56 protein-coding genes and 1 tRNA gene (1 of these 57 only partly in view) are annotated in these 56,447 nt (G+C 58.5%); 26 read left to right on the top strand and 31 right to left on the bottom strand.

Annotation, left to right across the window (positions count from 1 at the left end; all coding sequences use genetic code 11):
- The first annotated feature begins 59 nt into the window (after positions 1-59).
- Positions 60-1,607 carry a long-chain-fatty-acid--CoA ligase gene (locus WFP06_RS04705; RefSeq protein WP_336986082.1) on the top strand — a complete coding sequence of 516 codons (1,548 nt, stop codon included), beginning with the start codon at positions 60-62 and terminating at the stop codon, positions 1,605-1,607.
- A gap of 271 nt (positions 1,608-1,878) precedes the next feature.
- Here the strand turns inward: WFP06_RS04705 and WFP06_RS04715 are convergent, their stop codons facing one another.
- Entirely contained in the window at positions 1,879-2,787 is a 909-nt protein-coding gene (locus WFP06_RS04715; RefSeq protein ID WP_336986084.1) for a DMT family transporter, read from the bottom strand.
- Between the two features lie 86 nt (positions 2,788-2,873).
- On the opposite strand from WFP06_RS04715, the gene WFP06_RS04720 reads away from it, so the two are divergent.
- The gene (locus tag WFP06_RS04720) at positions 2,874-3,101 is read left to right on the top strand and encodes a hypothetical protein (RefSeq protein WP_336986085.1); all 228 of its coding nucleotides are present in this window, start codon (positions 2,874-2,876) and stop codon (positions 3,099-3,101) included.
- A gap of 3 nt (positions 3,102-3,104) precedes the next feature.
- Here WFP06_RS04720 and WFP06_RS04725 read toward each other — a convergent pair whose 3' ends face one another.
- From WFP06_RS04725 to WFP06_RS04740, 4 genes are all read right to left on the bottom strand, one after another.
- Positions 3,105-6,530: a chromosome segregation SMC family protein gene (locus WFP06_RS04725; RefSeq protein ID WP_336986086.1), complete on the bottom strand. Its 3,426-nt coding sequence runs from the start codon at positions 6,528-6,530 to the stop codon at positions 3,105-3,107.
- A 33-nt stretch (positions 6,531-6,563) separates the two neighbouring features.
- On the bottom strand, positions 6,564-7,316 hold the full coding sequence (locus WFP06_RS04730; RefSeq protein WP_336986087.1) for a DsbA family protein: 753 nt from the start codon (positions 7,314-7,316) through the stop codon (positions 6,564-6,566).
- Positions 7,317-7,416: 100 nt separating this feature from the next.
- Entirely contained in the window at positions 7,417-8,106 is a 690-nt protein-coding gene (locus WFP06_RS04735; protein ID WP_336986088.1) for a DsbA family protein, read from the bottom strand.
- A gap of 2 nt (positions 8,107-8,108) precedes the next feature.
- Positions 8,109-8,666 (bottom strand): DUF721 domain-containing protein, encoded by a 558-nt coding sequence (locus WFP06_RS04740; protein ID WP_336986089.1) that lies wholly within the window; start codon positions 8,664-8,666, stop codon positions 8,109-8,111.
- Positions 8,667-8,695: 29 nt separating this feature from the next.
- On the opposite strand from WFP06_RS04740, the gene WFP06_RS04745 reads away from it, so the two are divergent.
- A complete protein-coding gene (locus WFP06_RS04745; RefSeq protein ID WP_336986090.1) occupies positions 8,696-9,736 on the top strand; it encodes an A/G-specific adenine glycosylase in 1,041 nt (346 codons plus the stop codon).
- On the opposite strand, the gene WFP06_RS04750 is transcribed toward WFP06_RS04745, so the two are convergent.
- Positions 9,733-9,954: a hypothetical protein gene (locus WFP06_RS04750; protein WP_336986091.1), complete on the bottom strand. Its 222-nt coding sequence runs from the start codon at positions 9,952-9,954 to the stop codon at positions 9,733-9,735. The two genes, WFP06_RS04745 and WFP06_RS04750, sit on opposite strands and share 4 nt — an antisense overlap.
- A 127-nt stretch (positions 9,955-10,081) precedes the next feature.
- Here WFP06_RS04750 and WFP06_RS04755 point away from each other — a divergent pair, with 127 nt between their 5' ends.
- Genes WFP06_RS04755 through WFP06_RS04765 form a run of 3 tightly spaced genes read left to right on the top strand, consistent with a single transcriptional unit; the run spans position 10,082 to position 12,977 of the window.
- The gene (locus WFP06_RS04755) at positions 10,082-11,404 is read left to right on the top strand and encodes a serine hydrolase domain-containing protein (RefSeq protein WP_336986092.1); all 1,323 of its coding nucleotides are present in this window, start codon (positions 10,082-10,084) and stop codon (positions 11,402-11,404) included.
- A gap of 5 nt (positions 11,405-11,409) precedes the next feature.
- Positions 11,410-12,291 carry an NAD(+) diphosphatase gene (gene nudC / locus WFP06_RS04760; RefSeq protein ID WP_336986093.1) on the top strand — a complete coding sequence of 294 codons (882 nt, stop codon included), beginning with the start codon at positions 11,410-11,412 and terminating at the stop codon, positions 12,289-12,291.
- Positions 12,288-12,977 (top strand): DsbA family oxidoreductase, encoded by a 690-nt coding sequence (locus WFP06_RS04765; RefSeq protein WP_336986094.1) that lies wholly within the window; start codon positions 12,288-12,290, stop codon positions 12,975-12,977. The genes nudC and WFP06_RS04765 overlap by 4 nt, the downstream gene beginning before the upstream one ends.
- A 120-nt stretch (positions 12,978-13,097) precedes the next feature.
- Here the strand turns inward: WFP06_RS04765 and WFP06_RS04770 are convergent, their stop codons facing one another.
- The 3 genes from WFP06_RS04770 to mgtE form a co-directional block, all read right to left on the bottom strand.
- Positions 13,098-13,538, bottom strand: a complete 441-nt coding sequence (locus tag WFP06_RS04770) for a ferritin-like domain-containing protein (protein ID WP_336986095.1) — start codon at positions 13,536-13,538, stop codon at positions 13,098-13,100.
- A gap of 161 nt (positions 13,539-13,699) precedes the next feature.
- The gene (locus WFP06_RS04775; RefSeq protein WP_336986096.1) at positions 13,700-14,104 is read right to left on the bottom strand and encodes a DUF1489 family protein; all 405 of its coding nucleotides are present in this window, start codon (positions 14,102-14,104) and stop codon (positions 13,700-13,702) included.
- 3 nt (positions 14,105-14,107) lie between these two features.
- Complete coding sequence (mgtE, locus tag WFP06_RS04780; protein WP_336986097.1) at positions 14,108-15,553, bottom strand: magnesium transporter; 1,446 nt, start codon at positions 15,551-15,553, stop codon at positions 14,108-14,110.
- A 130-nt stretch (positions 15,554-15,683) separates the two neighbouring features.
- On the opposite strand from mgtE, the gene WFP06_RS04785 reads away from it, so the two are divergent.
- Positions 15,684-16,133, top strand: coding sequence for a peptidylprolyl isomerase (locus WFP06_RS04785; protein WP_336986098.1), 450 nt, complete (start codon positions 15,684-15,686; stop codon positions 16,131-16,133).
- A gap of 137 nt (positions 16,134-16,270) precedes the next feature.
- Entirely contained in the window at positions 16,271-18,112 is a 1,842-nt protein-coding gene (locus WFP06_RS04790; RefSeq protein ID WP_336987629.1) for a cation:proton antiporter domain-containing protein, read from the top strand.
- Between the two features lie 39 nt (positions 18,113-18,151).
- Here WFP06_RS04790 and WFP06_RS04795 read toward each other — a convergent pair whose 3' ends face one another.
- The 13 genes from WFP06_RS04795 to WFP06_RS04855 all read right to left on the bottom strand — a co-directional run bounded on the left by WFP06_RS04795 (position 18,152) and on the right by WFP06_RS04855 (position 27,917).
- The gene (locus WFP06_RS04795) at positions 18,152-18,574 is read right to left on the bottom strand and encodes a hypothetical protein (protein WP_336986099.1); all 423 of its coding nucleotides are present in this window, start codon (positions 18,572-18,574) and stop codon (positions 18,152-18,154) included.
- A 68-nt stretch (positions 18,575-18,642) separates the two neighbouring features.
- A complete protein-coding gene (locus WFP06_RS04800; RefSeq protein WP_336986100.1) occupies positions 18,643-19,530 on the bottom strand; it encodes a LysR substrate-binding domain-containing protein in 888 nt (295 codons plus the stop codon).
- Between the two features lie 99 nt (positions 19,531-19,629).
- Complete coding sequence (locus WFP06_RS04805; protein WP_336986101.1) at positions 19,630-20,556, bottom strand: hemolysin family protein; 927 nt, start codon at positions 20,554-20,556, stop codon at positions 19,630-19,632.
- Between the two features lie 5 nt (positions 20,557-20,561).
- Positions 20,562-21,062, bottom strand: coding sequence for an rRNA maturation RNase YbeY (gene ybeY / locus WFP06_RS04810; RefSeq protein ID WP_336986102.1), 501 nt, complete (start codon positions 21,060-21,062; stop codon positions 20,562-20,564).
- Between the two features lie 4 nt (positions 21,063-21,066).
- Positions 21,067-22,095 (bottom strand): PhoH family protein, encoded by a 1,029-nt coding sequence (locus WFP06_RS04815; protein WP_336986103.1) that lies wholly within the window; start codon positions 22,093-22,095, stop codon positions 21,067-21,069.
- 128 nt (positions 22,096-22,223) lie between these two features.
- The gene (gene miaB, locus WFP06_RS04820; protein ID WP_336986104.1) at positions 22,224-23,564 is read right to left on the bottom strand and encodes a tRNA (N6-isopentenyl adenosine(37)-C2)-methylthiotransferase MiaB; all 1,341 of its coding nucleotides are present in this window, start codon (positions 23,562-23,564) and stop codon (positions 22,224-22,226) included.
- Between the two features lie 9 nt (positions 23,565-23,573).
- The gene (locus tag WFP06_RS04825) at positions 23,574-24,497 is read right to left on the bottom strand and encodes a lysophospholipid acyltransferase family protein (RefSeq protein WP_336986105.1); all 924 of its coding nucleotides are present in this window, start codon (positions 24,495-24,497) and stop codon (positions 23,574-23,576) included.
- Positions 24,469-24,891, bottom strand: coding sequence for a Fur family transcriptional regulator (locus tag WFP06_RS04830; RefSeq protein ID WP_336986106.1), 423 nt, complete (start codon positions 24,889-24,891; stop codon positions 24,469-24,471). The genes WFP06_RS04825 and WFP06_RS04830 overlap by 29 nt, the downstream gene beginning before the upstream one ends.
- Before the next feature lie 81 nt (positions 24,892-24,972).
- On the bottom strand, positions 24,973-25,410 hold the full coding sequence (locus tag WFP06_RS04835) for a Ros/MucR family transcriptional regulator (protein ID WP_336986107.1): 438 nt from the start codon (positions 25,408-25,410) through the stop codon (positions 24,973-24,975).
- Positions 25,411-25,582: 172 nt separating this feature from the next.
- Positions 25,583-26,068, bottom strand: a complete 486-nt coding sequence (locus WFP06_RS04840) for a GNAT family N-acetyltransferase (RefSeq protein ID WP_336986108.1) — start codon at positions 26,066-26,068, stop codon at positions 25,583-25,585.
- 2 nt (positions 26,069-26,070) lie between these two features.
- Positions 26,071-26,688 (bottom strand): tRNA (adenosine(37)-N6)-threonylcarbamoyltransferase complex dimerization subunit type 1 TsaB, encoded by a 618-nt coding sequence (tsaB, locus tag WFP06_RS04845; RefSeq protein WP_336986109.1) that lies wholly within the window; start codon positions 26,686-26,688, stop codon positions 26,071-26,073.
- Positions 26,689-26,713: 25 nt separating this feature from the next.
- Positions 26,714-27,322, bottom strand: coding sequence for a malonic semialdehyde reductase (locus tag WFP06_RS04850; RefSeq protein WP_336986110.1), 609 nt, complete (start codon positions 27,320-27,322; stop codon positions 26,714-26,716).
- Between the two features lie 16 nt (positions 27,323-27,338).
- On the bottom strand, positions 27,339-27,917 hold the full coding sequence (locus WFP06_RS04855; protein WP_336986111.1) for a NifU family protein: 579 nt from the start codon (positions 27,915-27,917) through the stop codon (positions 27,339-27,341).
- 136 nt (positions 27,918-28,053) lie between these two features.
- On the opposite strand from WFP06_RS04855, the gene WFP06_RS04860 reads away from it, so the two are divergent.
- The 5 genes from WFP06_RS04860 (at position 28,054) to WFP06_RS04880 (ending at position 35,637) form a co-directional block, all read left to right on the top strand.
- Positions 28,054-31,020, top strand: coding sequence for a M16 family metallopeptidase (locus tag WFP06_RS04860; RefSeq protein WP_336986112.1), 2,967 nt, complete (start codon positions 28,054-28,056; stop codon positions 31,018-31,020).
- 188 nt (positions 31,021-31,208) lie between these two features.
- Complete coding sequence (locus tag WFP06_RS04865) at positions 31,209-32,585, top strand: class II 3-deoxy-7-phosphoheptulonate synthase (protein WP_336986113.1); 1,377 nt, start codon at positions 31,209-31,211, stop codon at positions 32,583-32,585.
- 149 nt (positions 32,586-32,734) lie between these two features.
- Positions 32,735-33,925, top strand: coding sequence for an ergothioneine biosynthesis protein EgtB (gene egtB, locus WFP06_RS04870; RefSeq protein WP_336986114.1), 1,191 nt, complete (start codon positions 32,735-32,737; stop codon positions 33,923-33,925).
- Positions 33,925-34,911 carry an L-histidine N(alpha)-methyltransferase gene (gene egtD, locus WFP06_RS04875; protein WP_336987630.1) on the top strand — a complete coding sequence of 329 codons (987 nt, stop codon included), beginning with the start codon at positions 33,925-33,927 and terminating at the stop codon, positions 34,909-34,911. The genes egtB and egtD overlap by 1 nt, the downstream gene beginning before the upstream one ends.
- A 45-nt stretch (positions 34,912-34,956) precedes the next feature.
- Entirely contained in the window at positions 34,957-35,637 is a 681-nt protein-coding gene (locus WFP06_RS04880) for a retropepsin-like aspartic protease family protein (protein ID WP_336986115.1), read from the top strand.
- A 26-nt stretch (positions 35,638-35,663) separates the two neighbouring features.
- Here WFP06_RS04880 and WFP06_RS04885 read toward each other — a convergent pair.
- Together WFP06_RS04885 and yghU are read right to left on the bottom strand one after the other, a co-directional pair.
- Positions 35,664-35,738, bottom strand: a tRNA-Gln gene (locus WFP06_RS04885).
- 84 nt (positions 35,739-35,822) lie between these two features.
- Positions 35,823-36,677, bottom strand: coding sequence for a glutathione-dependent disulfide-bond oxidoreductase (gene yghU / locus WFP06_RS04890; protein ID WP_336986116.1), 855 nt, complete (start codon positions 36,675-36,677; stop codon positions 35,823-35,825).
- Positions 36,678-36,714: 37 nt separating this feature from the next.
- Here yghU and WFP06_RS04895 point away from each other — a divergent pair, with 37 nt between their 5' ends.
- Complete coding sequence (locus WFP06_RS04895) at positions 36,715-37,767, top strand: DNA topoisomerase IB (protein WP_336986117.1); 1,053 nt, start codon at positions 36,715-36,717, stop codon at positions 37,765-37,767.
- Here WFP06_RS04895 and WFP06_RS04900 read toward each other — a convergent pair whose 3' ends face one another.
- From WFP06_RS04900 to WFP06_RS04910, 3 genes are all read right to left on the bottom strand, one after another.
- Positions 37,768-40,179, bottom strand: a complete 2,412-nt coding sequence (locus WFP06_RS04900) for a DUF305 domain-containing protein (protein ID WP_336986118.1) — start codon at positions 40,177-40,179, stop codon at positions 37,768-37,770. It abuts the gene before it with no gap.
- A 59-nt stretch (positions 40,180-40,238) separates the two neighbouring features.
- Positions 40,239-41,327, bottom strand: a complete 1,089-nt coding sequence (locus WFP06_RS04905; RefSeq protein WP_336986119.1) for a branched-chain amino acid aminotransferase — start codon at positions 41,325-41,327, stop codon at positions 40,239-40,241.
- Between the two features lie 420 nt (positions 41,328-41,747).
- The gene (locus WFP06_RS04910; protein ID WP_336986120.1) at positions 41,748-42,305 is read right to left on the bottom strand and encodes a hypothetical protein; all 558 of its coding nucleotides are present in this window, start codon (positions 42,303-42,305) and stop codon (positions 41,748-41,750) included.
- Between the two features lie 67 nt (positions 42,306-42,372).
- Between WFP06_RS04910 and WFP06_RS04915 the strand changes: the two genes are divergently transcribed.
- From WFP06_RS04915 to WFP06_RS04945, 7 genes are all read left to right on the top strand, one after another.
- Entirely contained in the window at positions 42,373-43,110 is a 738-nt protein-coding gene (locus WFP06_RS04915) for a TlyA family RNA methyltransferase (protein WP_336986121.1), read from the top strand.
- Positions 43,111-43,202: 92 nt separating this feature from the next.
- Positions 43,203-43,757, top strand: a complete 555-nt coding sequence (locus WFP06_RS04920) for a TspO/MBR family protein (protein WP_336986122.1) — start codon at positions 43,203-43,205, stop codon at positions 43,755-43,757.
- 56 nt (positions 43,758-43,813) lie between these two features.
- Complete coding sequence (locus tag WFP06_RS04925) at positions 43,814-44,062, top strand: accessory factor UbiK family protein (RefSeq protein ID WP_336986123.1); 249 nt, start codon at positions 43,814-43,816, stop codon at positions 44,060-44,062.
- A 93-nt stretch (positions 44,063-44,155) separates the two neighbouring features.
- A complete protein-coding gene (locus tag WFP06_RS04930; RefSeq protein WP_336986124.1) occupies positions 44,156-44,575 on the top strand; it encodes a hypothetical protein in 420 nt (139 codons plus the stop codon).
- 588 nt (positions 44,576-45,163) lie between these two features.
- A complete protein-coding gene (gene recO, locus WFP06_RS04935; RefSeq protein WP_336986125.1) occupies positions 45,164-45,766 on the top strand; it encodes a DNA repair protein RecO in 603 nt (200 codons plus the stop codon).
- The gene (gene leuB, locus WFP06_RS04940; RefSeq protein WP_336986126.1) at positions 45,763-46,821 is read left to right on the top strand and encodes a 3-isopropylmalate dehydrogenase; all 1,059 of its coding nucleotides are present in this window, start codon (positions 45,763-45,765) and stop codon (positions 46,819-46,821) included. The genes recO and leuB overlap by 4 nt, the downstream gene beginning before the upstream one ends.
- An 18-nt stretch (positions 46,822-46,839) precedes the next feature.
- The gene (locus WFP06_RS04945; protein WP_336987631.1) at positions 46,840-47,913 is read left to right on the top strand and encodes a glycosyltransferase family 2 protein; all 1,074 of its coding nucleotides are present in this window, start codon (positions 46,840-46,842) and stop codon (positions 47,911-47,913) included.
- Here the strand turns inward: WFP06_RS04945 and WFP06_RS04950 are convergent.
- A complete protein-coding gene (locus tag WFP06_RS04950; protein WP_336986127.1) occupies positions 47,910-49,283 on the bottom strand; it encodes a phospholipid carrier-dependent glycosyltransferase in 1,374 nt (457 codons plus the stop codon). The two genes, WFP06_RS04945 and WFP06_RS04950, sit on opposite strands and share 4 nt — an antisense overlap.
- 96 nt (positions 49,284-49,379) lie before the next feature.
- Between WFP06_RS04950 and WFP06_RS04955 the strand changes: the two genes are divergently transcribed.
- Both WFP06_RS04955 and WFP06_RS04960 read left to right on the top strand, forming a co-directional pair.
- Positions 49,380-49,610, top strand: a complete 231-nt coding sequence (locus WFP06_RS04955) for a hypothetical protein (RefSeq protein ID WP_336986128.1) — start codon at positions 49,380-49,382, stop codon at positions 49,608-49,610.
- A gap of 90 nt (positions 49,611-49,700) precedes the next feature.
- The gene (locus tag WFP06_RS04960; RefSeq protein ID WP_336986129.1) at positions 49,701-50,921 is read left to right on the top strand and encodes a trans-sulfuration enzyme family protein; all 1,221 of its coding nucleotides are present in this window, start codon (positions 49,701-49,703) and stop codon (positions 50,919-50,921) included.
- A 9-nt stretch (positions 50,922-50,930) separates the two neighbouring features.
- On the opposite strand, the gene WFP06_RS04965 is transcribed toward WFP06_RS04960, so the two are convergent.
- Both WFP06_RS04965 and WFP06_RS04970 read right to left on the bottom strand, forming a co-directional pair.
- Entirely contained in the window at positions 50,931-51,317 is a 387-nt protein-coding gene (locus tag WFP06_RS04965) for a hypothetical protein (protein WP_336986130.1), read from the bottom strand.
- A 97-nt stretch (positions 51,318-51,414) separates the two neighbouring features.
- Positions 51,415-51,546 carry a hypothetical protein gene (locus WFP06_RS04970; protein WP_336986131.1) on the bottom strand — a complete coding sequence of 44 codons (132 nt, stop codon included), beginning with the start codon at positions 51,544-51,546 and terminating at the stop codon, positions 51,415-51,417.
- Positions 51,547-51,763: 217 nt separating this feature from the next.
- On the opposite strand from WFP06_RS04970, the gene WFP06_RS04975 reads away from it, so the two are divergent.
- A complete protein-coding gene (locus WFP06_RS04975) occupies positions 51,764-53,266 on the top strand; it encodes a SulP family inorganic anion transporter (RefSeq protein ID WP_336986132.1) in 1,503 nt (500 codons plus the stop codon).
- A 3-nt stretch (positions 53,267-53,269) separates the two neighbouring features.
- On the opposite strand, the gene WFP06_RS04980 is transcribed toward WFP06_RS04975, so the two are convergent.
- Positions 53,270-55,057 (bottom strand): tetratricopeptide repeat protein, encoded by a 1,788-nt coding sequence (locus tag WFP06_RS04980; RefSeq protein ID WP_336986133.1) that lies wholly within the window; start codon positions 55,055-55,057, stop codon positions 53,270-53,272.
- Positions 55,058-55,218: 161 nt separating this feature from the next.
- On the opposite strand from WFP06_RS04980, the gene apaG reads away from it, so the two are divergent.
- The gene (gene apaG, locus WFP06_RS04985; RefSeq protein ID WP_336986134.1) at positions 55,219-55,617 is read left to right on the top strand and encodes a Co2+/Mg2+ efflux protein ApaG; all 399 of its coding nucleotides are present in this window, start codon (positions 55,219-55,221) and stop codon (positions 55,615-55,617) included.
- 42 nt (positions 55,618-55,659) lie between these two features.
- A protein-coding gene (locus WFP06_RS04990) for a DUF2868 domain-containing protein (RefSeq protein WP_336986135.1) crosses the window boundary here: on the top strand, positions 55,660-56,447 show its 5' portion. It continues 706 nt past the right edge of the window; 788 of the gene's 1,494 nt are visible here — the first part of the coding sequence; it begins with the start codon at positions 55,660-55,662; the stop codon falls past the right edge of the window.

Raw genomic sequence — 56,447 nt, forward strand, 5'->3', positions numbered from 1 at the left:
GCTGTCATGATTGCCGCACAAGGTGCGGATAAACGCGCCAGGTTTGGGAGTAGCGGTCTGTGACGGACGAGATGCTGACGTTTGACGAGTTCATCACCTATTGGGCGAAAGAGCGGCCTGATACCCTGGCAACCCAGATGGGGGAACGCCGCACCACCTACGGCGAATTGGACACGGCCACCGCGCGCATGATTGGCGTGTTTCAGGACATGGGGATCAAGCCGGGCGACCGTATCGCATATCTCGGGCGGAATTCAGACCTGTATTTCCAGCTGTTTTTCGCCTGCGGACGCTGCGGGGTGGTTATCGCGCCAATCGGCTGGCGGCTTGCCCCCGCCGAGGTTGGCTATATCCTTGAAGACACTGGCGCGATGCTTCTGGTGATCGGTGCGGGATTTGAGGAGGCGGCGGCAAAGGCCTGTGCAGGTCTGGAAAACCCTCCCGCGGTCGTGAGCGAAGATGCGATGTGGGCGCGAATTGCGGCCCGCGATCCTGCCGAATTCGTGCCAGCCGATAGCGACGCCGCGGTCTTGCAACTGTATACGTCGGGCACCACGGGTAAGCCCAAGGGCGCCGTGCTGAGCAACGCCAACCTGTTCAGTCTGCGCAAGCCGCAGGAAGATGCCGGCAAACCGTGGTCCGTATTCGAAGCGCATGAGGCTATTTTGTGTTGTATGCCGTGTTCGCACATCGGCGGCACAGGGCTGAGCATCAATTCCGTATCGTCAGGTGTGCGTGCGATTATCATGCCCGAATTTACACCGGACGGTGTCCTGGATGCGGTGGACGATGGCGCGACGCGGCTATTTATCGTGCCAGCCGCACTTCAAATGCTGATTCAACATCCACGCGCGAAATCCACTGATTTCAGCCGCGTCAAATACGTCTTTTATGGCGCAGCGCCCATGCCGCTTGACCTTCTGCGCGAGGCGCTGACGACGATGCCGGGAGCCGGTTTCGCACAGGTTTACGGCATGACCGAAACTACGGGGACGGTATCATTATTGCCGCCCGAAGATCACGATCCGGCAGGCAACAAGCGGATGCGATCTGCGGGCAAAGCTGTGCCGGGCGTCCAAATCAGTATCATGGACAGCGAGATGAACGAGGTCCCGCGCGGAGATATTGGCGAAATTGCCATTCGCGCGCCGTCAAACATGATGGGATATTGGAACCTGCCCGAAGCCACCGCAGCAACCGTCACGCCTGATGGCTGGCTGTGCACGGGTGATGCCGCCTATATGGACGAGGACGGCTACGTCTTTATCCAGGACCGGATAAAAGACATGATCATTTCGGGCGGCGAGAATGTCTATCCCGCCGAGGTCGAGAGTGCGGTTTACGGCCATCCCGACATAGCAGAAGTAGCAGTGATCGGCGTTCCCGACGAAATGTGGGGTGAGGCTGTAAAGGCGGTGTGTGTGGCCAAGCCTGGTCGCACCATCGACCCGGCATCGGTAATCGAGTTCACCCGCGAGCGGGTCGCCGGATTCAAGGTCCCCAAAACCGTCGATGTCATCACGGAAATGCCGCGCAACCCGACGGGAAAGATTTTGCGCCGCCAACTGCGCGAACCATATTGGCAAGGACGCGACAGGCAGGTCTAGCGAAACCTGATTCCGCATAAAAAAGCCCGCCGGATTGCTCGGGCGGGCTTTTTAATGTGCGGGATAAAACCGTTCAGAGTACGCGGTCGCCAGCTTCGCCAACCGACTCAACGTCATTTCCAAGACCTTTTACGGTGTTGCATGCAGTTGCAGTAAGCGAAAGGGCGGCGATACCAACGGCGAGAAATACTTTGCGAACCATGATAATATCCTTTTGTTGTCTTCCAGCGAGTAGATAACGGCAAAACGATTGCTTTGCCAAAGGGTTCCCCTAAGCGGCTGCCGGCGGCACGTCCCGGGCAATCGACAATTTATGTTCGCGGTAGGCAATTATCAGGCCGGCAACCACAATCAGCGGCGCGCCAAACCAGGTGGCAACCGGCGGAATGTTTCCAAACACCAGCAATCCGAACAGCGTCGCCCAGATGAGCGAGGAGTAATCCATCACGATCACGCTGGCGACTGCGCCGAAGCGGAGCGACAATGTGAGGAGAACCTGCCCGGCCAGACCCGACAATCCTAACCCTGCGATGACCAGCCACTGATACATGTCGTGCGGTGCAAACACGAAAGGCATGAAACACAGCAGCACAGGCGCACTGAAAGCGGCAAAATAGAACACGATCGTCAATTGGTGTTCGGTCCTGTTCATGTCGCGGATCTGGATCGAGATCAAAGCCACCATGAATGCGCCGCCGAGCGCGGCTGCTGCGCCCGCAAGATTGATGTTTCCGCCTCCTGGCTGCGCGATTACCAACACCCCGGTAAATCCCAGGATGACCGCCAGCCAGCGGTACCGACCGACTTTTTCACGCAGCAGAAATACCGACAGGATCACCGCCCAGATCGTGCTGGTAAAGTTGAACACCGTCGCTTCGGCAAGCGGAAGCAGCGTCAGGGCTGTAAAAATCAGGACCATGCCGGTCATACCGTAGGCTGCGCGTTTGGCGTGCATGCCCGGGCGGCGGGTGGTGAACAGCATTGCTTGTCCGGTCAGGGCGAGCCAGCCGCCAAGCAGCGGCAGCGTGATAAACTGCCGCCAGAAAAGTATTTCCGCAATATGGATACCGCTTTCGCTGGCGAGTTTGACAAACAACGCCATCGTCGAAAGCGCCACCATCGCCGCCAACCGGATAAGCAGCGCGAATAGCGGGCGTTGGCGGGGAAGTGCTGCAGTCATCGCCGCTGCTTTAGTGCGCGGCGCGGTTTCGGCAAGCGGGTGCATTGAAGGTTGCAGCGGTTCCGCCCATATGCGCGGCGGAACCGATGCTGCATCAATTCTTCACCTTTGCCAGCGACGCCGAAATCCTCGGCCTGTGGGGCATTGCCTTTTTTCTGCTGGCGATATTCAGCATGGTGATGGAGCGCCGCCGCGGCAAGCGCAGCCGGATCGACAATGTCGGATGGGTGCCCTGGCTGGGACTGACGATGGGCACAGCGATCATCGGGGCGGGGCTGATGGTGATGGCGGTAAAAGGGATAGTGGCAGGCTAGCTGCTATTCTGCGGCGAGTAATTCTTCGGCCGTATCCAGATTCACGCTTACCAGCCGGCTGACACCCTGTTCGACCATTGTAACACCAAACAGGCGATGCATCCTGCTCATGGTGACGGCATTGTGCGTCACGATAAGATAGCGCGTGTCCGTTTCCTTGACCATCTGATCAAGCAAGTCGCAAAATCGGTCGATATTGGCGTCGTCCAGCGGCGCATCCACTTCGTCGAGCACACAAATCGGTGCCGGATTGGTGAGGAACAGGGCAAAGATCAGCGCAATGGCAGTCAGAGCCTGCTCTCCGCCCGATAACAGGGTTAGGGATTGCAGGCGCTTGCCCGGTGGCTGGGCAAATATTTCGAGCCCGGCTTCCAGTGGGTCGTCGCTGTCGATAAGCGCGAGATGCGCCTGACCACCTTCGAACAAACGCGTGAACAGACGGCGGAAATGCGTGTCCACCTGGTCGAATGCGCGCTTCAGGCGTTCGCGGCCTTCGCGGTTGAGATTACCGATGGAGCCGCGCAGCCGATTGACCGCTTCAGCCAGTTCCGCTTGCTCCGCCGCGCTTGACCCGTGCTGATTTTCCATTTTGGCGAGTTCGTCGGCGGCGACCAGATTGACCGGCCCGATCCTCTCACGGCTGGCGGTCAAACGGTCCAGCTCAACCGATTCTTCGCCCGATCCGCCGATTGACTCGGCATCAAATGCAAACTTCTCGGCCAGCATTGGCGGTGAGCATTGGAACCTTTCACCCGAAATGCGGCCCATTTCGCTTCGCCGCTCCTCTTCATTTTCCGCGCGCGCACCCAATCCGGCGCGGGCTTCGCGTGCAGTAGCCAATGTTTCGGTGTGTTCGGCGAGTTTGAGGTCTGCAAGTCGGGCATTTTCGGTCGTATGGCCGACTGCGAGCTCAGCCGCTTCCAGTTCATGGCTCAACCTCTCGCGAACCGTATCTCCCTGCTCAATTTCCTTGATCAAACCTGCGGGCTTGGCGGCGACGACTGCGCGTTCCCCGGCGATTTCTTCAAACCGCCGCTCCGTTTCAGCGAGCCGTTTTGTCGCATCGCCTGACCGCGACTGCCACCCGGCCATATCCGCCCGCCGGGTGGCAGCCCGCTCGCGCGCTACGGCGAGCGATTGGTCGTGCGCTGCCAGATCGGCTGTGGCGGCCTGCAATGCGGAGCGCGCCGCGTCATGTTTTGCTTGCGCTGCTTTCAAAGCCGCACGTCCTGCATCGGCATCGGGCAGGGCAGCGCGCTTTCTCTCGGCCAACGCGAATTCTATTTCAGCCTGTTTGCGCTGATCGGCCAGCCCGCCTTGTATCTTGCCGAGTTCTGCGAGTCGGGAGGCCATCCGTTCGCGTTCGCCTTCAGCCTGATCCAGCGATCGCAGCGCGCGGCGCTCCTCGTCCGAAGCTGTGGCGAATTGCCGCTCCAGCACTACCAAGCCTTGCTGCAGTGACGATAGTTCCTGCTGCGCGAAATCTTGATCTTCGCCGGCTTTGCGGGTTTCGGCGCGCTGCCCGGGCAACAATTGCTCGAGTTCCGCAAGCCGGTTTTCCGCTTCCAGACGGGCGGCCTCACCAGCGCCTTCACCGCGTGCCACAAACCCATCCCAGCGGCGCAATTGGCCGTCCCGTGTAACCAGCCAATGGCCGGGCGCGAGAGTCCGCCCGTCATCCAGTTTCACGACATGGACAAGCGCGAGCCGTGCGGCCAGTTCGGCCGGGCAATCCGTAATATGGTTGGCGATGCTGTCGCTGACGGGCGCGGGCGGCTCCGTACCGGTCCAGTACCGGCCATCGCCCGCGCCGTCAGGTGTACCGAGACGTGCCTTGGCATCGCGGCCCAGCACAGCAGCCAATGCGCGTTCGTAACCGCGCTGGGCACGTATATGATCAAGCGCAGAGCGAAGGCCTTGCCTGTTTGCAGCCTGTTTTACGCGCGAATCCCGGTCACGTGCGAGGACCGCGTGTTCGCGCTCTAGCCCGGCCAGTTCAGCCTTTGCAGCGGCAAAGATACTGGCAGTTTCGTCTCGCTCAGCAGCTAACGTCTCCTTGAGTGTACGCTGCTGTTCCAGTTTTTCACGCAGAGCCGACAATTGGTTAGCAGCTTCATCTGCAGCAGCCTGAGCCTGCATGACGGCGCTGTCAGGATCGCCTGCTTCAGTTAATTCGCGGCGCGCAGCATCGTGACGGCTCAGCTCGCTTTCAAGCCGGCTCACCCTCGCGCGCGCCTGTTCCACCTCGGCTTCGGCGACGCGCCATTCAGCCTCGACCCCCGCCTGAGCGGCAGTCGCCTTCGCCAATGCCAGCTCGGCAGTGCGTCCGGCACGATCGGTGTCTTCCAGTTTCGCGGCGATGCCGGGGCGCAGCGCTTCGTCAGCCCCGAGCATTTGCGCGCTATCGGCCAGCTCTTTTGTCAGCCGTGCCAACGCTTCCGCAGCGTCGCGGGTCATCCGGTCAGCTTCGCTGCGATCTTCTTCGAGCCGCGCTTTCTGGCGGTCAAGATCGGCAAGCCGCTGTTCGGCCGCTTCCAGCTTGCCGGTAAGCGCCGCCATCCGGTGGCCGTGCGCGCTTGCATCGTCTCGGCGGTCCGCCAATTCGTCACGCGCCCGGCCAAGTTTCTGCGCGGCAGTTGCCTGTTCTTTTTGCGCGATATCTGTTGCCGCTTTGGCTTCTGCAACCTGTTGTTCGGCTTGCTGCGCTTCCGCGCGCGCGGTTTCCGCAGCGCGGGCAGCGTCGCGCCACCGCGCATACAGCAAGCGGGCCTCGGCGACCTGGATTTGGCCAGACAGTTTGGTGTAACGATCCGCCTGGCTGGCTTGTCGGCGCAGGCTTGCCATCTGGCTGTCCAGGCCCGCCATCAGATCATCCAGCCGCGCCAGATTGGCTTCGGTCTGACGCAATTTGCTTTCCGCGTCGCGCCGGCGAACGTGCAGCCCCGCGATACCGGCGGCTTCTTCGAGCATCTGGCGGCGCTCGGCCGGCTTTGCGGCAATTACCTGAGCAATCTTGCCTTGGCTGACGAGAGCCGGGCTGTGCGCGCCAGTGGCAGCATCTGCAAAAGTCAGCGCAACATCTTTTGCGCGCACATCGCGGCCATTCACGCGGTAGGAACTGCCGGCTCCGCGTTCGATCCGGCGGGTCACTTCCAGTTCCTCGCCGTCGCCGGTCGCACCTTGCAGGACGACTTCGGCAAAGTCGCGCTGCGGCCGCGTTTCCGTACCAGCGAAAATGACGTCGTCCATTCCGCCCGAGCGCATCGACTTGGGCGAATTTTCGCCCATCACCCAGCGGATCGCTTCGAGGAGGTTGGATTTACCACAGCCGTTCGGGCCGACTACCCCCGTCAGGCCGGGTTCTACACGCAATTCGGCAGGCTCTACAAAGCTTTTGAAACCGCTGAGTTTAAGCCGCCGTATCAGCAAGTGTAGCGCCTCCCCCCGATAGCAGGTTTCCCGTTAGCGTGCGCCCGCCGCCTGCAACATGGGTTCGATGGTGGACCAGTTCTGGTTACCTTCGATCTTGCGCCCGTTGATAAAGAATGTGGGTGTGCCGGCTATGCCCAGCTCTTCCGATTGTGTTTGCGAACGATCGGCGATTGCCTGCAATTCTTCTGGATTGGCGAGGCAGGCCTGCGCCTGATCTCGCGAAATACCGCGCGCTGCAAAAAAGTCGGTAATTCCGAATGAATTGGCAAACGCGACGAAACGCTGATCAGGCGCCATTGCCATGGCCTGTTGGGCAGCCTCCTGATTTTCATAAATCGGCGCAAGCAGCGCTTGCAGGTTTGCCCAGACCTGGTCCGACAGCGGGATCATGCTTTCCTTCGCGCCGCAGCGAACCAGCCGGGCCAGCATCAGATCATCCGGCCCGCGGATCAAATTGCGAAGTTCGTAGCTGACGACCCCCGAAGCCACGTATTTATCGCGGATTTTCTCGCTGGCATCTGCGGAAAAGGCTGCACAGGCGGGGCAGGTGAGCGACGCATATTCGAGCAGTTTCACCGGCGCTTCGGGATTGCCGAGAATATAGCCGTCTTCCTCTGAAACAGTCACTGTTTCGGACCATGCCTGACCTCCGGGCGCCTCGATTGCGGCAATCGCATCGCCTTCTGGGGCTTCGCCTTCGGCAGTTTCGGCACCACATCCGGCAATCGCGAGGGACAATGGCAGCGCAATAGCGGCAAATGAAAAGCGGCGGATCGTGTTCATATTCTTATATTCCCCAAAGGAGTTGACCCAAGTTAGCCCAACGCAGGGCGGGGTTAAAGTTATACTCGCAGGTATCCACACATTAGAATGCGCTGCAAGTTCAGTCTGCGGCAATTTCCCTTAACGCAGCGCCAAGCACTGGTTCGAGCGTGGACCATTCGTGCACCGCGTCCTGCAGTTTGCCGTTGACCTGAAAGCTGGGCGTCGCGCGGACGCCGTGGACTTCGCCGTTTAGCTGCGTGTTCAGCATCAACTGGTCCGCCATTGCCGCGTCAGCGAGGCAGGTTTCGGTTTCGATCCGAGAATAACCGCGCCCTTCCATGATCCGGTAAAATCCCAGATCGTCGGCAATGGCGCGGTTGCGTGTGCGAAGATCCTGATTCTGCCACCTTGACCGCTGTGCCGCGGATGTCTTGCGCGCTTCGCCCAGCCATTCGTCCTGACGGTACATGAAAGCAGCATGATTGGCGGGAAACCGGGATTTGTCGCCGCACCAGGTCAGCATGGCCGCCGCAAGATCGACCTGGTTCAATATCAGATGACGGATTTCGAGATTTGCCCGGCCTGGACCGACATATGCCAGTTGCAGAGGCGCTTCGCCCTCGCGCGCAAAATTGGCGCAATGCGGGCAGGTATAGCTGATGAATTCGGTAATCTTGAGTTTGGCATCGGGATTGCCGATCAGATGGCCGCCCTCTGTCAACGTGACAGAGGTATTCCAGTTTGTATTTGCCGCGGTGCACATCAGGGCTACCGCACCAAGCAGTGCTGCTTTCAAAACTGATTTCATAGTCACTCTGTCTCGTCGTCAGGGCTGCCCATTGATCGGGCGAGCGATTCCAATACAGTCCTAAGCTCTGGATCACCAATATCGCGTAGGCTTTCGCCCAGTTCCATGGGTATCGGCTTGAGCGAAGGCGGGGCCGTCGGCGGCGTTTCAGCACGCGGCGGCTTAACCTCGCCTTGCCGGAGTTTGACCCGCGAAACGGCAGCATATCCGAAAAACCGGTTTACCCGTTCGATAATCTCCGGAATCACGTGCTGGATCAGCGGGGCGTGCGCCGGCAAAACGACCAATTGCAAGATGCCTTCGCTTTTTTCGCCAGGGGGGAAACGGATTGCTTCTGGCGAACATACGCGGGCGTGCGTCGGGCCGACAATTTCAGGCCAGCGTGTCACGACAGACGATTGCACAAACCCAAACCGCCGGAAGGCCGTGCGGCCGATCTGCGGCATCAAATCAGATATTTGTTTGGCCTGACCACCGCGAGGTCGCTCGTATTTGCGAAACAGGTGCTTTTTCGCAATTTGCGGCGCCTTTGCGCGCGGTTTTCGATCATCCCGTTCCATCTGGTATCAGGCCATGCCATAGGCAGAGCGTGACTGCCAGCAAACACCGCAATTCCGCCCGGATTTCGCCGCTGCTTCTAAAGTGGTACGATCTTTGCGCGCGCAGTCTGGTCTGGCGTGCCCCGCCTGGCCATCCGCCGGCCGATCCATACCATGTATGGCTATCGGAAGTGATGCTGCAGCAAACCACGACAGCGGCGGTCACGCCCTACTTCAAAAAATTCATAAACCGCTGGCCGACGGTAGAGGCGCTGGCTGCGGCGCCGGAAGAAGACATCATGGCTGCATGGGCCGGGCTTGGCTATTATTCGCGGGCGCGAAATCTGGCCAAATGCGCGCGTCAAATTGCCAAGTTGGGCGCGTTCCCGCAAGCCGAGGACGATTTGCGCAAGCTGCCCGGTCTGGGCGCCTATACGGCGGCCGCTATTGCTTCCATCGCATTCGGCAAGCGGGCGGTGGTGGTGGATGCAAATGTCGAACGGGTCGTCTCCCGGCTATTCGCTATTGTGGCCCCGCTGCCGGCCGCACGCAAGGCGATCCGTGTTGCCGCGGACGCTATAACACCCGCAATCCGCGCGGGTGATCACGCGCAAGCCATGATGGATTTGGGCGCGACAGTTTGCACCAGCCGCGAGCCGCGCTGTCTGCTGTGCCCGCTCACGAAATATTGCGAAGCGCGGGCAACAGGCGAGCCGGGACGTTTCCCGGTCAAACCGCCAAAGAAAACGAAGCCGGAGCGAAAGGGAACCGCATTCTGGATCGAACGGGGCGGCAACGTCTGGCTGGTTAAACGTGCGAGCAAAGGGATGCTTGGCGGAATGCGCGCTTTGCCTGATGACGGATGGACTGCGCGAAATGACGGCAGCGGTGATTCGCCATTATCCGGCGATTGGATCGATGCGGGGACCGTGCGCCATGTGTTCACTCACGCGACACTCGATCTGGCGGTCCGTCGTTATACCGGCGACACATTGCCGCCCGGCGCGGGCGAATGGTGGCCGGTCGGCAGGATTGACGAAGCCGGATTGCCGACCTTGTTTGCCAAGGCGGCAAGGCTTGCGTCAGCTTAGATGATCCCGCCGCCCAGTGTCAGCCGCAATGCCGCAATCGCCAGCACGACGAGGCAGAAATTACGACCGCCTTTACTGGACGATAATTGCCCCAGAACCGCCCCGATCACAATCAGCGGAAGCGCAAACCAGTTGGCCCAGCCAAGCAGGGGAATGGTTGCAGGGATGACGATTACCAGGGATATGATTCCCAGGATAAATGAGAGGATGTTCAGCATGTGTATTATATAAATAGCGCACCTCTGATTTGCAAGCGCCTCTTGATGCTTGCCCACGCAACTGCAATCAGTCGCAAAACGATACGAACAAACGCAATATGCGAAACGTACTAAAGGACAAACCGACATGAAGCCCCAGCATTTCTCTACACCCGAAGTTTCGCGCCGGTCGCTTTTGCGTGGGGGCGCTTTTCTGGGGGCCGGGGCCGCGCTTGCCGGCCTTCCGGTGGGCCGTATGGCATTGGCGCATGACTCGCATCCAACGCGCTGGAATACGGTCAGCAAGATGGTTGATACCTATGTCGAGCAGGGCAAGGTCGCAAATATGCAGGCTGCTATGGGCTGGGGCCAGGGTTCGTTGGAGATGATCAGCAAAGGCACTTTGGCCAAGGGCGCAAGCGCCGAGGTGGACCAGCATTCGCTCTATCGGATATATTCCATGACCAAGCCGGTAACCGGCATGGCCATCATGATGTTGATCGACGACGGAAAGCTCGGTCTCGACCAGCCGCTGGCCGAAATCCTGCCCGCTTTCGCAAACATGAAAGTGCAGCGGGTGGCTGACGGGCCGATAGATGATGTGGTCGATGCAGCGCGTCCGATCACGGTCCGGCATTTGCTTACGCATACTGCGGGCCTTGGCTATGGCATCATCCAGAAAGGTCCGATCAAGGACGCTTACGAAGCCGATGGTATTTCGCCGGGTGCAGTCAGCCGGATGCCGATTCTTGGCGTGGGACGTGCCAAACCTGCGCCAAGCCTTGAAATATTTGCCAATAACCTTGCCCGGCTGCCGCTGGTCTATCAGCCTGGCACGGTCTGGAGCTATTCGGTATCGCTCGATCTGCTCGGCCGCGTTGTCGAAGTTGCCACCGGTACACCGTTCGATAGCTGGCTGGACGAGAACATCTTCAAGCCCGCTGGCATGAATTCCACCTGGTTCCAGGTCCCGACAAGCGAAACCGGACGCCTCACGACAAATTATGCGGTGTTTGGCGGCGCGCTGCTGCCGATCGATCCTGCCGGAGCGTCGATTTTCACAGACAAGCCGGCATTCCCGTTTGGCGGGGCAGGGCTGGTATCGAGCCCGCACGATTATGATCGGTTCCTGCGATTGCTGCTGGGTTACGGCGTGATTGACGGAAAACGGGTGATGGGGGAACTCGCAGTCCGCGTGGGCACGTCGAATTTACTACCTGCCGCAGTCGATACGACCGGTACATTTGCCGACGGGGCGGGCTTTGGCGCTGGCGGAAGGGTCGGACTTGGCGAACAGGCGGGCACGTTCGGATGGGGCGGGGCTGCCGGCACCGTCGCACTGGTCGATATGAAACGCGGCCTGCGTGCGGCACTGTTCACTCAATATATGCCGTCCGATGCTTACGCGGTGCACGGCGATTTTCCCAAAGCAGTTGCGGCTGACATGATGGCGATGGCCAGCGGAGCCTGAGCCGGATGAGCGGGATCATCACCGCATTTTCGGGCTCGCCCATTGACCGTGCCGATCACATTCGCGGGGATGCCGATGCTCTGGCGGGTCTGCTGGATTGGCGTGCAAAAACGCTGGTCATGGACGGACTAGAGCCGCAAATATCCGGTGATGGAACATTGGTGTGGGAAACATTGGCCGATGTACCTCCCGAGGCGGAGCTGGTTTTTCTGGGTCTGATGGGGGGTAAGGCTTGCTTTGCTGCCGTGCCTGATAAGGGATCGCCCGAACCGCCTTATGCCAACCCGCGCGCGTGGCAGGCGATGCAAACTCTCGGACCGGCGGATCTGGCAATATATGGCGGTGCACGCAGTCTGGTCGATTGGCATGCAAGGCACCGGTTTTGTGCGCGCTGCGGCCAGGGAACGACAATCGCGAAGGGGGGGTGGCAGCGCAATTGCGGCGCCTGCGCAGCGCAGCATTTCCCGCGTGTCGATCCGGTTACCATCATGTTGGTGGAACATGATGGCCGGTTGTTGCTTGGCCGCCAGCCGCGCTTCCCGCCGAAGATATTCTCCGCGCTGGCAGGCTTTGTCGAACCGGGCGAGACATTGGAGGAGGCCGTTGCGCGCGAAGTGCATGAGGAAGCGGGACTGCGGGTCCGCGATGTGACATATGTGGCCAGCCAACCCTGGCCATTTCCAAGCCAGATGATGATCGGCTGTCATTCCTTCGCAGACGATCCTGAACTGACCATCGACAAGACCGAACTGGATGATGCGCGCTGGTTCACCCGCGATGATCTGGAAAATGCGCGCGCTGCGGGCGAACACGGCACGGACGATCTGATTTTTCCGCGATCCTTTGCCATCGCGCATGATCTGGTTACCTGGTGGCTCGACAAATGACCGGCTTAAATCCGCGCAAAATGGCCATCGATATCTACTCGGATGTGATGTGCCCGTGGTGCATCATCGGATACGGACAATTGCAGCAGGCGCTCGATCAACTGGCCGGCGAAATCGAGGCTCAAATCCGCTGGCGGCCATTCGAACTCAATCCCGATATGGCGCCCGAGGGCGAAGATCGCACCGAGCATATCGCCCGGAAATATGGTCGGACGCTGGACGAAAGCAAAGACATCCAATCGCAGATGCGCCAGGTGGCCGGGCAGGCCCGCGTATCGCTGGATTACGAAGGAAACCAAGACCCTGCGCCGCCTGCAATGATGTGGAACACCTTCGGCGCGCATATTCTGCTCACATATGTACTTGATGAATACGGGCCGGACAAGCAAACTGCGGTTAAGCTCGCGCTGTTTCGCGCCCATTTCAATGAACGCCGCCGGATCGGCGCGCGCGATGTGCTTCTGGAACTGGCCGAGGCTGAGGGTATCGAACGCGCGGCAGCGGTGGCTGCGCTGGACGACAAAGCGTTGGCGGCCCGTGTCCGCGCGGCAGAGCGCCAGGCCTTCGAAGCCAACATTACCGGTGTTCCCGCCATGATAATAGACGGCAAGTTCCTGATTCCGGGGGCACAACAGCCAGATGTCTATGTGAATGCACTAAGACGCGTGGCCGCAAAAACAGGGTAAATCGCGGAAAGACGCACGCAATTTCGTTAGACGCTGGCGCTACTCTTTTCTTTACTTTGGGACTACACAAAGGCCCGACTGCGCGAACAGCCGGGCCTTTTTTACCATGTATGATCCGGATCAGTCGTCGTATTGTGCTTCGAGTTGATCCGTTAGCCTTTCGCCAGCGCGGATTTCGGCCAGTGCCGCCTCGACAACCGGGCGCGAGCCTGCATCTATGGTTCCAGCTTCCAGCGCGGCTTCGAACTTCTTCACGAGATAATCTTCGCCTTCCTCAACCCGCTCTACCGCTGCTTCGTCGCCTTTTTCGAACAGATCGGTAATGCTCATCCACAACTTGTGAAGACCGCCTGCTGCAGTACCTTTCGTTACCAGATCGCCGCCTACACGCTGCAATTCGGCATTAAGCGTATCAAGCGTTTTCTGGCGTTTGTCAGCCTGCTGACCAAGGATGGTCTTGAGCTTCGGAGTGGTAGCGGTTTCGGCAGCCTTGCGGTAACCATCTACGGAATCGTATACTGTATCGATGAGGGTTTCGAGCGCTGCATTTGTGGTAGCCATGAGTGTTTCCTTTGATATGATTGCACGGACGCGATTAAGCCACCGGAGCCAAAAACATTATTACAGTTCAAGGTCTTCGATGAATTCGGCGCTATGATATTGGAAACACACTGATGGGAACAGCGTTCCGAAACAAATGCAAATACTTTGTTATGAAGATTTTAAACCAGCCCCAGCCGATTGAGTTTGCCCATCAGTTTTCCCGGTAAGACATCACCGATGTCCTCGCCGTCCTCCAGATCGCGCGGTGGTTCGCCCTTCAGATAGCGCCACCCTTGATGGGCACGTTTGGGGCGTGGCTGCACGCCGATCAATTCGGGTGACAGATCGATAAACCAGCGTTTGTCGCCGGTTTCGGTAAACCCCAGAATCGGGCTGCGTCCGACAAGTGCGTGTGCGTGTATCCAATAGAGCGAGCCGCCGATCATTTCTTCCCAGCGGGTGGGGCGATACTTTGTGGTCAGGCGCGCGACGCCTTCGCCTTTGGGCCCCTGACTTTCCAGCCAGGTACGCAAGGTGTCCACACTCTCGCTACGGAAGGCGATTTTCGTCATGTGGAGCTGCATGGTTTAACCGGCCACTCCCGCGGCCACCGCAAGGCCGAGAAAAGCGAAGAATCCCATTGAATCGGTAATCATCGTGACAAAGACACTGCTGGCAACGGCGGGATCCTGTCCCATCCGGTCGAAAGCTACCGGCACAGCCACTCCCGCAAGACCCGATGTCACCACGTTGATAATCATTGCAGCTGCGATCACAGCGCCAAGCATAGGGGTGAAAATCGCTGCGGTCGCCAAACCGATCAGAACTGCGATGGTGGCGCCGTTGAGTAGTGCAACCCGTAATTCCTTGAGCAGAATGCGCTTCGTGTTGGACCGGGTGAGCTGGTTCATTGCAATAGCGCGGACCGAAACCGCCATAGTCTGCGTGCCGGCATTACCGCCGATGCTGGCCACAATCGGCATCAGAACTGCCAGCGCAACCAGCTTTTCGATTGCTGCTCCAAATGCTGCAATAATCAGACTGGCTACCAGCGCCGTCCCCAGATTTGCGATTAGCCAGCGGACCCGTGCGCTATACGCTTCGCGGATCGGTTCGTTGATGTCGCCTTCGCCCGCGCCGGACATCAGCAGGGCATCTTCGCCTGCTTCTTCTGAAATGATGTGGACGATGTCATCGACCGTCATCTGCCCGACCAATCGCCCGGCATCATCTACGACCGCCGCCGAAATCAGCGCGTATTTCTGGAACATCAGCGCGGCTTCTTCCTGATCCATCATCACCGGGATCAGCGTCTGGTCGCGTTTCATGACGTCGCTTAATTTGACATTGCGCGGGGTGCGCAAAATCCAGCTGAGCTGACAGGTCCCGACAGGGATGTGCCGCTCGTTGACGATAAATACCTCAAGAAAATCGGTCGGCAAATCACCATCGCTGCGCAGAAAATCAATCAGCCCGCCAACAGTCAGATGCTCTGGCACAGCGACCATATCGCGCTGCATCAGGCGGCCGGCAGTCTCTTCGGGATAGGCCAGTGCGCTTTCGATGGCAGCACGGTCTTCCGGCTCCATTTCGGCCAGAATGGCAGCCTGATCGTCTTCGTCCAGATCTTCGATCAGCTGCACCGCGTCATCGGTTTCCAGCTGTTCGGCAATGTCGGCGACTGCCCCGGCAGGCAACGCTTCCATCATATCCTCGCGGACATAATCATTCAGCTCTGCGATCACTTCGCCAGACATCAGATCGGTAATGGCGGCAGCCAGGCTGCGGCGGTCATCGCGTTCAAGCAGTTCGAACAGATCCGCGATGTCGGCAGGATGAAGCGGCTCGACGAGTTCATAGACCCTGGTATCGTCGCCCGCGTCCAACGCCTCGACAACGCTGCTTACGAATCTCGGCTTAAGCGTGTTTTCGCCGTCCAGCCTGTCATCATCCACGCGGTCATCCGGGCGCGGCTCATGCTCCGCTTTCTGCGGATCGAGCAGTACAAGATTGTCGCGGTCTTCCTCAGCCATGCCCTGCGTCTAGGGCGTAGCGGCCCAAAATCAACTTTTACATGTCTTTCCGGCGTGTGATTTGCCGGGGGCGGGTGACATTGGCGGTTGGCACATTATATCGGCGTCAACCAAAAGGAGATTACCGCTAATGGCCGACCAGAAATTGACCCTTACCACCGAAACCGGCGATATTGTTATCAAGCTGCGTCCTGATCTGGCGCCGGGCCATGTCGAGCGGATAACCCAGCTTGCCAAAGCCGGATTTTACGACGGGGTGATTTTTCACCGCGTAATCCCCGGCTTCATGGCGCAAGGCGGCGACCCGACGGGCACCGGCATGGGCGGTAGCGACCACCCCGATCTGAAGGCCGAATTCAACGCCGAGCCGCATGTTCGCGGAACGTGCAGCATGGCACGCAGCCAGATGCCCGACAGCGCCAACAGCCAGTTTTTCATTTGCTTCGACGATGCCCATTTCCTCGACGGTCAATATACCGCCTGGGGCCAGGTGGAAGAAGGCATGGAACACGTCGATGCGCTGCCCAAGGGCGAGCCACCGGCGAACCCCGGCAAGATTGTGAAAGCCACTGTCAGCTAGAACGGATCGATAATGATAAAAAGGGGCGCTTCTGGCGCCTCTTTTTTTGTCTGGCGTTCTGACGTAGCGTTGGGCCGCTGGCCGACGGATCAGCTATTGGGAGACTCCGCATCACCGACTTCCTGCTGCTGGCTTTCATCTTTCTCGTCGCCGGGGTCGCCGCAGTCCCGCTGGCCTCGCGGCTGGGGATGGGTTCCGTGCTGGGTTATCTGATCGCAGGTATCGTAATCAGTCCGGCACTGGCATTTTTGAACGTGGACGTGGTTTCGATCCAGCACTTCGCCGAATTCGGCGTAGTCATGATGCTGTTTCTGGTCGGGCTGGAACTTGAACCGAAACTGCTTTGGTCGATGCGCTCAAGGCTGCTTGGCCTTGGCGGTGGGCAGGTTGTGCTGACCACAGCGGCCGTAATGGGTGTCGCTATGGTGCTGGGGCAAGCATGGTCGGTCGCACTCGCAATCGGGCTGGTGATGGCTCTGTCATCAACAGCGATTGTTCTCCAGTCGTTGGGCGAAAAGGGGCTGCTGAAAAGCGACGGGGGACAATCGGGCTTCTCCGTCCTGCTGTTTCAGGACATCGCCGTGATCCCGATGCTGGCACTGATCCCCTTGCTTGCGCTGCCCGAATTGGCGCAAACCATGTCCGGTGCGCCGGGTGCTGAAGGAGAACACGGCGGCGGCGCCATCAGTCTGGTTGCCGGATTGCCCGGCTGGGCTGCGGGGCTCGTAACGCTGGGCGCTATCGCTGCAGTGATCGGGACGGGTTCCTACCTCACCGGCCCGATATTCAGATTTATCGCCGCCAGCCGAATGCGAGAACTGTTTGTGGCCGCTGCGCTGATGATTGTCGTCGGCATCGCGCTGCTGATGTCGCTGGTCGGCCTGTCACCTGCTTTGGGCACATTTCTTGCGGGTGTCGTGTTGGCGAACAGCGAATATCGTCACGAGTTGGAAAGCGATATCGATCCGTTCAAAGGCCTGTTGCTGGGCCTGTTTTTCATGACTGTGGGCGCGGGTATCAACTTCGCCCTGCTATTTGATAATTTTGCAGTCATCGCAGGATTGACGCTTGGTCTTATCGCCTTGAAGGCCGCGATCCTGTTTGTTCTGGCGGTGGCTTTCAAAATCGGCGGGGCCGATCGCTGGCTGTTCAGCCTCGGACTGGCGCAGGCGGGCGAGTTCGGTTTCGTATTGCTGTCCATTACGGTCGCCAGCGCGGTTATTCCGGGTGATCTGTCTGACAGGCTGCTTTTGATTGTGGCGCTATCGATGCTTCTCACTCCGGCACTATTCATTATTTATGACCGGATTATCGCGCCGCTCTATTCGGGCGGTAAGGACCGCGAGATGGATGCAATCGAGGAAAATTGCGAAGTCATCATCGCGGGACATGGCCGGGTCGGGGGAATTGTCAGGCGTATTTTGCGCGGCACCGGGCTGGAGCCTACGGTTATCGATTTCAGTTCGAGGCAGCTGGAACTGCTCAAGGCATTTGATGTCCATGCCTATTACGGCGACGCAACCCGTCCCGATATGCTGTCCGCGGCGGGTATCAACGATGCCAAATTGTTCGTCATCGCGATTGACGGCAAGGAACAGATTACCGGGCTGGTCAAATATATGATCAAGCATCACCCGCGGGTCCACATTGTGGCGCGTGCGGTCGATCGCAATCATGTTTACGACCTTTGGTATGCCGGATGCCGCGATATTATCCGCGAAACTTATGACGGTTCGCTTAGGATGGGACGATCGGCAATCGAGGCGCTTGGCTATTCGCGAGACCAGGCTGACCGGATGGTGGCGACATTCAACGAAATGGACCGCAGCACAATGCGGAATGCTGCCGATCATTACGATCCCGACGTACCTGCGCATGAAAATGAGGATTATCTGGCAAGTATTCGCGAAATCAAGGGCGGTTGGGAAGCGGAACTGACATCGCGGATGGCGACAATCATGGCAGAAACAAACGAATGACTGCAACGCCTGCGGAAGCCAATGGTCAAATCGTAACGGTTACCCTTTCCTGATTTTCGAGCCGACATCGGAACTTGTCTGGTTGTCACAAGGCATACCGCTGCCATCCAGCGAACGGCGCAATATCCGGCGTTTCATTTCATCATCGCTTTGGCCGATAGCTTCGCACTTGTCAGCCGCACCCACAATGTCGGCAATATCCTCTATTGCATCGCCGGCATGGTCCAGTTGCCGGCAAAGATCGGCGCGGCCATTCAATTCATGATCGAGGTTTTCCAGCATTCGCTTCACGCCCTCCAGATCTTCCGACAAGCGCTGCTCGATTACATCGTCGGTCCTCTCCAGATCTGGTTTGCGAAAAAATTCGCGCATCGCGCTGAGCTGCTGTGCGGGGAGCGCGCGAATATCTTCTTGCGTTACCGCTCGTCCGCCAGAAAATGCTTTGCTGAAATCATATGTCATACGGCTATCCAAAATCATGCTTTCTGGAAGCGGTAAGACAATCAAGTTAATCGAAATCTAACGCCGGCCTATAAACCTGCGCCGACCAGCCAATCATGGAACAGGCGCACGGGGCGCAGCTCCAGTTCTTTCGGGCGGCAGATGAACCAGTAACTGTACGGGCTTTCTACCGCGATATCGAAAAGTTTGGCCAGGCGGCTGTCTGCGGCCCGCGCCATGTGATCATCATGCATAATGGCAATACCCAGACCTTGGGCTGCAGCTTCCAGTATCAGCTGCCCGGAATCGAAGTGGTCGATGGCTACCGGATCGAGATCGTGCATCCCCACAGCATCTTTCCATGCTGTGAAGCTATCGGGCAGTTCCTGATGGATCATGAAAGTTTGCCGGTTCAGGACTGCAATCGCCGGGCTGGCGCTGATCTGATCGACCAGAGCGCGGCTGCAAATAGCGTGGACCATGTTGTGGTCGAGCCGCACAGAGTGCATTGCGGGGTCGGGTTGCTGCGTAAGAATAATCGCCGCATCCAACGTATCACCAACGCGCTCGTCCAGATGCGGACCGGTGTCGATATCGATATGCAGAAGCGGGTGCAGCTTTCGCAATTCGGGTAAACGCGGGAACAGTCGCTGACTGCCGAACAGGGGTAAAACGCCCAGTCGCATCCGCAAAAGTCCCAGATTGTCCGACTGGCTGCCAACAGCCTCCGCCAAGGCATCAAGATGCGGCGAGATCGCAGCGAAGAAAGCCCGGCCCTCGTCTGTCAGGCCCATCGACTGGCTGGCACGGGTAAACAATTTCCGGCCGGTAAATTCTTCCAGATTTGTTAGCCGCCGCGATAAGGCGCTGGGGCTAAGTCCCAGTTCCGCAGCTGCTGCCTTGGCCGAACCAAGGCGCACCGTGCGCATGAAGGCTTCGAGTGCCCGAAGAGGCGGGAGGATGCGGCGGCCGACCATGGCCTATAGATAGGCGCTAACTATTCGCTGTCGAGCGGCATTGTTGCAAATTTTCGAACTGAACGGTTGCCGTCAATTGTAAATTCGCTGTTTGCTGCGCTAGTCAGCTTCCGCATCTTCGCTTGGCGGGTGAAGCCGCAGACGCTTGACATGCGTTTCGTCGGTCGCAGTGACTTCGATCTGCCAACCGCTGTCATGTTCCAATATGTCGCCCACTGAAGGGACCTGGCCAGCCAGCACGAACGCCAACCCGCCAAGCGTATCAACCTGGCCTTCGACCTCTGCAAGACGCGGATCGACTTGCTGGGCAAGATCGTCCAGCTCGACCCGGGCGTCGGCATCCCACATTCCCTCACCAATCGACGCGATCAGAACTTCGGGCACCTCGTCATGCTCGTCTTCGATATCCCCGACGATTTCCTCGACCAGATCCTCGATAGTGATGAGGCCGTCTGTGCCCGAATATTCATCCAGCACGACCGCCAGATGCATCCGGTGCGCGCGCATATCGGCCAGCACGTCCAGCGCGCCGCGTGCCTGCGGCACGTACAGCGGCTGACGCATCAATATGGTCCAATCAGCGGGCGGGTCGGTTTTGCGAGCAAGGAAGGGAAATACGTCCTTGATGTGGATCATCCCGATCACTTCATCCAGTGTGTCACGGTACACGGGGAAACGCGAATGACCGTGCTCGGCAAAATGTTCGACCAGGTCTTCCCACGATGCAGAGGCAGGCACAGCAATGATTTTACCGCGCGGTATCGCAACGTCGTCAGCATCATGTTCGCTGAAATGAAGCAGGTTGCGGAGCATTTGCCGCTCAACGCCGGATAAATCGCCATTCGGGGCAACGGTATCATCGCCCGGGTTTTCATCCTCATGTTCGTCGATCGCTTCTTCGATCTGCGCGCGCAGACTTTGGTCGCTGACACCGAATTTAAGGAATTTGCGGATGGCGAGCCAAAGCCCGTTGCTACTCTCCGCTTCTCCATTAGTCCCGCCAGAGGGGGAATCAGTTTCGGGCATGGCCCTCAATTCTCTCCATTTGTTTCACGGTCCCCATATGGGTCCGCCACCCCCATCAGTGCAAGCGCCTTTGTTTCGAGCGCCTCCATTTGCACGGCATCATCGGTGGATATCTCATGATCGTAGCCCGCCAGATGCAGTAATCCGTGGATGATCAGATGCGCGGCGTGATCTTGCAGCGCGATTCCTTTTGCGGCAGCTTCGCGCGCGCAGGTTTCATGCGCCAAAGCGATATCGCCTAGCAATTCGGGTGGACCTTCGCCTGTTACCGCCAATAAGGCATCACGTTCAAGCATCGGGAAAGACAGGACATTAGTCGCTTTGTCACGATTGCGCCATTCGCGGTTGAGCGAATGCACTTCGGCGTCCGAGGTGAATAAAAGGCTGGTATAGAGCCGCGGCTCGGAAAGCTCCGGCGCGGTCTCGCCGGCAGCTTTGGCAGCCTGTCCGGCAAGCGTTTCCCAATCACCGCCGGGCCAATGCTCGATATCGATTTCCAATATCATCGGTTCAGGCGTCGGGACCTTCGTAAGCCTCGACAATGCGGCCCACGATGGGATGCCGCACCACGTCTGCGGCGCTGAAGCGAGTGACGGAAATGTCTTCAATTTCTTCCAGCCGTCCGACTGCATCGGCTAACCCGCTCATCCTGTCACCGCCGGGAATATCGACCTGTTTGGGATCGCCGCACACGACCATGCGGCTGTTCTGGCCAAACCTGGTGAGAAACATCTTCATCTGCTCGCGTGTGGTGTTCTGCGCCTCGTCGAGGATGATGAAACTGTCTGCCAATGTCCGCCCGCGCATGAACGCAATTGGCGCTATTTCAATCTCGCCGCTGGCAATCCTGCGTTCGACCTGTTCGGGCGGCATACAATCATTCAGCGCATCATATAGCGGGCGCAGATAGGGATCGACCTTGTCCTTCATGTCGCCGGGCAAAAAGCCGAGTTTTTCGCCTGCCTCCACGGCCGGACGCGAGAGTATCAGGCGCTGTACGCTGCCCGTAATAAGCTGGCTGACGGCCTGTGCCACCGCGACATAGGTTTTGCCGGTACCCGCTGGACCCAATGCGAAGATGATATCGTCGCGCGCAAGCTGCTCCATATACTGGGCCTGCTTGGCCGAGCGCGGCACGATAGTTTTGCGGCGCGTGCGGATCATGATCGGCGGATGGTCGGGTGTGCCCCTCACAATCCCTTCAAGCGTGGGTTCATTCGACATGGCGATGAGCGAATCGATCGCACCAGCATCAAGTTCCTGCCCGATCGACAGCTTTTCGCGCATGGCGTCGAGCACATCACGCGCTCGCGCTACCGCTTCGGTGGGACCTTCGATCATGACCTTGTCGCCGCGCGCAGCAATATACACGCCCAGGCGATTTTCCACCTGCACGAGATTGGTATCGAATTGTCCGAAAAGCGGGACCAACAAGGATTGGTCTTCGAATCTAAGCTCCACCGTCGCGCGCTCGGCAGCGGCGTCATTTGCGGGTCTTGCTGGCGCGGTGGAAACCGCGCGAACTGTCTTGCGAGCCATAGGCTCCTTTCATTGGCGTACATCAGTGTACGAGTCGGAAAGATAAGCCATGTTTTGCGGCAAGCAAGATTGGCCGCGTTTTTGGAAGTGGAAAGTCACACAGATGTAATCTGTTTGACCCGGTTGATTCAAACGCCGACAGTTTCCAGAATTCTGCCGCTGAGCGAATTTTGCCCGGCGCCGAGCAATTCCACCTTGACCAGATCGCCGACAGCAGCATCTGCGGTAAAATGCACCGATTGCAGCCAGGGTGATTTACCGAGCCACTGGCCGTCCAGCTTGCCCTTGCGTTCCACCAGCACTTCGCAGACCTTGCCAACGCTTGCGTCGTTGAACGCCTGCTGGCCGGCGCGAAGCGCTGCCTGGAGCCGCTGCAAACGGTTGTCCATCACGGCAAGCGGTACCTGATCGTCCATCGTCGCAGCGGGCGTGCCCGGGCGCGGCGAATATTTGAAACTGTATGCCTGCGCATAACCAACCTGATCGACGATCAGCAATGTGTCTTCGAACTCTGCCTCGGTCTCGCCGGGGAAGCCGACAATAAAGTCACCCGATAGCGCCAGATCAGGCCGCGCTGCGCGGAACCGTTCGAGCAGACGCAAATAGCTTTCCGCACTGTAGCTGCGGTTCATGGCTTTCAGGATCCGGTCGTTACCCGATTGAACCGGAAGGTGAAGATAAGGCATCAGCTTCTCGATTTCGCCGTGAGCGGAGATGAGGTCCTCGTCCATGTCGGCTGGATGGCTGGTTGTATATCGGATGCGCGCCAGGCCAGAGATATCAGCGACAGCGCGGATCAGACCGGCCATACCGATCTTTCTTCCGGCATAATCCTCACCGCTCCACGCGCTGACATTCTGGCCCAGCAGGGTAATCTCGCGGGCGCCGCCATCGACGAGCATCTTGGCCTCATCGACCAGCGCGGCGAAGGGGCGCGAAATTTCTGCACCGCGGGTATAGGGCACCACGCAATAGGTACAGAATTTGTCGCATCCTTCTTGGATTGTCAGAAATGCGGAAGGGGCAGACTTGCGCCGCTGCGGAAGGGCGGAAAATTTTGCATCGGCAGGCATGTCCGTATCGGTTACGCGCTCCCCTTTAACTGCGCTGGCAATCATTTCTGGCAGCCGGTGGTAAGCCTGCGGACCAACCACCATCGAAACGGATTCGGAGCGGGTCATGATTTCTTCGCCCTCCGCCTGCGCGACACAGCCGGCGACCGCGATCATCGGGGCCTTTTTCTGGGTTTTCCCTTTGGTCAGGCGGCCAATATCCGAATAAACCTTCTCAGCGGCTTTTTCGCGTATGTGGCAAGTGTTGAGCACCACCAGATCGGCATCTTCTCCATCGGCTGCCGGGGCAATACCGTGCTCGGCCAGCAATTCCCCCATCCGCTCGCCATCATAGACGTTCATTTGGCAGCCAAAGCTTTTGACCCGGTAAGTTTTTGGTTGCTGAGTGTTACGCATGGCGCGGGCCTATAGCCGCACCGCGCCGGTTTCTAAAGCGCTGTCTGCGTTATCACGCGGTGCGTAGCGGACGGGCGCGACTTCGAATGCGAATTCGCGCAGAAAAGTACCAAGAATTTCCTCCAGTTTGTCGGAGATTTGCCGATACGCCTCTGCGCCGATTTCCTTGCGGCCGCCATGCGCCCCTGGGTCGAACGGTTCCAGGTAATGAAGCGTGAGTAAAAAAGTCCCCTCGCGTGCCAAAACCCGCTTGAAATTATTGATCCCGCTTTCGTTGCCAATCCAGCCAATCCATTCGGCGACTGCGCCGTAATCGACCACGACCGGCTGAACGCGGACTTCCGGTGGCGCGGGGTCCAGAACTTTGAGCATCGCGGTTTTGAACGGCAACAGCGACTGGCCGTCGGTCGTCGTGCCTTCGGGAAATACGGTTACTGACCAATTGTCGGCCAAGGCCCGCCGCAAGGCCATAATTTGCCCCGCCACACCCATCCGGTGTTCGCGCTTTACATAAACGGTGCGGTTGAGGTTCGCGAGCCAGCCGACAACGGGCGTATCGCGTAGTTCCTGCTTTGCGACAAATGCTGTCCCGCTGGCACCTGCCAAGGCCAGAATGTCCACCCAGGAAACATGGTTCGACGTAAAGAACACGTCGCGCCTGAGAGGTTTGCCGCGCAATTCTACCCGAGCACCGACGATGCGCGCCGCCCAGCGAAGGAAATACATCGGTAGCGGCGAACCATATTTGAACATGCGCCAGACGTAATGGAACGGGACCATCACGATCAGCATTAGAATGATCAATTGCAGCCTGGCGATCAGCCTCAGCCAACCGCGCAGGCCGATAGACGTGGGCGCACCTGCGGCAGTTGCAGCCTTGAGCCGCGCCCGCGCATCGGCGGGATCAGTCTTCTCGGTCGAGCCGGACGCCATAAAGTTCCATCCGGTGATCTACGAGGCGATAGCCAAGTTTTTCGGCAATGACTTTTTGTAACGCTTCGAGTTCAGGATCGACAAATTCGACAACCTTGCCCGTTTCGACATCGATCAGATGGTCGTGATGCGCCTCGGGAGCGGCTTCGTATCTTGCGCGTCCATCCCCGAAATCGTGACGGTCAAGGATACCCGCCTCTTCGAACAACCTTACAGTGCGGTACACAGTGGCAATGGAAATCTTGGGATCGATCGCAGATGCACGTTTATGCAACATTTCCACATCCGGGTGATCATCACTGCCAGACAGGACATTGGCGATGATCCGGCGCTGTTCGGTAATCCGCAAGCCGCGGTCCGCACAAAGCTGTTCGATGTCAATTTTTTGCTGCACGAACATGGTCCAAAAAAGAAAACGCCCCGCAGCCTTAGAGGCGCGGGGCGCTTATCTCAAGTTACCATAGACCGGTTACGCTCAGGCAGCTTTTTTGGTGCGACCACGCTTCTGACCAGGTTTGCGGCCAAGGCCGATCTTTTTGGCAAGCATACGGCGCGTTTCGGCGTAATCGGGCGCGACCATCGGATAGTCGGAGCCCAGGCCCCAACGTTCCCGGTATTCGTCGGGAGTCATGCCATGATCTGTCATCAGGTGGCGCTTCAACATTTTCATCTTCTTGCCATCTTCAAGACAGACGATGTGGTCTTTTTTGATCGAGGCGCGAACAGAAACCGCCGGGTCGGGCAGTTCTTCTGCTGCATGGGCTTCGCCCAAGCCGGCCAATGCATGGAATGTCTTGGTAATCAATGCCGGGACCTGTTCGACGCTCACTTCATTATTGCTGACATGGGCAGCAACAATATCCGAGGTCAGCGTCAACAGCGTCTCGGACATATCGTTCTCAAGAATATTCATACGACTTCCTAATGGTGTCGCAGGATGAACGAGTTGGGCACGCGAAGCGCCGGGTATACGTCCGTCCTGCAACTGCAACGGGTTTGGGAAGGCTTGGGGGGCAAACCTTCCCGTTACTACATATGAACAGATTGTACGGACTAATCAACTACAGTTACTAACTATTCCCCAATTAACTAAAACTTTCGCTGATATTACTCAATTTATCAACATTTCGAGCGTAAGTTATCGCATCGACGAAGTTGCCATCGCGCATCTTGTAGTAACCCATTCTCTTGCCGACGGGCTCGAATCCAAAAGAAGTGTATAGCGTTTTCGCAGGATTATTAGCCCGCATTTCAAGAAAAATTCGTGAAATGCCGGATTCGCGTGCTTTTATGACAAGCTCCTGAATTAATCGCGCGCCGATACCACGTTTGCGGTAGGATGGATCAACTGCGATTAGCAGCAACTCTTCTTCGTCGGCCACGCGGCGGGTAAGAGTAAACCCAGCCGCAGGCAGATCTTTTACTTCAAAATTTTCTTCGCCATCGATCAGTTGGTAATTGGTGTATGGAAATTGCAAGGCATCGAGTACCTGCCGCCGTGTCCAGGCTTCGCCCCAATGCGGATCGAAGGCTGCGTCCATCAGTCGCATTATGTGATCGACATCGTCCACCCTCATGCGCCTGGCGGTAGCGAGGCGTCGGGAGGTCGGCCATAACGGGGAGTTACATCATCGGAAATCAAGGTGCGCGGTATCAATGGAAAATACTTCGCATCCGGATGAAGCATTGCTGAAATCCCGTCGCCCCGCAATTCCGCCAGTTTTTCTGCCTGTGTACCGGCGATAACGTGATGGACAGTCTGCGCCGCCAGATCGTCCGGGTGCAAGGTAATATCACATGCCTCCGGCAGGCCATCGGCTCCGAAGTTGTTGAAAAACCATTCGCCATGTCCGCCCGTCATTGCGACGCTGACAGGCTGTCCTTGGTAGCGGTACCGCGCTGTGGCCGCGACGAGCGCCAGCGTCGAAAATCCGACGACGGGAACGTCCCATGCCACGCCTAGCGCGCGCGCAGCGGCTATGCCCACGCGAACTCCGGTAAAGCTGCCCGGGCCGAGCGAAACGGCAATCCGGTCGGCCCTGCCGTTTTGCGGTAGGCCGGCAATCATCGGAACCAGCCGTTCGGCGTGACCCCGACCCAGAACCTTGTGGTCGCTGGCCACAAGATCGCCATTGTCCAGCAGCGCAACACTGCACGCTTCGGTCGCGCATTCAATAACCAGTGTTCGCACAGAAATAGCTGTCGGCCCTTAAGAATCAAGCGATAGCGTTGAACTTGCCAAAGTCAGGGCGCGGGCTGCGACCAAAAATCGAACTGTCATCGCCGTATCCGATCGAACAGACCCAATCTGCCCTTACGCGCGGTTCATCAGCGTAAAAGTCAGCGGTGACCGCGTCCAGATCAACACCGGACATGGGCCCGCAATCCAGACCGAGCGCGCGTGCGGCCAGCATCAGATAGGCGCCTTGCAATGCCGAATTGCGGGATGCAGCTTCCTTCCGGCCTTCCTCGTCACCTTCGAACCAGCTTTTCGCATCGGTGTGCGGGAACAGTTCAGGCAGATGCTCGTGAAAATCGATATCATAACCGATAATGACGCAAACCGGCGCAGTGTTGATTTTTTGCTTGTTGGCGTCCGATGCATGCGCGGCCAGCCGATCACGCGATTCCTGTGAATGGCACCAGATGAACCGGCCTGGCTGCATATTGGCAGACGTCGGCCCCATTTTGGTGAGTTCGTAGATCGCCTTGATCTGGTGTTCGCTTACGGGTTTGTCGAGCCAGCCATTATAGCTGCGCGCATCGCGGAAGAGCTGGTCCAGCGCGGCGGCGGTGAGTTCATTGTCGTGATATTGTTTGGGCATCGAGTTCCAGTCTCCTTCAGGCGGCTCGAACTTCGTCCACCTCTGGTATATAATGTTTAAGCAGGCTTTCGATCCCGTGCTTCAACGTAGCAGTGCTCGAAGGGCAGCCCGCGCAGGCACCTTGCATCTGCAAATGGACGATACCGTCCCTGAAGCCGCGGTAAACGATATCGCCGCCGTCATTGGCGACAGCCGGACGAATTCGGGTTTCGAGCAATTCATGGATTTGCGCCACAATCTCGGCATCGGCGGGATCATCTTCGACAACCGCTTCGTTTTCCGCAGGAACCGAAATCCCGTTACCGCCAGCTTCGTTAAACAGCGGCGCTTCTGACACGAAGTGGTCAAGCAGGACCGATACGACCATACCCTTCAGCGCCGACCAGTCAGCGCCAGGTGCGGCGGTCACCGCAATAAAATTACTACCGAAAAACACATTCACCACTTCGCCGGTATCAAATATCGCCTGTGCAAGCGGAGAGGCTTCTGCGGCTTCGGGAGACGCGAAATCCCGCGTGCCGGATGGCATGACATTCTGGCCCGGCATGAATTTCAGCGTGGCGGGGTTGGGTGTCGTTTCAGTCTCGATATACATAAGTCATTATGTAGGCGCGAGAAGCGCGTGCCACAAGGGGATCGAGCGTGTGACCCGCGATCAATTGATCTGGCCGCGGCCAGGAATTTTGCGTCATTCACTTATCCTTCACCGTCGCAACTCCTATATCCGGCGCATGAAAGTTTTTTCGCGCAAAATGCGCCATTTCGTCCTTGTCCTTCCGTTGCTTGTGCTGGCGCCAAGCGGCCATGCACGAACAGCGCAAGAAAATACTCCGCTGGCAGATCCGGCTGCCGTGCAGACAAGCGAAGAAACCCCTTGGCTATATCGCGGCAGCGACATTCCACCCGATCGCGAGTGGCATTTTGGCGAAATGGAAAACGGCCTGCGTTATGCGGTGCGTAAAAATGGCGTCCCTCCTGACCAGATATCGATCCGCATCCGCATCGATGCCGGATCTCTGCACGAGACCGACGATGAAAGAGGCTTTGCCCATCTGATCGAACACTTGCTGTTCCGTGAAAGCAAATATCTGGGTGAAGGTGAGGCTATCAGGGTTTGGGAGCGGCTGGGGGCCAGTTTCGGCAGTGATACCAATGCCGAGACAAGCCCGACCCAGACTGTTTACAAACTGGATCTGCCCAACGCGACACCTGCCAGCATCGAAGAATCGCTCAAGCTGCTGTCCGGGATGATCCGCGAGCCGGCCCTCACGGCTGCCAATGTCAAATCCGAAGTGCCGATTGTGCTGGCGGAAAAGCGCGAGCGCGGCGGTCCGGGGCAGCGGATAGCGGATGAAACCCGCGCAACATTATTTGCTGGCCAGCGGCTTGCCTCGCGTAGCCCGATCGGCACTGTCGAAACGCTGGAAGGCGCTACGCAGAAAGGCGTCCGCGCATTCCATAAACGCTGGTACCGGCCCGAAAATGTAGTGATTGCAATTGCAGGCGACGCTGACGAGAAAATGCTGGCTGCTCTTGTCGAGCGCTATTTCGCGGACTGGCAGGGCGAAGGACCGCTGGTTGCCGCGCCTGATTTCGGCGATCCGGTCGCGCCCGACGGGGCAGACTCAGCCAATCCTGTTGGCGAAACTGCCGTGCTGGTCGAGCCCGATTTGCCGCGCTCGATTACGGTGGCGGTTATGCGGCCATGGCGGCCGGTCCAGGACACTATTGTCTATAACGAGGGGCTGTTGCTGACATCGGTTGCACAGGCGATCATCAATCGCCGGTTGGAATCACGCGCCAGGGCAGGCGGCAGCTATTTGTTTGCCCAGGTCCGTCAGGACGATGTCAGCCGGACATCGGACGCCACGTTCCTTTCTGTCGCGCCATTGACTGCCGATTGGCGAGGCGCGCTGAACGATGCGAGAGGCGTGATCGCCGATGCAATTGCGAACCCACCTACCCAGGAAGAAATTGACCGCGAAGTGGCAGAGTTTGATGTCGTTTTTGCCAGTCTGGTCGCAGAACGCGCGGTCAAACCGGGGTCGGAACTGGCCGATGATATCGTTAATGCAGTGGATATCCGCGAAACGACTGCCGCGCCCGAGACGGTGCTGGAGGTTTTTCGCGGCATGAAAGGCCGGCTTAATCCGGCTGAAATCCAGCAGCATACGCGCGACCTGTTTGTCGGAGATGTGATCCGTTCGGTATATGTTACGCCTGCGACCGGTGAAGCTGATGCGGCAAGGCTCAGGACAGCATTGCTGGAACCGATCGAAGCAGATGGTTCGTCCAGACTTGCGGCAAGTTCGATCAATTTTTCCGAACTTCCCGAAATTGGCGCGCCGGGCACTGTCATTGCCGAAGGCGGCATCGGGCTGGTCGGAATCGAAGCGGTACAACTGAGTAATGGCGTGCGTGCGATATTGTGGTCGAATGGCGCCGAACCAGGCCGGGTGGCGGTCAAGGTGCGCTTCGGATCGGGCTACCGTGCATTCTCGTCCGAAGACGCGGCATATGCCAGCCTGGGCCAATTCGCGCTGGTCGGTTCAGGTATCGGTCCATTGGGCGAAGAAGATCTGGACCGCATTGCGACGGGCCGGAAACTGGCTTTCGAATTCGATATTGATGAAGGCGTTTTCACGCTGGATGCAGAAACGCGCGATGAAGATCTGGCTGACCAGTTATATCTGTTTGCCGCAAAGCTGGGGATGCCGCGCTGGGATGCCAATCCGGTACTTCGGGCCAAGGCTGCGGGCGAACTGGCTTACGAGAGTTATTCGACCAGTCCCGGGGCCCTGATGCAGCGTGATCTTGAATTCTTGCTGCGTAATGATGACCAGCGTTTTGCCACGCCGACGCCTGAAATGCTGGCTAAGGTAACACCCGAACGGTTCCGCGAAGTGTGGGAGCCGCTGCTGAAGCAGGGCCCCGTTGAAGTCCTGATCATGGGCGAATTTGACAAGCCCGCTGCGCTGGAAGCGCTGAAGCGCACTTTTGGCGCGTTGCCGCCGCGTGAAATGATCCCTGCCGCCGCCGAAGCGCGTAGTCTGGAGTTTCCGGCACCAACCGGTGAGACGAAAATCTTGCGTCACCGCGGCGATGCCAATCAGGCTGCAGCGGTGGTGGCGTGGCCCAGCGGGGGCGGGGTCCCCGGTACGCGCATATCGCGGCAGCTGGAAATTCTCACCAGACTTTTCAGTAACCGGCTGATGGACGAGATGCGCGAGCGTGCCGGGGCCAGCTATGCCCCGCAAGTGGTGTCCGATTGGCCGGTGGATGTGCCGGCAGGCGGCAAGATCATGGCCCTGGCGCAGTTGAAGCCTGAAGATGTACCGGCATTTTTCGCCGCGGCGGACGCCATCGCGGCAGACCTGGCCGCCAATCCGCCAAGCGAGGATGAACTTGTCCGAGTAACCGAACCGCTGAAACAGCTGATTACCCGTGCATCGACGGGCAACCGCTTCTGGCTATACCAGCTTGAGGGGGCGAGCTTTGATCCGCGCCGGGTCGAAGTCATGCGATCAATGCTGCTCGATTATACGGAAACGACACCCGAGGCGATGCAGGTGCTGGCCAAGCGGTTCCTCGCCTCGCGCGAGGGTTTTCGGCTTGCCGTCATACCCGAAGGTCAGGAACTTGCGATTTCCAGCGCGCGCGTACCTGCAGCAGCAAGTGCGCCCGTCACCGGCCGTTGATCTATCGGCCCTGTTCTATCGGCCCTGTTCTATCGGCCCTGTTCCATCGGCGCTGTTCGTTCGGCACTGTTCTATCGGTGCTGAAAGAAAATTGCGCTTGCGGCCCTTGCGGCTTTGCATTTGAATGCGCGCGAGCGTAGAGGCGCGCGTTTGCACGGCGGCCAACCGGCCAACATCGAGGTAATATCGTGAGTAAGAACTGGACCCCGGATAGCTGGAAATCTCACGAGGCCCGGCATTTGCCGACGTATCTCGATGGCGGCGCGCTGGCTGCTGCCGAACAGACACTTGCGCATTATCCGCCGCTGGTTTTCGCGGGTGAGGCGCGCGCGCTCAAATCCAGTCTGGCTGAAGTTGCCAATGGCAAGGCTTTCCTTTTGCAGGGCGGCGATTGCGCGGAAAGTTTTGCCGAGTTTCATCCAAACAACATCCGCGACACATTTCGCGTATTGTTGCAAATGGCGGTTGTGCTGACCTTTGCCGGCAAACTTCCGGTGGTCAAAGTGGGCCGTATTGCCGGCCAATTTGCAAAACCGCGCAGTTCGGACACAGAAACCAAAGACGGCGTTACCTTGCCGAGCTATTTCGGTGACAACGTCAACGGTATCGAATTCGATGCCGACACGCGGCGCAATGATCCCGAACGCATGGTGCGCGCTTATTCGCAAGCTGCAGCCACCCTTAACCTGCTGCGCGCCTTTGCGGGTGGGGGTTACGCTAATCTGCGCCAAGTCCACCAATGGACGCTCGACTTCATGGGCCGCAGCCCGTGGGCGGAAAAATTCGACGAAATATCGGAGCGTATTGGCGAGGCGCTTGATTTCATGGAGGCCTGCGGTGTCGATCCGGCGACCGTTCCGCAACTGCAGGGGACCAGTTTCCACACCAGCCATGAAGCGTTGCTGCTGCCCTATGAGCAAGCAATGACCCGCCGGGACAGTCTGACGGGCGACTGGTACGATTGCAGTGCACATATGCTCTGGATCGGCGACCGCACACGGTTCGAAGGCAGCGCACATATCGAATTCGCCCGCGGCATCGGTAATCCGCTTGGGATGAAATGTGGCCCATCGATGGAACCGGATGTGCTGTTGAAACTGCTCGACACGCTGAATCCCGCGCGTGAGGCCGGGCGGATCACTTTGATTAGCCGGTTCGGACATGACAAGGTCGAGGCCGGATTGCCGAAGCTGGTTCGCGCGGTAAAGGCGGAGGGGCACCCGGTCGTGTGGTCATGCGATCCGATGCACGGCAACGTGATCAAGGCGGATAGCGGTTACAAAACGCGGCCGTTCGACCGGATCATGGCAGAAGTTCAGGGCTTTTTCGCCGTTCACCGGGCCGAAGGCACTCATGCGGGCGGGGTGCATATCGAGATGACGGGGCAGGACGTGACCGAATGCACGGGCGGCGGCGTGGCTATCACCGATGCCGGATTGTCCGATCGCTATCACACGCATTGCGACCCGCGGCTAAACGCAGCGCAGTCACTGGAACTGGCTTTCAAGATTGCCGAACTGCTGAATGAAGAAGCGACGGTGCGCGCAGAACTGGCCGCTGCATGACCCGTTAATGCGCCCAAGCTGAGGAACATATTGGCAGTCAACCCTTTAATTGGGTATGAAAATCGGCCATGCCCCCGATTACGACTGGTTCGGAGGAAATGGTGGCGCAGGCCCGGCAACAACACGCGCAAACAAAAGCGCGTTCTCTCATGGAACGCTTTGCCGACATGCGCGCGGCGACTGCAAATCTAGCTGTAAGATTGGGCGATGCCGACGCGACCCTTCAGTCGATGGAAGATGCCAGTCCGGCGAAATGGCATCTGGCGCATACCAATTGGTTCTGGGAAACTTTCCTGCTGCGCGACCATGCGCCTGATTACCGGCTGTTCAACGAAGAATGGCCGTTTCTTTTCAATTCCTATTACGAGGCAGAGGGCGAACGGATTGACCGTTTCTCCCGCGGATTGCTGTCGCGCCCCACGCTGGACGAAATTGGCGATTGGCGGGCCCATGTGAGTGACGCGATGGTGCACCTGCTGGACGATCCAGCGCTAGGCCATCTGGTCGAACTGGGCATTGCGCACGAACAGCAACATCAGGAATTGCTGCTAACCGATATCAAGCACGCGTTTTTCCACAACCCGCTGGCTCCGGCAATGTGGGACGCGGCAGATATCCCGGTCGCACAGTGCGGTGCAGCCGATTGGCACAATCATCCTGGCGGGATCGCATTGGTCGGTCATGATGGCGCTGGTTTCGCGTATGACAATGAAGGGCCGCAGCACCGCGTGATACTTGAACCCTTCGCGCTCGCGCCATCGCTGGTGTCGAATGCCGAATGGTCTGCGTTTATCGCGGATGGCGGTTACGACAATGCTTCGCTCTGGCTTTCCGACGGGTGGGCCTGGGTGCAGCAACAGCGCATCTCGGCGCCGCTTTACTGGGATGACGCCTGCCAGTTCACTCACGCCGGTTGGCAGACGCGCGATCCGCACGCTCCGGTCACCCATATTTCCTATTATGAAGCGGATGCCTTTGCGACATGGGCAGGTGCGCGGTTGCCCACCGAATTCGAATGGGAAGCTATCGCGCAGGAGGATGATTCTGAAGCCGGCAACCAGTTCGATGGCAACGGCGGTATGGTCATGCCGGTCGGCAGCGCCAGTGTGTTTGGCGATTGCTGGCAATTTACGCGCTCGGCATATTTGCCCTATCCGCGGTTCCGTATCGCGGACGGTGCGGTGGGCGAATATAACGGCAAATTCATGTCCGGACAGTTTGTGCTACGCGGTTCCAGCTGCGCCACCGCGCGCGGTCATTCGCGCGCAAGTTATCGCAATTTCTTTTACCCCCACCAACGCTGGCAGTTCACCGGGCTTCGCCTCGCAAAGGATTTATGATGGCCCCAACAGAAGGTTTGAAACTTGTCGAGCGTGACGAAGACGGTATCGACACCGCATTCCGCGCCGATGTGCTCGCGGGACTGGCGCAAGACCAGAAAGCGGTCCCTGCGCGGTGGTTGTATGATGACGCCGGTTCGCAGCTGTTTGAAGATATTACGGGCGTGGAAGAATATTATCCGACCCGCTGCGAGACTGAAATCCTGCGAGAACGCGGAGCGGAATATGCCGCAGCAATCGGGACTGGCCGCGCAGTGGTCGAATTTGGTTCGGGCAGTTCGGTAAAAACCCCCTTGTTGCTGAATGCGATAAAGCCGGGTGCCTACGTGCCGCTTGATATCTCGGGAGACTTTCTGCGCGCGGCGGCGGCTGATCTGGCCAGGCAATTTCCGGGCTTGCCAGTCTATCCCGTCGAAGCCGACTTTACCAAACATGTCGCTTTGCCCGGCGAAGTGTCGGAAATGCCCAAGCTGGGGTTTTTCCCGGGTTCGACGATCGGCAATATGGTTCCGCGCACCGCGGTCGATCTGCTGCGCGAAATGCGCGGCACGCTGGGTAGCGAGGCGATGCTGCTGATCGGGATGGATTTGATCAAGGATGTCGCTGTCCTTGAAGCTGCCTATGACGATGCGAAAGGCGTGACCGCCGCGTTCAACCTCAATCTGGTGCGGCGGATCAACCGCGAACTTGGTGGCGATATCCCGGTTGACAAGTTGCGGCATCTTGCGCGTTGGAACGATTTGTATGCTCGTGTCGAAATGCATCTGGTCGCGCAGGAAGACATGGAATTTACAGTTTCGGACAGCAAATTCGCGATGGCCAGCGGAGAGACAATTCATACCGAAAACAGCCACAAGTTCGATGAACGCAGCGGGTCGGTACTGTTGCTATCGGGCGGCTGGACGCCGCTGGAGCGTTGGACAGACGGCGAGGGGTGCTTCTCGCTGATCTTGGCAAAGGCGGCAATCCCGCGCAGCGCACCTTAAAATACGTTCATGGCATAGATGGTTTGCCAAACCTATATAGCTCGTATGGACGTTAAAACTCTTTGGGATGCAGCGGCGCGGTTGGTTGCTTCCGTGCCGCAATCGGGCTTGTTGATAGCGGTTTTGGCGGCATTGCTGGTCGGTTGGGCCGGTGCGGTGCTGATCAGAAAGGGGTTCGTTCTGGGCCGTTTTATCCGGGCCGGCAGCACGCTTGCGCTCATCGCGATCATGCTGACTGTCGTGCTGCAACTCGCCCGGTTTGATCCGCGCTTCGATATGGTCATGCCGGAAAGCATGGCCGCGCGGCAGCAAGTAACCGGCGGCGAAACGCGTATAACATTGGCGCCGGACGGCCATTTCTGGTTGCGTGCCTCGGTCAACGGTGAACCGGTGAAATTCATGGTCGATACAGGCGCGACTTTGACCGCGCTATCACAAGGGGCAGCGGACCGGGCCGGGCTGGAACCCCGCCGCGGCGGCATCCCGATCCGGTTAAACACCGCAAACGGCGCGGTCGCCGCGCAGCTCAGCACAATCGACGAGCTGCGATTTGGCAATGTCGCCGCGCGCGGCCTCGATGTCGTTATCGCGCCCAATCTGGGCGAGACGAATGTTATCGGGATGAATTTGCTGACACGGCTGGCAAGCTGGCGCGTGGAGGGCCAGACGATGATTCTGGTACCCGGCAATCCCGAGCCCGCGATCGCTGTCGAACAATTGGAATAGTCAGGGCCGATTTTTGAAACAGTAGCTGGCTGGGGCGGCAGGGATCGAACCTGCGAATGCCGCTACCAAAAAGCGGTGCCTTACCACTTGGCGACGCCCCAGCAGCGGGCGCTTCTATAACGCGGCCAGCGACAAAGGAAAGGGGGCGTGGGCCCCCTCATCCAACTATTTTCAAATACCGGTGTTCAGAGGCCTTTTCCGGCGAAGTCGTCCGATCCGTGACGCTCGGGTAATCGACCGTCTTCATCGCCCCAGGTGCGGTTGACCATCTGTGCGCGTTTGATGGCGGGGCGTTCGCCAATTTCCTTTACCCAGCGCGCAACGGATTCGTATTCCCCGATCGAAAGGAAGGTGGTTGCCTCGCCATATATATCGCCGGTGACAAAGGGCGCCAGCCATGGATATGCCGCCATATCGGCGACGCTGTAGGCATCCCCGCCTAGATAGCGTGCGTCTTTCAGGCGTTTATCGGCGACATCGAACAGACGTTTTGTCTCCATTGCGTAGCGGTTGATCGGATATTCGTATTTTTCCGGCGCGTAGGCGTAGAAATGCCCAAATCCGCCGCCGATGAACGGGGCGCTACCGACTTGCCAGAAAAGCCAGCTGAGTACTTCGGCGCGTTCTGCGCCCGCGCCGGGCAAGAACTTGTCGAATTTTTCCGCCATATGCATTAGAATGGCTCCGCTCTCGAACACACGGACCGGCCGGGCCCCTGTGTGATCGACCATGGCCGGAATCTTGGAGTTGGGGTTGATATCGACGAAGCCCGAAGTGAACTGCGCGCCTTCACCGATATTGATCAGCCACGCGTCATATTCTGCATCATTATGGCCCGCTTCCAGCAGCTCCTCGAAAATAATATTGGCTTTCACCCCGTTCGGGGTCGCCAGCGAGTATAGCTGGAACTTGTGCTCACCCACCGGAAGGTCTTTATCCTCGCGCTTACCGGCGGTTGGCGAATTTATAGCAGCAAATTTGCCGCCGTTCTCCGTATCGTTCGTCCATACTTCAGGCGGTGTGTATGCCGGGTCGGCCATCGAAATTTCCTTTTATCTGCTCGCTCCAGTTGGGCAAATGCGCGCGGAACCGCAAGGGCCGGGCGGTGTTTACTATTTCATGACCATGCCCAAGCTCATCTATGTCGACGATTCGCTGCCGGGTATGAGCCGCAAGCGCGCGGGGCGCGGCTGGGCATATTATACCGCGACCGGAGAGCTTGTCAGAGACGCGGCAGAGAAGCAGCGTCTCAATGCAATCGCGCTGCCGCCAGCCTATATTGACGCCTGGTTCTGCCCCGCCGCGAACGGCCATATTCTGGCGACGGGTATCGATGCGAAGGGCCGCAAGCAATATCGCTATCACCCTGATTTTCGCACGATGCGCGAAGGTGAGAAGTTTGACGGCTGCGCGGTCTTTGGCAATTTGCTGCCGTTGGTCCGCAAGCGCGTGACCGACGAGTTGAGAGGGATCAAATTAACACAGGAGCGTGCGATTGCCAGTGTCGTAAGGTTGCTTGATCTGGGTGTCGTGCGCGTTGGTAACGAGGCCTATACCAAAAGTAATGACAGTTACGGCGCGACCACGCTGCGCCAGCGCCACGCCGATATCTCCGGCAACACACTGCGGCTGCGCTATCAGGCGAAGTCGGGCAAAACGCGCGACATCACGGTCAATGACGGCACGCTGGTCCGGTTTGTTAAAAAGATGCAGGATTTGCCGGGCCAGAATCTGTTTCAATATGCCGGCGAGGATGGCGAAACCCACCAAGTGGGATCGTCCGAAGTAAACGATTTTTTGTTCGAGGCGATGGGCGAACGGTTTACTGCAAAGAATTTTCGCACATGGCATGCCAGCGTTCTCGGGTTCGAGATATTGGCCAATGCAGACGAGAAACTTTCGATCAAGGCATTGCTTGAACAAGTGGCACAGCGGCTTGGCAACACGCCCGCGGTTACGCGCAAGAGCTACATCCATCCAGCCGTGATCGACCTCGTGGACCGGCAAGAGGACTGGCGAGAAGGCTTGCGGCTGCCACGCAGCACACAGTGGCTCAGCCGCGAAGAACGGGGCTTGCTCGAACTACTCGAGCAAAGCCCCGATGCTGCGGAATTGCTGGTGGCTGCGTAACTAACCAAGTTTCGCGGCAAGGGTTTCCATTGCTGCGGCCAGCATTGCCTTGCGAGAACCTGCCCCGGCATCCACGAGATGCCCCACATGTACCCGCAGTGCTGCTGCAGTTGCACCATCCTTATGGCCCGCCGTAACATGCGCGTCAGCCGTTCTGATCAGCGCGATGAGACTGGCGGCATCGGCGGGCGCGAAGTCACCGCTGCGCGCAAGCTGATCGACATAAGCCATCGCAACCACAGGCGAATGCGGCCAGCTGACCGGAAACTGCTGCTGCGGATTGAACGTGCTGCCCATGTCGGCCATTTTTGCCGCAGCAATCTCATTTTCTGACAAGTGCTCACTCGGCGTAAGTTCCAACACGTCCAGACCGCGCGCAATTTCGGTGCCGTAAATTTTGCCATTGTACCAATAGGTTGACCAATAACCGCCGACTACGGCTGTTTCATCGCTAACTGGGCCCCGGTCGAAATAAGCGATCTCTTTCGGGTTTGCGCTATCGGTGAAATCAATCACCGACACGCCGCCCTGGTACCAGGCCTGCACGAATATGTCGCGGCCCGGAACGGGAATGATCGAGCCATTGTGCGCGACGCAGTTTTCTTTTTCACCCTGCGCGGCGGGCAGCTTGAAGGTGCCGCCATAAGTCAACTCGCCGCCCTTGATGTCATAGATTGCATCGGCGCCCCAGTTGCGGGGATCCTGAACTCGGCAGCGGGGCCGCGTGCCGCCGCCCCATTCGTCGGTGAAGATTACCTTGGTGCCATCATTATTGAACGTGGCGGAATGCCAATAAGCAAAACCCTTATCGATCACTTCATCAATGCGCTTGGGTGCGCGCGGGTCGCTGATATCGAAAATGATACCATTGCCCGAACACGCGCCTGCTGCGAGGTTCCTGGCCGGGAATACGGTAATATCGTGGCATTGATCGGTGGTGCTGGTTTCCTGCGTACCTTCTCCGTGATCGCCTTCAAGCCACAGGCCAGCGAGACGGCCGGTTTCGGGATCGGCAAATACAGCCGGGCTGTCTATGATGCGCGATTTCGACGGGTCAGCCAGCGGAATTTCAATCACGTCGATACGAAACAGGGCGGTCCGGTCATCACCAGGGACATCGCCAATGCAGCCGGCGAGTTCTTTTTCGGGCCGAACGCCCGCTGTGCCCGAGTTGTAGACTACGATGGATGTTTCGTCCGACGAAACAACCGAATGCGTGTGCGATCCGCGGCAGGTCTGGACCTGGCCGACCTGGCGCGGGTTGGTGAGGTCGGAAATGTCAAAGATGCGCAGGCCGCGGAAGCGGTCAGGACTTACATCACCGTCGATCCCCTGGCCGCCGCAATCGGTTCGCGCGCGAGTCTGCTCGACCGACATGATCAGCATATTGCCGACAATCGACACGTCGCCTTGTCCGCCAGGGCAAACGATCGAGCTGACCAGCTGCGGCGTAGCGGAGTCGGACAGTTTGTAGATGTTGAAGCCGTGAAAATTGCCGGTCACCAGAACGTCGCCGGAAAAGGCCATGTCGCTTTGCATAAAATTCAGCAGTGGAGAGCGGTCGCTGAAAACTGTTCCGGCTTCGGGATCGACATCATTACCGCGTTGCGGCGTTTCGCCCTCCTCCTTTGCGGGCTTCTTTGGCGCAATGCCGGTAGGGTTGGCTGGATCGAAGAATCCGTCCGGCTTGGGCAGGCTCGCGACCAGCACCATGTTGTTGGCGGCCTCACCTGCATCGCGGAAACCCGCAGTGAGCGAAGCACGCGGATCGGCGGACAGCGCGCCCAGCATGGCCGTCATCCGTTCGATTTCGGACTTCTGTTCGGTCATGATCTCATTGGTAAAATCGAACAGAACCGGATCGTAAAGCGAGCCGGATTTCTTTTGCAGTTGCTCGACCATGGCCACTGCTCCTGCATGGTGCGGGATCATCAGCGACAGAAACTGGCGGTCGAATTCCGCGCCTTTGGCATTGGCCAACGCAGCCATTTGGACAGGCGATGCCATGCCTGCCATCACGCCCGACATATCCATCATGGAATGGGCGGCCGGATCAGGCCTCGGCTGGCGGCGTTCGGTGAGCCAGCCTTGCATAAAGGCTATTTCGTCTGCCTGTGAGGCGTCTATCCGGCCAGCCAGTGCGATAATATCGGGATTGTTTGTGCGGCCTTTTACCAGAGCCGACATTTGCGTTGCCTGATAATGATGAGGGATCATGTCCCGTATGAACTTCACATCATCTTCGGTAAAGCGGGTGTCCGCGATCGTCACTGCCTGCTGGGCAGTCAATACTTTTGCATCCTGACCCGGTGCGCCGGGTTGGAGGATTTTAACATCTTGCGCAGCAGCGGTGCCAGCGGCGGCCAGCCCAATCAGAGCGGCGGAATAGCGAAGCCTGGTAATGGTTTTCATGACAGTGTCCCCGGGTTGAAATCGCAGAGAGCCCTTTCACACCGCCGCCGTCAAGCCGGCTAGTCCAGCTTCATCACCCAGTTGTGTGTATCATCCACAGTACCACGCTGAATGCCAACAAGTTTCTCGCGTAATTTCGCGGTCAGTTGTCCCGGTCCGCCTGACCCGATGTCAAATCCGCCATCAGGCCCTTCGACATGGCCCACGGGTGTGACAACCGCCGCGGTGCCGCACGCGAAACACTCGACCAGTTTCCCGCTGGCCGCATCAGCGCGCCACTGGTCGATGGTGTACATTTCCTCGCGGATACTCAGGCCATCGTCGCGGGCGAGCCGGATCAGACTGTCGCGGGTGATACCGGGCAGGATCGTGCCGCCCAGCGGGGGCGTAATGACGCTGCCGTCTTCGAAGCCGAAGAACAGGTTCATGCCGCCAAGCTCCTCGACGTATTTCTTTTCGACTGCATCGAGAAACAGCACCTGGTCATGACCGCGCGCAAAGGCTTCGCCCGTGGGGACCAGGCTGGCTGCGTAATTACCGCCGGTTTTTGCTGCTCCGGTTCCGCCGGGGGCCGCGCGCGAATAGTCGCTGATCCAGATCGAGACGGCTGGCGCGCCGGACTTGAAATAATTTCCCGCTGGGCTGGCGATAACGATAAATTTGTACTGCGTCGCAGGACGCACACCAAGAAATGCCTCGCTCGCAAACATAAAGGGCCGCAGATAAAGCGAACCGCCTTCGACTGCGGGGAACCAGTCCTTATCCACCTCGACCAGCTTGCGAACCGATTCGATAAACAGCTCTTCCGGCAACTCGGGCATTGCCATGCGCTCGGCAGATCTGTTGAACCGCGCCGCATTGGCTTCGGGACGGAACAGGGCCTTGCCGCCGTCAACCTGCTGGTAGGCTTTCATGCCTTCGAAAATTTCCTGCGCATAATGCAGCACGGATGTCGCGGGATCGAGCGCGATTGGACGCCGCGGACCAATTGTGGCGTCATGCCAGCCGCGCCCTTCGGTGTAATCGATCATTACCATGTGATCGGTGAACAGCTTACCGAAGCCCGGATCGACCAGAGCAGCAGCACGCACTTCCGCAGGTGTGGGGGCGGGATGGACGATTTGGGTAAAGGTTAGCGGGGCTGCCATCGCGTATGTCCTCAAAGCTCTGGTCAGCGCGGTTAAGGTGTCGCGAGTTTAGGCGCAAGTCCTGTGCGGATGCGTGATACTATACATACCCAAAATGAGAAGGGCCGCGCCGGCAGATGCCAGTGCGACCCTTCACATGGTCAGCGGCCGGAAGTGCCGCCCACGTCGACTTTATCCCGGGTTACCGGCGATAATTCTCCGTGCGGAACTGTACCGACCCTCTTTCTGAACCATGAGACATCGGATCACCTCCTTTCGCGCTTTGAAAGCCAAGACTCCGCCGATCACCGGAGAAGCCAAGACCTGCGTGTACCGCTGGCCTTGCAAAGAAGATGAGTCATCTTTGTTTCAAACGCAAGACTTGAAATAGACTTTTTCCCCGTCAGAATAGCACGCTCCGGAGAAAGGGCGGCTGAAGCTCTAACGGCAATCTTCCATCACACGCGTCACTTCGGGCCAGGCTGGCAGGTACAAGGTTGCCATACCGGGCACTTCGATACCGAACCTTCCCTTGGAAAAAGCCATTGCATCGATCAAAGGATCCTGCGCGGGAACTGCCGCGCTTACGGCTGCGGTGTCATTGGCTGGCTGCGCGGTTACCGTGCGGTCGGCCGTCTCTGTTCTGACAGTCATCAGAACATCGGACGAAGCCTGCGCGCCGTGGCGCGACAGGATAATCCGGCGCGATGCTGCCATGCATCCGAGACTGAACTGGCGCACGCCGGAAGGCGTCACGAAGTTGGCAATTGTCCCGCCATCGACCGCATTGTACGACCAGTCACCCGCCGTCGCAGGCATATCCATCCAACTGGTTAGGGCCGGCGTTGGCAGCGGGGTCGCCGCAGGAGGCTGCGCAGGCCTGGCGCTTGAGGGCGGCGCTGGCGCAGGCGCGGGCGGCTTTGCCGGCGGAACGCAGCAAGCCAATGTCAGCACGGTCAGAATTGCGCCTGCACGTTTGGTTTTATTCGAATTGGTCATTTTTGCTCCATCGGTGCGATCCGGGCTTGGCGCAAGTCAACAATGCACGGTAGGGCACTTCGGGTCCATGCCAACCAGAATTCGCCTCGATCATTTGCTTGTCGCCCGCGGCCTCGCGGAAAGCCGTACCCGCGCACAAGCGCTGGTTATGGCGGGTCTGGTATTTTCCGGTGAGACAAAGCTGCTGAAATCGGGCCAGCAAATGGCCGAAGATGCGCCGCTTGACGTGCGTGGGCGCGATCATCCGTGGGTAAGTCGCGGCGGGATCAAGCTGGCTCATGCGCTGGAAAACTTCGCGCTTGATCCAGTAGGGGTTACCGCAATGGACGTAGGCAGCTCGACTGGCGGGTTCACAGACGTTTTGCTGCAAGGCGGGGCAGACCATGTTTTGGCGGTCGATTCCGGCACCAATCAGCTGGCCTGGAAGCTGCGCCAGGATGCCCGGGTTACCGTGATGGAGCAGACCAGCGCACGCATACTCACCGCCGGTATGTTGCCCCGCGCCTATAACTGGGTGGTATGTGACGCATCCTTTATTGCTTTGCGTAAAGTGTTGGAAATTCCGCTTAAACTGGCCATGCAACAATGCCAGTTGGTCGCCTTGATCAAGCCGCAATTCGAAGTCGAGCGCGGCGAGGTGGGCAAGGGAGGGGTCGTCCGCGATCCTGCATTGCACGAACGGGTTTGTGCCGATGCAAGCGCTTGGCTGGGGGAAGCGGGTTGGGACATTCAGGGCATAACGCAAAGCCCGATCACAGGGCCGGAAGGTAATGTCGAATTCCTGATTGCAGCGCGGCGGGGCTGAGTCATCCCGGTGCGGAACACTCTGTTACTGCAAGTTGCGCGTTACGCACAATCACGACACTATCGTTTGCGAATCAGTGCAAGGGTATTTCCATGAGTGTATTGGCGTCTCCGGGGCAATTACGGGCCAGCTTCTTCCGCTGGGCGCTGTTTACTGTGCCGCTAGTCATGTTGCTCGGGTTTATGTCCGGACGGATCGTTCAGGGCGGCCCCGGCAACGAATGGTTCGATGCTTTGACCAAGCCGGAAATTTTCCCAAATCCCGCATTATTCGGAATTGTGTGGACCGTGATGTTCTTTCTGATGGGACTCTCGCTGGCTCTGGTTTGCGCAGCCTGGGGGGCAAGGGTACGAACCGCAGCGATTACGGCCTTTGCGGTTCAATTCATGTTTGTGCTGGCATGGACACCAGTATTCTTCGGCGCTCATGAAATCACCGGCGCCCTCGTGGTGATAGGCGTGCTGGTGATACTGGTCATCGGCACCACTGCTCTGTTCTGGCAGGTCCGCAGGCTCGCTGCTTTGTTGTTGTTGCCATATCTCGCATGGGTGATTTTCGCGGCGACATTGAATTGGCAGTTCCTTGAACTCAACCCCGATGCCGATGGTGCAGAAGCGCCAAGTTCGGTCCAGCGTTTCGAAATATAATCCTTCCCGGCCAAAATGGACTTGCCCAAACGCGCCCGGATGACCACATAAAGACCATGCAAAGCCACAACCCCATGATTTCCGACTTCGTCAAAATGATGAACTCCGCCGCCGGCACTTTTGCCGGTATGACCCGCGAAGCCCGCGAGGCGGCGCGTGAACGGGTGAAAGAAGCGGTCGGCGGAATGGAATTTGTCAGCCGCGAAGAATTCGACGCGGTAAAGGATATGGCGGGCAAGGCACGCGAACAGAACGAAGCGCTGGCTGCGCGTGTCAGTGCATTAGAGGCCAAGCTTTCAAAGTAAGCTCCCCCTTACGGCGCCGGACTTTATCTGGGGCCGGCATTGTGCCATTCTTGCCCGGCAGCATATCCAGTTGCGTATCAGGGGGAACGACACATGAGCAGGGAAGACGAAACCAATCAACTGGTCGATGACGGGATTGGCTTTGCCGAAGATTTGCTTGTCAAACATGGCGAATTTTTGCCTTACGGCATGGTCATGAAGTTGGACGGCGCCACGCAGTTCGTCGCTGCCGACACGGGCGAGGAACAACCCGCTTCGCAAGATGCGATCGACGCTCTGCGCGCAATTTTCCAGACCATGGCGAAAGACGGCGCAATCCGCTGCAGCGCGGTGTTTCACGATGTGAAGACGAAACTGCCCGACAGCGGCGAGGATGCTGACGCCATCGCCGCAGCAATCGATCATATCGATGATTATTCGGTCACCGTGCTGTATCCCTATCAGGTGATGGGCGAACAGGTGGGTTATGCGCCGTGTTTCGCCGTCGCGGGGAAAGGCGGCATTTTCGACTAATCTTGCCGCTCGAGAAATTCCGCCAACGATGCGAAATAACGTTCGGTATCGTCCCGCATCGACAGATGGCTCCCCTTGAGGGGCATCGGCATATTCGCCCGCAGGCATTTCCATTGCCATTTTCAAAATATGGACTGGATCCATCGTGTCATGACGGGCTGCGATAACCAGCTTGGGGACAGTTGTTTTTTCGAGATCGGCAAAGCGATCCCATAGCGCCAGCAATCCACATGCGCCCAATTCGCTCGTGCCCTGCATCGGAAAATATCTCGAAATGTTCGTGGGTCGCCCCGGTCCCCTGCGCAGCAGGAGCAGCTTCAGTTGCGGATTTGCACCGACAGGGTTGGTCCAGACTTCGTGCGGACTATCGGGCGTTTGAATAGTTATGCGCTGCTCGTTAGACGCCTCATCCGCGAACGCGGTGGCAGCCGGAAACAAGCAGCCGAGCGAAATTCCCGCTACGCACCGTTTTCATAAATACTATCATCCCGGTATTCCCCTCGGGCATAAACTTGAACAAACCCAGTCAATGGCAAGGCGGTGCGCAGCATCTTGCTTGTGCGGCCCGTTCGCGCCACATCAACGCCTATGAATTTGCGCGCTCCCGCCATCATGCTTGCCGCGCGGCTGCACGGCGAAACTGCTGTAATCGGACGGTTTCTGACTGCCGAGCATGGGCTGCTGGCTGGCTATGTCGCGGGCGGACGTGGGCGCAATCTGCGGCCCGTCGTAATCCCGGGCAATCTGGTCGCGCTTGATCTGCACGCGAAATCAGACAGCCAGTTGCCCTTCGCCAAAGTGGAACTGGTGGAGAGCCGGGCACCATGGCTGTCCGAACCGCTGCCCGCAGCCGCCATCGAGTGGTGCTGCGCGCTGACAGCGACAGCCTTGCTCGAACGGCAGGCCTATCCCAGCCTGTACGAAGCGCTCGACGGGTTGTTGACAGCAATCTGCCACGCCCCCTCGGCACGCGGGTGGGCCAGCGCATTGGTCGGCTATGAGACGTTGCTGCTGCGCGAATTGGGATATGGCGGCGGGGTTCGGCTGGTGAGTGAAGACTGGCCGACAATCCTTATGGCGTTCGACAAGCTCGCGCTGCCGCTTGAACGCTACCTGCTTGCCGACCGGCGCGGCGATGTTATGGCGGCGCGTGCGCTGCTGAGGGCGCGGCTGGGACGGATTTCCGAATGAAGATAGCATTGCTCCCCGGTGACGGGATCGGTCCTGATATCATCGAACAGGCGCGCCGCGTGCTCGACGCCTTGCGTTTGCCGCAGGTCACATGGTTCGAAGGTGATGTCGGCGGCGCAGGCTATAAACGCCACGGCCACCCCCTTCCGCCCGAAACGCTCGCAATGGCAAAAGCTGCCGATGCGGTATTGTTCGGAGCGGTGGGTGATCCAGAATGCGATGCATTGGCGCGGCAATTGCGGCCCGAACAGGCCATCCTCGGCCTGCGTCGCGAGCTGGGGCTGTTTTCTAATTTGCGGCCGGCTAAAGTGTTCGCCGGTCTGGAAAATATGTCTGGCCTGAAGCCTGAGCTTGCCGGTGCTATCGACCTGTTGATTGTCCGCGAGCTAAACGGCGATGTCTATTTTGGCGAAAAAGGTCAGCGTATAACCGTGGACGGGCGCCGCGAGGGCTGGGATGCGATGTCCTATGCCGAGGACGAGGTTCGCCGGATCGCGCATTCGGCATTTCGCGCGGCGGGCAAGCGGGGCAATAAATTATGCAGCGTGGACAAGGCCAATGTGCTGGAAACCAGCCAGCTGTGGCGCGATGTCGTGATCGAAACCGCTGGGCAATATCCCGATGTCGCGCTCAGCCACATGTATGTCGATAATGCCGCGATGCAGCTGGTCAAGGATCCGGGCCAGTTCGATGTCATCGTGACCGGCAACCTGTTTGGCGATATTCTGTCCGATCTCGCGAGTATGTGCGTCGGCTCGATCGGCCTTCTCGCCAGTGCCTCGCTGGGGGAGCGGCAGACGCAGTTCGGAACGTTTGGCCTGTACGAGCCGATCCATGGCAGTGCGCCCGATATTGCGGGCGAGGGCAAGGCAAATCCGATCGCGACGATCCTGTCCTCCGCGATGATGCTGCGTCACAGTTTTGGACGTAAGGATGATGCCGCACGGATTGAAGCAGCGGTGGCGAAAACATTGGGCGACGGCATCCATGGCGGCGATCTGGGCGGAAGCTACGGCACGGTCGCAATTGGCGACGCGGTGCTGGAGCGGCTGTAAATTCTCGACCTGGCGATCATCCTGCCCACGTTGAACGAGCGCGGCAATATCGCGCCGCTGGTTGCGCGGCTTGATGCGGCGCTAGTGGGACTTCGCTGGGAAGCGATTGTGGTTGATGACAACAGTGCTGATGGCACCGCCGAAGCGGTTCGCAAGCTGGCGCAGCGTGATCGGCGGATCAGAGTGATCGAACGGTTTGGCAGGCGCGGATTGGCTTCAGCCGCAATCGAGGGAATGTGCGCCACCGCAGCGCCATTCGTTGCGGTCATGGATGCGGACCACCAGCACGATCCCGCGGTGCTGAGAGCGATGCTGGAAAGCGTGCGCGAAGGTCATGCGGAAGTGGCAATTGGCTCGCGTTTTGCCGAAGGCGCGGATGCCGATGGTTTGGCGGACACCGCGCGGCAAAGAGTATCCGTTCTGGCCAACGCGTTGGCGCGGCGCATCACTGGCACCAGACTGACCGACCCGATGAGCGGATTTTTTCTGTTACGGACGGACTTGGCGCGCAATCTGGCGCCGCGACTGTCAGGCCTCGGATTCAAGATTTTGCTCGATATTCTCGCCGCCGCGCCTGCCCCGCTACGCGTGAGCGAATTTCCGATCCGCTTCGGTGAACGGCTGTCTGGGGCCAGCAAGCTCGACCGCGCAGTTGCGTTCGAATTTCTGGTGGGAATTTACGACCGTCTGTTCGGCCGGGTCATCCCCACCCGTTACGCGCTGTTCGGCACAGTAGGCGCGCTGGGAGTGCTCGTGCACCTTGCTGTGCTGGGGATGGTTTTTCGCTTCGCTGGCGAAGGTTTCGCAATGTCCCAGGGGATTGCCGTGTTGGCGGCGATGACCTTCAATTTTTGGCTTAATAACTGGCTGACCTACCGTGACCAGCGGTTGAGCGGTTTTGGCGCGTTGTTCAGGGGCTGGTTGGGGTTTTGCGCCGCGTGTTCGGTGGGGGCATTCGCCAATGTTGCGGCAGCCAGCCTGCTCGAGGCCCGAGGGGTATATTGGGCGCTAGCCGCTCTGACAGGGATCATGCTGGGGTCAGTCTGGAATTATGCGCTGTCGAGCCGTTTTGTGTGGGGCAGGTTCCGCTAGATCCAGCTGTCGAACCATGTCCAGTTTTTGAAACTGCCAGGACCTGCCAGAGCAGCCGCGGTCAGAATCGGATAGAAATATCCGAAAATTGCCGCGCTGGACGCCAAAACAACTGGTCCAGGCCAGACTTGCCCACGCTTCCACGTTTCGCCGAGAACCAATGCCAATGCAGCGAGCAAAAAACAGCTCGGAAGGAAAAAGTGGTAGTAAAACTGGACGGGTTTCGCCGCGATAATCCAGAAGCCGAAGCTTACAGCGAAGAGCACGGCCACCGCCAGTGCATCGCGGCGGCCGCGGAAAATCCCGACCCAAGCGCACCAGAGCAATGCTGGCAAACCGAGCAGCATCGTCAGCGGATTACCGATCAGCATCACGCCTCTTTGCGCGCCATCGACCGGATCCCACAAATACCAGATTGCGCGGCGGTTGATGATCCAGTCCTCCCAATTGCTTTGGTAAGGATGCGCGCCTTTGACGCCTTGTTGCAGATCGAGAATGACGTGCTGGAACGCGATAAGATCGTCCGGCGAGACGGCGTCCTTTGCATAGAAAAATGCAGGGATGAACGTGGCCGCATACACTGCCAGCGGTAAAATTCCCAGCCACACCGCAGCCTCCGGCAATCCGACGCCCGGAACGGGTGCGCCGCGCGTGTTCAACAGCCGGGAGAAGCCGCAAGCTTGCCAGCGAATGACCAGAAACGAGATGCCCGGCAGTATAGCCAGCGCGGCGGCGTTCCACTTCGATCCCATCGCCAGACCTAGCGCAGCGCCTGCAACAGCCAGCCGCAGCCTGCCATTTTCGGGTTCCCGAATGGCTTTGGCAAACTGCCATAGGGCGATCAGGCAAAACGCCACCATGAAAACATCGAGCATGGCAATGCGCGCATGGATGATCAGGTGGAAACCCGTGGCGAGCAAAATTCCGAGCGCGATTGTGGCAAACCGGTCACAACTGCCAAACCAGAGCGCGCGCATTGCGGCATAAAGAGCAACCGATCCCGCTATCGCCGAAATTATCCTCCAGCCGATCGCATTGTCGCCAAACAAGACAATGCCGAGCGCGATCAATTGCTTGCCGAACAAAGGGTGTTCGCGATTGAGCGGCTCGGACAATTCGAGGATAGCCCGCGCGGCAGGCAGATAGTGCACCTCGTCAAAATATGGCGTGGTCGGAATCCCGAGCCGGATGAGCGTCAGGCCAAAAAACAACAACGCCAGCATCCGGCACCAGCCAAGCGGGTCGGCAGGTCTGGCAGGCGCTTGGCTCATCGCAGACGAGCGATAGGTGGCGTGCGGTGTCGCGGCAAGCAGATAGCGCGATTCAGCCGAGCGGATGCCCAAACCGACGAATTGTTCAGTCTTGTGCAATGTTCCAGCGGAGAAGGGCGTACATTCCATCGTAATGCGGAACTTTTCGTTTCCGCGTTGGTTAGGTCATTGAATATCATGAAAGAAGGTCGCACTATGAAACTTAAATCACTCACTCTCGCAACCGCATCCGCTGCGCTTGCACTCGCTCCTGTTGCTGCGCAAGCCGCTTCGTCGGATCGTTCGGCTGCACCCTCCGCGCAGTCCAGCGAACTGGGCCGTCAGGGCACCATTGGTCCCGCTTTGATTGTCATCGCCCTCGCGGCTATCGGCATGGGCATCCTGCTCATTTCCGACGATGATGACGACAGCCCAGCCAGCGCCTGATCCTGCGCAGACTGCATATCGTGAAAGCGGGGCGATTTCGCCCCGCTTTTTCGTTGCCCGCCAGGTAGGACCGCCGCTAGGACCGGCGGAATGAAACAGACCACCGGCACAGATCGCTCGATAACCCGCAAATGGCGACCTGCCACACAGGCAGTACGCGGCGGCACCTGGCGCAGCGGACACGGCGAAACTTCGGAAGCTCTGTTCCTAACCAGCGGTTATACCTATCCTGATGCCGCGACAGTGGCTGCACGCTTTGCCGGTGAAGCCGAAGGGATGACCTATTCGCGGCTTCAGAACCCCACTGTCGCGATGCTGGAGGAACGCATCGCCCTGCTGGAAGGTGCAGAGGCGTGCCGCACACAGGCCAGCGGCATGGCGGCGATGACAGCGGCGCTGTTGTGTCAGCTATCCGCCGGCGATCATTTGGTTGCGGCCAAGGCGGCATTTGGTTCGTGCCGCTGGCTGGTGGACGAACTTTGCCCGCGCTTCGGGATCCAAACCACCACGATCGACAGCCGCGACAATACCGCGTGGGAGGCTGCGATCCGGCCCAATACCAAGGTATTCTTCTTCGAAACGCCCGCCAATCCGACGATGGATATTGTCGATATGGAATATGTCTGCGCGCTGGCGACGGCGCATGGGATCACCAGCGTGGTCGATAATGCCTTTGCCACCAGCGCGCTGCAACGTCCGTTGGAATTCGGCGCCGATGTTGTGGCATACAGCGCGACCAAGATGATGGACGGGCAGGGCAGAGTGCTTGCCGGCGCAGTCTGCGGATCGGAAGAATTCATCAACGAAATGCTGCTGCCGTTCCAGCGCAACACGGGGCCGAATTGCGCTCCGTTTAACGCTTGGGTTGTTCTGAAAGGGCTGGAAACGCTAAGCCTGCGCGCGAACCAGCATAGTGTTAATGCACTAGTGGTCGGCAAATTTATCGAGGAACGCGTGCGGAAAAGCGGCGGACAGATGCTGCATCCCGGCTTGCCCGGCTACGCCCAGCACGACCTCGCGATGAAGCAAATGGACAGCTGCGGCCCGATCTTCAGCTTTATCCTCGATGGCGGACGGGTCCAGGCGCACGCTTTACTTGATGGTCTGGAACTGATCGACATCAGCAACAACATAGGCGACGCCCGGAGCCTGATGTGCCATCCCGCCAGCACCACTCACGCCGGCCTAAGCGAGGAAGCGCGGCTGGATATGGGCGTGGTCGAGGGAATGCTGCGGATTAACGTAGGGCTTGAGGATGTGCAGGACTTGATCGAGGACCTGGACGCGGCGCTCAAGGGCGCTGGAATATAGCTTAACGGGTTAGCTTGTATGTCGCACCTGCTCGGGCAAAAGCGGATCTAGAATACTTGGTCCCGCAAACCCAGCCATTTGCCCATCCAGAAACACCATCATGGTGAAGGCCGCGCTAGCAGTCAGATGGCAGAGAAAATCCACCGCAAAACCGTATTTCATCACGCGGCTTGACCAGACGGTCAACGCGAGCAGAGGAAATACGAAGATCAGAGGGACAACCCACCATTCGAGGTTGAGGAACAGGCTGACGCGGGCTTCGTCGTTGGGAATTGCAATTCCGCTCATCACCATCGCCAGAAAGCGTTGCATGAAGGCTACGAATATCAGTTCATAGCCCACCACAACATGCGTCATCTCATCCAGCAACATGGTCACGATATTTATCGCAAACATCGCTATGTAAAACGATATTTTTGGCTTGGCTGGCACAGCCGCTCCTCCGGCTTGCTGTATTATTCGAATGCTACAGCAAGGCAAGGACGGTACAACCCTAGCTGTTCTTCATATTCTCCAGCCCTTTGATGCCTCCGGCCTTCTGGCTGGGCTGCGAAGCGTTGGTTTTGACCTTTTCGGCCTTGGGCTTGCGGACTTCGCGTTTCGATTTTTGCTGTGATTTGGCCATTTTGTGTTCCTTCATAGGCGAAGTGAAAGTGAGGCTGCTCAGGATTCGCGTACCTTAACCGGCGCTGGGCATGCATGTTATGGGCGCAATTGCCGGTCAATGTAAGCGTGGTGTCGGTCTCGCGGTTGTGCATTGCAGCATAATTGACTAGGGAGCGCGCTCCCATTTCCATGCCGCGCGCGGGTTTTGCTGCGCGGCCCAATCCGTAGGTATTTCAATGTTCGACCGTGCAGCCGCGAAACGCGACTGGCTGGGCCAGCCACGCGCCGACATTTTGGCCGGTATTGTTGTTGCGCTGGCACTGATCCCCGAAGCAATCGGCTTTTCGATCATTGCCGGGGTCGATCCCAGCGTCGGTTTGTATGCATCGGTCGCAATTGCGATGATTATTGCCTTTACCGGAGGCCGCCCGGGAATGATCTCGGCAGCAACTGCTGCGGTGGCGGTTGTGGTGATCCCGCTGGTGCGCGATCACGGGGTCGAATATTTGTTCGCCGCGACGATACTGATGGGCATCATCCAGGGCATTGCCGCTTTGTTGCGGCTCGATCTGCTGATGCAGTTTGTTTCACGTTCGGTGATAACAGGCTTTGTCAACGCATTGGCAATATTGATCTTCATGGCCCAGCTGCCCCAGCTTGATCCGCGCGCCGACGGGGTAAGCTGGATCACCTATGCGATGGTGCTGGGCGGGTTGGCAGTCATCTATCTGCTACCGCGCATAACCAAAGCCGTGCCATCGCCGCTGGTCGCCATCCTGATCCTGTCCGCAATTGCGATCGGCTTTGGCGTGCCGGTCAACACGGTTGGCGACATGGGCGCCCTGCCTGACGGTTTGCCGGGGCTGCATTGGCCCGATGTCCCCCTGACGATGGCAACATTCTGGATCATCCTGCCATTTTCGCTGACGATGGCCGCGGTCGGTCTGCTGGAATCGCTGCTGACCGCGCAGATTGTCGACGATCTGACGCATACCGACAGCAACAAGCAGCGCGAGACCGCCGGTCAGGGTGTCGCCAATATCGTCGCGGCCATGTTTGGCGGGATGGGCGGGTGCGCGATGATCGGACAATCGGTGATCAATTACACCAGCGGCGGGCGCGGGCGTCTGTCGAGCTTTGTCGCGGGCGCAACCTTGCTGTTTCTGTTGGCGGTGCTTGGCCCGCTGGTCGGCAGCATTCCGATGCCTGCACTGGTCGCGGTGATGATCATGGTTTCGATCGGGACATTCAGCTGGAATTCCATCGCGAACCTGCGGCGGCATCCGCCCGCAAGTTCGCTGGTGATGCTGGCCACCGTGGTAACGGTGGTCTGGACGCATGATCTGGCAATCGGTGTGCTGGTCGGCGTGCTACTTTCGGGTATGTTCTTTACCGATAAGGTGCGCAATATGTTCAAAGTGGAGCGTATCCGCCGCCCGCATAGCGCAGTTTACACCGTCACGGGTCAGATTTTCTATGCCTCGGTTGACCGGTTTGTTCGCGCATTGGGCCCTGAAAGCGAATATGATGACGCCGCGCATCACGTGGTGATCGACGTGAGCAAGGCGCATTTCTGGGATATTTCCGCCATCGGAGCGCTGGACAAGGCCGTGGACCGGATGCGCCGCAATGGCCGGCACGTGCGGGTGGTCGGGATAAATTCGGCAAGCGCCGATCTGGTTGACCGGTTTGCCCTCGAGGACCGTATGGGGCTCGAAACCGGCCTGGCTCCGCATTGAGCGTTAGAGCCGGTCCATTCTGAGCAATTCACCGCTACCCTGCCAGATACGCCCGAGCACAGCTTCGGCGGCTTGCGCTTCCTTGAGATTACCCAGTTTGCGTTCTGCTTTGGCAAGCCCGTAAAGCGCCCAGCCATTGTTGGGTGTGTAGAACAGCGTCTCGCGGAAAGTCCTGGCGGACCCGGCATAATCACCCGCGGCATACAATGCGGCGCCCAGCGACTGGCTGACCGGATAATACCAATAGGCGGGTTCGGTGTAAGGAATGGTCCGCTCGATCTTGCTTGCCGCGCGGTAGTGATCTGCCGCTTCGCCAAACCGGCCCTCAGCATATGACTGGCGGCCGCGCGCCACATGCGCGGCGATGGCAATCAAATCGTCCGCGGGAAACCCGCCTTCCGCCATTTCGGCAAATACCGGCGATCCCGCAGCACTATCGAGAGCCGCAATTTCAGTGTTGAACCCGGCGTTGTCGCCGGCACGCGCATAAGCCACAGCGCGTGTATAGCGCCGCATCGCTTCGACATAATCCAGCGATGATGGCTCGGCGTTGAGCGCAAGAATTGCCGCCGGGCTACCATACTGGGCCTGCGCAAACATCGGGGCCGCGTGGATTGCCTGCACCCATGGCAAGGCGCGCGCGATGTCTTCGTTGAGAATTGCCGCCAGCCTTTCGCTTTCACTGGCCGTCGTTCGCACCGCACCGATCATCTGGGCAGATGTCAGCAGAAAATGCACATTGTGCGGATAATATCCAAAGCGGTACAACCCGTCATCGCCAACCTTTGCGAGATATTCCTCATCCGCTCGGGCCGCCGCGATATTGACCTTCATCGAATCCGCATACCGGCCGGCGCGGTGATAGATGTGCGCAGGCATGTGCACCAGGTGGCCAAGCGGTTTCGGGCCACTGTCACGCAACCGGTCCGCCGCATCTTCCGCGACTTTCGGGTTGCTGCTGTTTTCCATCAAATGGATGTAGAGATGCGATGCCTGCGGGTGCTGCGGGCTGCGTGCCATGACTTTTTCGATCAGCCCGATCGCGGCTGCGATCTGCGGGCGCGCCTTGCCGGTTTCGGGGTCCCAATAATCCCATGGCGTAGTGTTCATGGCCGATTCGGCCGCGAGCACCAGCAGATCATCATGATCGGGGAAACGCCCGGCCAACGCGATCATCGCCTCCGAGTATTTGGCTTCGAGAGTGGGCCGGTCGGCGGCCAGATCATCGGGGAAACGAATGGCCTGCGCTGCTATCAAGCCCTGTTCCAGCGGTGTGAGGCCGTCACTCAGCCTGACCGCTTGCTTGATGGCAGCAATCGCGGCGCGGTTCTGGTCTTCGGTCATCCCGGCATTGATATTCATGCCATGCGCCATCGCCTCTCCCCACCAGCACATGGCGCATTGCGCCGATAGCGCTTTTGCCGCGCGGAAGGACCGGATGGCAGCGGCGTGATTAAACCCGAATGTGAGTGCGATCGCCTGATCGAAAAAGGCGCGTTCGTTGCCGTTCAGGCCGGTGGCTGGAAGATCGGATTGAGCAAGCCCGCTGATGATCTGGATAGGCGCATTTTCGCCCGGCTGCATGGCTGCCATGTTCGTTGCCAGTTTCAGGCGGCTGTCCAGCGTCGCAGCACCAGCATCAAACCCCCGGCAAGCATCCCGGCCCGCACGGGTGGGATCTAGCGCCAACAATGCCGCGTCAGTAAGGGCTGAGTCTTGCGGCGCTTGGCCGGCGCCGTGTGCAAAGCCGGCTGCCGCCAGCAATGCGGGGATCGTAATTGTCTTCAACATCTGTTTGTCCTCGTACCAGGCGACCCGAGGAGATTGAGCAGCGTTATATACCACAGTCAGGATGACCTTCCAAAATCTGCAGTCGTAGGTTCGAAGCAGTTGGGGGCATTACCAACCGATGCCCTTGTCTGCGCGGCGCAGGCCGATTAGGTTCTGGTACTATGAAGGAATTGTTCCAGCACGCCGCGATTACGCAAGGTATCACTGTCAGGGTGGCGGTCAGCTTTCTGCCCGAACAGTCGCAAATCGAAAGTGGCAAATGGTTCTGGGTTTATCATATCCGGATCGAAAACGGCAGCGACCAGCCGGTGCAGCTGCTCACGCGGCATTGGCGGATTACCGACGGGCGCGGAATGGTGAACCATGTCGAAGGCGAAGGTGTAGTGGGCGAACAGCCGGTAATCGCGCCGGGCGCCGCACATGATTATGTATCCGGCTGCCCGCTGACCACGCATATGGGGTCGATGGAGGGGCACTATACCTTTAGCCGCGCTGATGGCTCCTTGATGGAAGCGGCCATTCCGCAATTTCCGCTTGCCGCACCCGCGACAGCGGATTGACCGTATCGCCGTGGGGGCCACATCACTGACCGGCGCGTTACAATGGCAATGAACGAAGATGTCGCCCGTCAATTCTATCTGGTACGTGCTGTTGAACGTGAGGACGCCGGCCACATCCTGCTGACCCGTGAAGACCGCGAACAAGCCGATCTGGCCGCGCGTGCGGAAGTTGGCGAAAAAAGCAGCAGGAAAGCACCGGAGGCATATCTGGCTGCCCGTGCGCGCTTCGCTGCTGCGCGGCTGTCTGCCCGAAATCCGGCGGTTGCGCGCGCGCTAAAGGGTATGAAATGGCCTGACTGGCTATCCGTCGGCCTGCCACTTTTCGGATTGTTTCTGGGATTGCTTACCAACGAACTTGGTAACGGAAGCAGGCTCAATCTTCTGGCATTTCCTTTGATCGGCGCAATCGCCTGGAACCTGTTCGTTTATATCGGTATCCTGATCGCCGCGGTCACGCGCCGCCGAAAGGCCCCGGGCGGTATGCTGTCCAGCCTGTTCAGGCGGATCGCCGGATTGGGAAATATCAGCGCCGACCAGGGCGGCCCGCTGGCCCGCGGTCTGGCGCGGTTTGCCGCCGACTGGACCGATGCCGCCGGACATCTGACCGCGCATCGCAGCGCGCGCACATTGCATATCGCGGCGGCCATGTTTGCGCTTGGCCTGATTGCGGGCATTTTCCTGCGCGCATTGGCGTTCGAATATCGGGCAGGGTGGGAAAGCACATTTATCGGCCCGGACACTGTCCATTTGATATTATCGTTCATCCTGTGGCCTGCCAGCCTGCTGACCGGTGTCGAGATCCCCGACGTTGGCACTATCGCCGAACTTCG

Source organism: Altererythrobacter aquiaggeris (genome assembly GCF_037154015.1).
GTDB lineage: Bacteria > Pseudomonadota > Alphaproteobacteria > Sphingomonadales > Sphingomonadaceae > Aestuarierythrobacter > Aestuarierythrobacter aquiaggeris.

Coding starts and splice junctions, on each gene's coding strand:
- WFP06_RS04715 (WP_336986084.1), bottom strand. CDS start 2,787: ATGACTGCAGCACTTCCCCGCCAACGCCCGCTATTCGCGCTGCTTATC.
- WFP06_RS04720 (WP_336986085.1), top strand. CDS start 2,874: ATGCTGCATCAATTCTTCACCTTTGCCAGCGACGCCGAAATCCTCGGC.
- WFP06_RS04730 (WP_336986087.1), bottom strand. CDS start 7,316: ATGAACACGATCCGCCGCTTTTCATTTGCCGCTATTGCGCTGCCATTG.
- WFP06_RS04735 (WP_336986088.1), bottom strand. CDS start 8,106: ATGAAATCAGTTTTGAAAGCAGCACTGCTTGGTGCGGTAGCCCTGATG.
- WFP06_RS04740 (WP_336986089.1), bottom strand. CDS start 8,666: ATGGAACGGGATGATCGAAAACCGCGCGCAAAGGCGCCGCAAATTGCG.
- WFP06_RS04750 (WP_336986091.1), bottom strand. CDS start 9,954: ATGCTGAACATCCTCTCATTTATCCTGGGAATCATATCCCTGGTAATC.
- WFP06_RS04755 (WP_336986092.1), top strand. CDS start 10,082: ATGAAGCCCCAGCATTTCTCTACACCCGAAGTTTCGCGCCGGTCGCTT.
- nudC (WP_336986093.1), top strand. CDS start 11,410: ATGAGCGGGATCATCACCGCATTTTCGGGCTCGCCCATTGACCGTGCC.
- WFP06_RS04765 (WP_336986094.1), top strand. CDS start 12,288: ATGACCGGCTTAAATCCGCGCAAAATGGCCATCGATATCTACTCGGAT.
- WFP06_RS04770 (WP_336986095.1), bottom strand. CDS start 13,538: ATGGCTACCACAAATGCAGCGCTCGAAACCCTCATCGATACAGTATAC.
- WFP06_RS04775 (WP_336986096.1), bottom strand. CDS start 14,104: ATGCAGCTCCACATGACGAAAATCGCCTTCCGTAGCGAGAGTGTGGAC.
- mgtE (WP_336986097.1), bottom strand. CDS start 15,553: ATGGCTGAGGAAGACCGCGACAATCTTGTACTGCTCGATCCGCAGAAA.
- WFP06_RS04785 (WP_336986098.1), top strand. CDS start 15,684: ATGGCCGACCAGAAATTGACCCTTACCACCGAAACCGGCGATATTGTT.
- WFP06_RS04795 (WP_336986099.1), bottom strand. CDS start 18,574: ATGACATATGATTTCAGCAAAGCATTTTCTGGCGGACGAGCGGTAACG.
- WFP06_RS04800 (WP_336986100.1), bottom strand. CDS start 19,530: ATGGTCGGCCGCCGCATCCTCCCGCCTCTTCGGGCACTCGAAGCCTTC.
- WFP06_RS04805 (WP_336986101.1), bottom strand. CDS start 20,556: ATGCCCGAAACTGATTCCCCCTCTGGCGGGACTAATGGAGAAGCGGAG.
- ybeY (WP_336986102.1), bottom strand. CDS start 21,062: ATGATATTGGAAATCGATATCGAGCATTGGCCCGGCGGTGATTGGGAA.
- WFP06_RS04815 (WP_336986103.1), bottom strand. CDS start 22,095: ATGGCTCGCAAGACAGTTCGCGCGGTTTCCACCGCGCCAGCAAGACCC.
- miaB (WP_336986104.1), bottom strand. CDS start 23,564: ATGCGTAACACTCAGCAACCAAAAACTTACCGGGTCAAAAGCTTTGGC.
- WFP06_RS04825 (WP_336986105.1), bottom strand. CDS start 24,497: ATGGCGTCCGGCTCGACCGAGAAGACTGATCCCGCCGATGCGCGGGCG.
- WFP06_RS04835 (WP_336986107.1), bottom strand. CDS start 25,410: ATGAATATTCTTGAGAACGATATGTCCGAGACGCTGTTGACGCTGACC.
- WFP06_RS04850 (WP_336986110.1), bottom strand. CDS start 27,322: ATGCCCAAACAATATCACGACAATGAACTCACCGCCGCCGCGCTGGAC.
- WFP06_RS04855 (WP_336986111.1), bottom strand. CDS start 27,917: ATGTATATCGAGACTGAAACGACACCCAACCCCGCCACGCTGAAATTC.
- WFP06_RS04860 (WP_336986112.1), top strand. CDS start 28,054: ATGAAAGTTTTTTCGCGCAAAATGCGCCATTTCGTCCTTGTCCTTCCG.
- egtB (WP_336986114.1), top strand. CDS start 32,735: ATGGAACGCTTTGCCGACATGCGCGCGGCGACTGCAAATCTAGCTGTA.
- egtD (WP_336987630.1), top strand. CDS start 33,925: ATGGCCCCAACAGAAGGTTTGAAACTTGTCGAGCGTGACGAAGACGGT.
- WFP06_RS04880 (WP_336986115.1), top strand. CDS start 34,957: ATGGACGTTAAAACTCTTTGGGATGCAGCGGCGCGGTTGGTTGCTTCC.
- yghU (WP_336986116.1), bottom strand. CDS start 36,677: ATGGCCGACCCGGCATACACACCGCCTGAAGTATGGACGAACGATACG.
- WFP06_RS04895 (WP_336986117.1), top strand. CDS start 36,715: ATGCGCGCGGAACCGCAAGGGCCGGGCGGTGTTTACTATTTCATGACC.
- WFP06_RS04900 (WP_336986118.1), bottom strand. CDS start 40,179: ATGAAAACCATTACCAGGCTTCGCTATTCCGCCGCTCTGATTGGGCTG.
- WFP06_RS04905 (WP_336986119.1), bottom strand. CDS start 41,327: ATGGCAGCCCCGCTAACCTTTACCCAAATCGTCCATCCCGCCCCCACA.
- WFP06_RS04910 (WP_336986120.1), bottom strand. CDS start 42,305: ATGACCAATTCGAATAAAACCAAACGTGCAGGCGCAATTCTGACCGTG.
- WFP06_RS04915 (WP_336986121.1), top strand. CDS start 42,373: ATGCCAACCAGAATTCGCCTCGATCATTTGCTTGTCGCCCGCGGCCTC.
- WFP06_RS04920 (WP_336986122.1), top strand. CDS start 43,203: ATGAGTGTATTGGCGTCTCCGGGGCAATTACGGGCCAGCTTCTTCCGC.
- WFP06_RS04925 (WP_336986123.1), top strand. CDS start 43,814: ATGCAAAGCCACAACCCCATGATTTCCGACTTCGTCAAAATGATGAAC.
- WFP06_RS04930 (WP_336986124.1), top strand. CDS start 44,156: ATGAGCAGGGAAGACGAAACCAATCAACTGGTCGATGACGGGATTGGC.
- recO (WP_336986125.1), top strand. CDS start 45,164: ATGAATTTGCGCGCTCCCGCCATCATGCTTGCCGCGCGGCTGCACGGC.
- leuB (WP_336986126.1), top strand. CDS start 45,763: ATGAAGATAGCATTGCTCCCCGGTGACGGGATCGGTCCTGATATCATC.
- WFP06_RS04955 (WP_336986128.1), top strand. CDS start 49,380: ATGAAACTTAAATCACTCACTCTCGCAACCGCATCCGCTGCGCTTGCA.
- WFP06_RS04960 (WP_336986129.1), top strand. CDS start 49,701: ATGAAACAGACCACCGGCACAGATCGCTCGATAACCCGCAAATGGCGA.
- WFP06_RS04965 (WP_336986130.1), bottom strand. CDS start 51,317: ATGTTTGCGATAAATATCGTGACCATGTTGCTGGATGAGATGACGCAT.
- WFP06_RS04970 (WP_336986131.1), bottom strand. CDS start 51,546: ATGGCCAAATCACAGCAAAAATCGAAACGCGAAGTCCGCAAGCCCAAG.
- WFP06_RS04975 (WP_336986132.1), top strand. CDS start 51,764: ATGTTCGACCGTGCAGCCGCGAAACGCGACTGGCTGGGCCAGCCACGC.
- WFP06_RS04980 (WP_336986133.1), bottom strand. CDS start 55,057: ATGTTGAAGACAATTACGATCCCCGCATTGCTGGCGGCAGCCGGCTTT.
- apaG (WP_336986134.1), top strand. CDS start 55,219: ATGAAGGAATTGTTCCAGCACGCCGCGATTACGCAAGGTATCACTGTC.